The sequence below is a fragment of the Blautia intestinihominis genome (assembly GCF_040096655.1).
In the GTDB taxonomy this organism is placed as follows: Bacteria; Bacillota; Clostridia; order Lachnospirales; family Lachnospiraceae; genus Blautia_A; species Blautia_A intestinihominis.
Genome location: NZ_JBBMEI010000019.1, coordinates 1 through 55,407, shown reverse-complemented (window position 1 = coordinate 55,407; position 55,407 = coordinate 1). Strand labels below are relative to the sequence as shown.

The window sequence follows — 55,407 nt, the reverse complement described above, 5'->3', positions numbered from 1 at the left end:
TTTTGCCCTGTATGTCTCGGGATTTTGCCATATTCATGGCAAAACGCCTCGCGGGATACTACCTGTGAATAGTAACATAATACATCTATTTCAGTATATTCAATCCATTTAGCATAATATCCTCCGTATAGCGTGCGAGTTCCTCCGGGCTCTGGCGGGTGCCATTTCGGATCCAGTTTTCGATGATGCCGATACAGCCGGAGAGGACGTAGGAAGAGTAGATCTCGCTCAGCCTGGGATCTGCATTGGCAAAAATCTCGTCCCAGTCATTCACGCAGCGTTCCCGGATAATCTCCTTGATCCGATTCATAAAATTCTGTTCCTGGTTATTGACCAGAACAAGTTTTACGAAATCGGAGTTTTTTTCTAGAAATTTATACAGGTCACAGATCAGAGGGAAAGGTTTACCCTTCATATCCTGTGGCTGGTGGGCGTTGGTGATTTCGATAAATTCATCCAGTATATCATTTTCCAGGTGCTCCAGAAGATCCTGGATATCCCTGTAATGCAGATAAAAGGTTCCCAATTCTATGTCAGGAACAGCAGTCACAGATGCATTGTCACCGTTCCACACCTCGTCAGATATCCAGAAGATCATGCGGTTTGTCCTTCCGGTGACATTTATCGTACTGCTTCTGACAATGAATTCATGGTTTGAACCAGTACTTTTTATGATTACAATCGGTATCGCAATCATGCTGAACAGAGGAACAAACCTGCTGTTTGGAGAGATTTCTTTCGTTACCAATGCAGCGGGAAGTGTTCTGCAGCTTGCAGTTTCCATGGACTGTTCCATCTTCCTTCTTCACAGATTTGCCGAAAACAGAGCAGAAGGCAAGGATGTCCAGGACGCTATGGTGGCGGCAGTAAAACAGTCCACAGGATCAGTACTTTCCAGTGGCCTTACAACAGTGACCGGTTTTGCGGCACTGATCCTGATGCGGTTCAAAATCGGACCGGATATGGGGTGGGTCATGGCAAAAGCAATCGTATTCAGTCTTCTCTGTGTACTCTGTTTCCTGCCGGCACTGGCGATCAGCACTTATAAACTGATCGATAAGACTCAGCATAAGGCCTTTTTTCCGGATTTTCATAAGTTTGCCGGTGCTGTTATGAAACTCCGCATACCTGCATTTCTTATTGCAGTGGTGATTGCGGTTCCGTGCTTCATTGCACAGGGGGGGACTCTTTCCTCTATGGCGGCAGCCGTATTTACAGCACGGATGCCACTCAGATGGGACGCGACCTCCTGAGCGTTGAAGAGGAATATGGCGCGTCCAACCCTCTCGTCATCATGGTGCCGAAAGGGGATACAAGCAAAGAAAGTGCATTGAGTGAAGAATTAAAAGACAATGAAAATGTGACTTCTGTCATTTCCTATGTAGACAGTGTAGGTTCAACGATCCCGGGCGGCTTTGTTCCGTCGGATTCACTTTCACAGCTTTATTCAGAGAATTACAGCCGTTTTGTAGTGACTATAAGCACTGAGGAATCCGAAGAAGGATGGACAGAAAAACTGAACGAAGTTTATAAGATCTGCGAGAAATATTATGGCGATGAGGCCAGGATCGCAGGCGACCTGGCAAGTACCAGGGATCTGAAAGAAACGATCACAGAGGATAACAGCAGGGTCAATACCCTGGCGATCGCGTTTGTATTTGCAATCCTTCTGTTTAACTTCAAGTCGATCACACTTCCGGTGATCCTGACACTGGTGATCGAGCTGTCCATCTGGATCAACCTCGCGATTCCGTATGTGCAGGGAACGACGCTTCATTGCTTCAGGCGGCGACAAAAGATCTTCCGGAAGTTGCAAAAGGAATGAAACAGCTGAATGCAGGATTTACGAAACTTATAAAGAATGACTCCAGCCTTCTTGAAGGTGCAAATCAGTTATCGGTCGCATCTCTTTCCTTAAGAAACGGTGCCTCCAGCCTGGTATCCGGAGCAAGCCAGCTTACCGGAGAAATCGGAAGTGCAGCCAGTGGAATCCAAAGATAAGACATCTGACATTGACCAGCAGATCGATGATGAGATTGATGAAATGTTTGACAAGATCTCAGGAAGCGATTACACACCGGTATCCTTCGTCTCAGCAGACAATAAGGACATAGGACTGGTACAGTTCGCAATCCGCACAGACGATATCAAAAAATAAAAAGAACAAAAGACATAAAAAGAGGGAAGTCCCCCGTCGCAACTGCAGAAAGTGCAGGCGGCGGGGGATTTCCCTTTTTAAGTTATAAATGCAGGGGCATTATTTAACTGAGATTACATAAGACTTCTCAAATGTTTTGGCAGGATCAAGTATATTGATGCCCGGTTTATCGGACAGTTCTCCGTTATATTCTATATTATCGCAGCGTCCCATCCATGGTTCCAGGCAGACAAACGGAGCACCGACAGCGGACCAGATACCGAAGTTTGGGAATCCCTCGCAGCTGATCTCTACATAAGGAGTTCCATCCGGAAGGGCGATACCGGCTTTAGTGATCTGACCGTTGTCAAAGACCAGAGCATCGTGGTCAAACATGTGCTCATCGATCGTGCAGGAATTATTTTCAAGAGGAAGGGTGTAGGTCTTGTCAGGAATGGCAGTACCGTACTCTGGGTCAAGCAGGCAGTAGGTCAGTTCTTTTTCTCCATTGAAGGTAAGGTGATACTGACTCTGAATGGTATCAGGAAGTACAGGCACATTAAATGCAGGATGAGCACCGATCGTGAAATACATGGTTTCCTGATCTTTGTTTACGACTTTCCATGAAACAGTCAGGTCACGACCATTGAGCGTATGTGTGATAGAAAGCTGGAAAGCATATGGCCAGATCTTCTGAGTTTCTGCGGTGGATTCCAGCAGATGAGTAACGGATGTATCGGTTTTGTCCGTGCAGGTGAATTCCATATCGCGGGCAAATCCGTGCTGACCGGATGTGTAGGAGTTACCGTTTATCAGACAGTGATCTTCATAATAGCGTCCAACATTCGGGAAAAGCACCGGAGCATGGCGTTTCCAGTAGGCCGGATCAGCATTCCAGAGTACCTGACGGTCGTTTGTTTTATCGTAGATTTCTGACAGCTCAGCACCGTGATCGGCGATCTTTACACGGAGCTGGTCATTTTCAAGTGTGTGGATCATACAAAAAACCTCCATAATGTTTGATTTGAGATTAAGTATAACAGAAAATCTGAGGGTTGGAAAGAATGCATAAGAATATTGCAGATTTGGATTGAATAATTGTCAATTGTATAGTAAAGTGAAGGTAAGAAGGGAGGTATCAGAATATGAAAAAATTCAAAAAAAGATTATTTGGCATAATTACATTTATGATGCTGGCACTGGCAGTTCCAGTGGTATTTCCGGGAAGTTATGGCGTGAAGGAAGTACAGGCGGCAGTGAAAGTAACAGCACCGAAACTGCTTTCAGCAAAGCCTTATGGCACAAACAAAATCGTGCTGAAATGGAGCACGGTAAAAGGTGTAAACGGTTATCGTGTTTACAGAAAGACGGACGGAGGAAAATGGCAGGCAGTGCGTAATTTTTCTGGATATCAGACAACAACTTATCAGGATGTACGTGTAACTACGGGCGTTCAGTATACGTACACAGTTCGTGCATACAGGAGAATTAATGGAAGCCTTGTGTGGAGTGGATATGACAGAAACGGTCTGACGACAATTGCAGGACTCAATAGTCTGAAACTTAATAAGACAAGTATGACGTTGTATGTGGGAAAATATGATACTCTCAAGATCAATGGAACGAAACTGGTTCCACAGTGGAAATCCAGTGATACAAAGACTGCCTGGGTATACCGAAATGGCAGGGTTCTTGCGAAAAAAGCAGGTAAAGCAACGATAACGGCAACTCTTGGAGGAAAGAAATTTAACTGTACAGTAACGGTAAAAAATACTCCTGTATCCAATAAATGGACCAAGAATTACACAAAACTCAAAAAATATATCCAGCAGAATGGTGAGATCAATGATGATGGAAATTATGAAGTGGAACAGGATTTTTCGAATTCGGCGGTCCTTGTAGCCTATAACAGAAAAGATGATCTGATAGAAGCTACATATATTGAATTTCTCGACACCACGGGAGAAAATTACCGTGGGATCACGATGAGCTTTAACTGCCAGAGAACAGATATTGCACAGGCTGTATTTGCTTATATTAAAGGTGAAAAAGCATATGTGACATATTCAAATCTGAATCCGTCCAGACATACTGCAAATACAGGATATGTATTCAAATATGCAACAAACGATAAAACAGCAAATGACTTTTTCCAGAAGCAGTCAAATGCTGTTCTGAAAAGAACGATGGGGGCATTTGATGTATTCCTCGCGAATGTGCAGATGACAGCGAAGGATCTTGGCTTTACTTCTTATTCATAAGAGAGTGGATCGTGGATATCCGGAAGAGTGTTTAACATTCTTCCGGATTTTTCTGGAAAAAACAGTGTTTAATTTTAATGTAAAATATGGTATAGTTACTTGCATAGTATCAGTTTGATACTGACGACAGAGGGGGGAGAAACGGTGATACAGACCGGAGTACATAAGAAGAATGAACTGGATTACTTCTTTGTAGAAGAATCCTATGGGGGAAATCAGGATCTTTTTCCAGAGGTATCAATGAGAGACGGAGGATGTGGAGCAGTGGCAGCTTGTGAGAGCTGTATTTATTTTGCCCGAAGAGCGGATAAGAAGAAACTTTATCCGCATAAACTCGAAGAGATCACATGGGAAGAGTACCATGATTTTGCATATATCATGAAGCATTATCTCTGTCCAAGGCCGAACGGGATCGATACCCTGGAATTATATATGGAAGGTTTTGGAGAATATCTGAAGGATGTACATGAGGAGAATCTTATGATGGAGGCTTTTCATGGGACACATGCTTATGAAGAAGCAAGAGAGGCTGTCATGAGGCAGATCGACAGCGACAGCCCGATCCCATATCTGATGCTGAAACACCAGAACAAGAACGGACATCTGGAGGATTACATATGGCACTGGTTTATCCTTGCAGGTTATGAAGAAACAGAGGATGATCTTATGGTGAAGGCAGTTTCCTATGGGGAATACAAATGGTTTTCTCTGAAGGAACTCTGGGACACCGGATATGACAAAAAGGGTGGCATGATTTTGTATCACATAAAGTAACAGACGGGGAGGATGCATTTTTTGGAAGCAAGAGAAATATTGACCCGATTCAAAAAAAACGAGATCACTTTAGAAGAGGCAGAACATTACTTTCGAAAAGAACCATTTGAGAAAATGGGAGGCTATGCGAAGCTGGATTCCCACAGAGAGGTTCGCTCCGGATTCCCGGAAGTGATCTTTTGCAGCGGCAAGGCAGATGAGCATTTTGTCCATATTTTTCAGAAGTTATATGAGGACAACGGAGAAGTTTTTGGAACGAGAGCGTCCAGACATCAGTATGAGCTGGTGAAAGATCTTCTTCCGGGTGTGGAATACGATGATCTGTCACACATCATCAAGATCGAAAAGAAGCACAAAGAGCACATCGGCAAGATCGCAGTCTGTACCGCAGGTACAGCCGATATCCCGGTTGCAGAGGAAGCTGCACAGACTGCAGAATACTTCGGAACTCGCGTAGAGCGTATCTTTGATGTGGGTGTGAGTGGGATCCACAGACTTTTTTCCAGACTGGAAGTGATCCAGGAGGCAAACTGTGTGGTTGCAGTTGCTGGAATGGAGGGAGCGCTTGCGAGTGTTCTCGGAGGTCTGGTGGATAAGCCGGTGATCGCAGTCCCGACTTCTGTGGGATACGGAGCGAGCATGCATGGACTTTCCGCACTTCTGACGATGATCAATTCTTGCGCGAACGGGATTGCGGTGGTAAATATCGACAATGGCTACGGGGCAGGTTACATTGCAACGCAGATCAACCGCCTTGCAGTCAGAGAAAATCAGGAACAGTAACTAATGGGAGATATTATGGGAAAAACTTTATATTTGGAATGTTATTCCGGAATCAGCGGTGACATGACCGTGGCGGCACTTCTGGATCTTGGTGCAGATCAGAAGCATCTGGAAGTGGCATTATCAGGTCTTCCGGTTCAGGGATTCCGTACAGAAGTTTCAAGGGTTGTGAAGTCTGGGCTCGATGCCTGTGATTTCTCCGTGATTCTGGATCAGGATAATCACGATCATGATATGGAATATCTGCATGGACACTCTGATGAGGAACATTCACATGTCCATAAACACGGACATGAACATCGTGGAATGAAGGAGATCAGGGAGATCATCGAAGGTTCTTCGATCAGCACCAGAGCGAAACAGACGGCTCTCAGGATTTTTGAGATTCTGGCAGAAGCGGAATCAAAAGCTCACGGCGTACCGGTGGAGGAAGTGCATTTCCACGAGGTTGGAGCAGTGGATTCCATCGTGGACATTGTATCGATCGCAGTCTGCCTGGATGATCTGGATGTCACAGATGTGGTTGTGCCGGTACTTTATGACGGAACAGGTTTTATCCGCTGTCAGCACGGTCAGATCCCGGTTCCGGTTCCGGCTGTTGTAAATGTGGCACAGGCAAATCATCTCAAACTTAAGATCACAGATATCGAAGGAGAACTGGTCACTCCGACAGGAGCAGCAGTCGTAGCGGCAGTCCGGACTTCTGAGAAACTTCCGGAAGATTTTGAGATCCTTGCGACAGGGCTCGGAGCAGGCAAACGCCAGTATCGCTGCCCGGGAATCCTAAGAGCAATGTTGATCCGGTCGGTTGAGGCAGAAAAACAGGAGTCAGATCATATCTGGCGGCTGGAAACAGACATTGACGACTGCAGCGGCGAAGCAATGGGACATGTGATGCAGATCCTTCTGGAGAATGGTGCGAGAGAAGTTCATTATACACCGGTCTTTATGAAGAAAAACAGACCGGCATATGAGCTGGTGGTCCTCTGCAAAAAAGACAAGATCTCCAGAATGGAGGAGATCCTTTTTACAGAGACAACGACGATCGGCATCAGACGGAGCGAACTGGAACGGACGATCCTGAAACGCCGTGCAGAGAAGATCCGGACTTCCATAGGCGAGGCACAGGTAAAGATCTGTACACTTCCGAATGGAAAAGAGAGATGCTATCCTGAATATGACAGTGCATCAGCACTTGCAGGGAAGGCGGGTATCAGTTTCAGGGAAGCATATGATACAATAGTAAACTGCTGGAAGACAGAAAGGTGAGGCAACAGTGATGAAGACAGGACTGGTTTTGGAAGGTGGAGCAATGCGCGGCATTTATACAGCCGGCGTTTTGGATGTATTTATGGAGCAGGGGCTGCATTTTGACGGAGTGATCGGAGTGTCTGCCGGGGCACTCCATGGCTGTTCTTTCGTTTCGGGACAGAAGGGCAGAAGCATCCGTTATTTTAAGAAATACAGGAATGATAAGCATTTTATGAGTATGTGGAACCTGGTCCATACAGGGGAAGTGGTTGGAAAACAGTTATGCTATCATGATATTCCGGAAAGACTTGATCCGTATGATTATGAGGCATTTCTGAAATCAGATACAGAGTTTTATGCGACCTGCTCCAATGTAGAGACAGGGAAGGCAGAATACATAAAGATCACAGATATGCTGAATCAGATTGATGTCCTGCGCGCATCCGCATCCATGCCATATGTGTCGAAACTTGTAGATTATCAGGGAATGAAGCTTCTGGACGGCGGCTGTACAGACAGTATTCCGTTGGAAGCATTTCGCAGGATGGGTTTTGAGAAAAATGTTGTAATCCTCACACAGCACAAAGGCTATGTAAAGAAGCCACAGAATGCAAAGATGGCAGAGCTGAGATACCATAAATACCCGGAATTTGCCGAGGCACTCAAAGAGCGTCATAGTGTCTACAATCAGTCATTAAAGGAGATCCACCGTCTGGAAGAGGCGGGAGAAGTTTTTGTGATCCAGCCATCTGAAAAGCTTGAGATCAGCCGTATGGAGACAGATCTCGATGTGATCCAGAGTGTCTACGAGAGGGGAATGATGGATGCCAGAGTCCGTATGAAGGCACTGAAAGAATGGATGGAAGAAGCAAAAAGGTAAGAGAGCTTTTTTCGGAGGATTTAAAATTCTGACCATTAAAGATAAAAGCCAGTTGCAAAAAGGACTGGGATTCAGTATAATAAAACACATAAGTGTGACACTGAAACAGTGAAAAGGAAAGTACAAGGGTGTACAGACATAAGAATGTCTGTGCGCCCTTTTGTTTTATCTGAACAGTCAGAAGTTCCTTCACACAAAAAACGACAAGGGAGGACGAGAGATGTATAGTGCAGTTGAAAACATGATCAATCAGATCGACACCTGGGTATGGAGCTGGTGGATGATCCTTCTGCTCCTGGGAACCCACATTTTTATGACGATCCGTACAGGAGTCATCCAGAGAAAGATCGGCACCGCGATCCGCTTATCTGTGACAAAAGATCCTGACGGAGAAGGCGAGGTCAGCCAGTTTGGCGCACTGACGACAGCCCTGGCATCCACGATCGGAACAGGAAACATCATCGGTGTGGGAACCGCGATCGCACTGGGAGGTCCGGGTGCAGTCCTATGGTGCTGGCTTACCGGCGTTTTTGGGATCGCAACGAAGTACAGTGAATCTCTGATCGCTGTAAAATACCGTGTAAAAACGAAGGACGGACGTATGCAGGGCGGTGCGATGTATGCGCTGGAACGTGGACTGAATATGAAGTGGCTTGGAATGATCTTTGCTGTCTTTGGCGGCTTTGCATCTTTTGGGATCGGCTGTGCCACGCAGGTCAATGCGATCGCGACGGTCTGTCAGGAAAACTTGAGTATTCCACCGTTTGTAGTTGGAATTGTCGTTGCAGTACTGACAGCACTTGTTATTTTTGGCGGGATCAAATCTATCGCAAATGTATGTGAGAAACTGGTTCCGTTCATGGCAGCTTTTTATGTACTTGGCTGTTTTGTGATCCTGTGTATCAATTATGATTTTATTATCCCGGCAGTGACAACGATCTGTAAACTGGCATTTACACCGGGAGCTGCAGCAGGCGGCCTGGTTGGCCGTGGTATCATGATGGCAATGCAGTATGGAATCGCACGAGGACTTTTTTCCAATGAATCCGGTATGGGTTCTGCTCCGATCGCAGCAGCAGCGGCACAGACACGAAATCCGGTGCGTCAGGCCCTTGTATCCAGCACAGGTACTTTCTGGGATACCGTTGTCGTATGTCTGATGACAGGACTGGTGCTTGTCACAAGCATCATGAAAAATCCGGCGATTGACATGGGAGAGATCACAAACGGAGGTGTCTTGACAACACTGGCATTCCAGCAGATTCCGGTCCTCGGCCCGGTGATCCTTGTAATTGGAATTATTTCTTTTGCGTATTCTACGGTTCTTGGATGGGCATACTACGGAGAACGCTGCGTAGAATATTTTGCAGGAAAAAAAGGCCTGATCCCGTACAGAGTCCTTTACATCGCAGTGGCAGTGATCGCACCGGTCATTTCTCTGAACCTGGTATGGACGATCGCGGATATCCTGAATGCGCTGATGGCACTTCCAAACCTTGTGGCGGTCCTGCTCCTTTCGAATGTGATCGTGGCAGAGACCAGGAAATACATCAACAATCTGGATGCCAAAGATGATACAGAAATAGAAATCATTGACCGCTGAAATCGGATAAGCTAAAATACATACAGCGGCCCGGCAGTACTTATGGCAGCCGGGCTGCTGTTTATTTTTTACAGAGAAAATACAGAGGAAAAATACATGTCAGAACAAAATAATATGAAGATCATAGCAAGGATCCACAATGATTTCCCGACAAAGTTTGGAATCCCACATCAGAGCAACCGGCTGAGTGCATTAAAGGCAACGATCGTGTTTGAGCCGGAATACCGGGTAACGGAGGCATTCCGTGGTCTGGAAGATTACGATTATATCTGGCTCATCTGGCAGTTTTCGGAGGCAGTACGCGAGAACTGGTCTCCGACAGTACGCCCGCCAAGACTTGGAGGAAATACAAGAATGGGCGTGTTTGCGACCAGATCCCCATTCCGCCCCAACAGTCTGGGACTCTCATCAGTCCGCCTGGAAGAGATTGAATATCATTCGGATCTTGGTACGGTCCTGCACATCTCAGGGGCGGATCTGATGGATGGAACGCCGATCTACGATATCAAACCGTACCTTCCCTATGTGGACAGCCATCCGGAAGCAAAAGGCGGCTTCACAGACCATATCGAAGAACATATCCTTAAAGTGGAATTTCCAGAAGAACTGCTGCAAAAGATCCCGGAATCACAGAGGGAGGCACTGATAGAAGTGCTCGCCAATGACCCGCGTCCGAGATACCAGAAGAACCCGGAGAGAGTCTACGGGATCGCCTATGGAGAGAACGATGTGCACTTCAAAGTCAGAGAAGAAATACTTTACGTTTGTGATGTGATAAAATTAAAATGAAAAATCCTTTGACAAACAAAGGAATCTATGTTACTATGCTCTTAGATAGTTAGCATGAGCTAACCAAAAGAAACTGAAAACATAAAGCGGACGCAATGAGCCGCTTTCTTTTAAAATATGAAGTTAGTTTAGAATAACAAAATAAGAGGTGAGAATATGAGTATTGTGATCGTAGGTGGAAATGAAAGAATGGTATGTCAGTATGAAGATATCTGCAAAGGATTCGGATGTAAAGCGAAAGTTTTTGCCAAAGAAAAAGGTGCCATGAAGAAAAAGATCGGCGCGCCGGATCTTATGATCCTGTTTACCAGTACGGTGTCTCATAAGATGGTAAACTGCGCAGTTGAAGAAGCAAAAAGAAAATCTATCCCGGTATGTAGATGCCACACCAGCAGTGCATCTGCTCTTGAAAGTATTCTCCGTGAGTACTGTGCATAATAATTTTTTCAGGATTTTTCGTCAATATTCGTAAGAAATACTTGCAAAACTTTCTGTTTTTCAATACAATATAAAACAGCTTTTAGCACTTTTTAGTTTTAGAGGAACACAGAAGGGTGAGAATTATTATGAAAAAAGTTGTGAAATTTGGAGGAAGCTCCCTTGCGAACGCAGAACAGTTCAAAAAAGTAGGAGATATCATCAGAAGCGAGGAGAGCAGACGTTATGTGGTTCCGTCTGCACCGGGTAAGAGATACTCGGGAGACACCAAGGTAACAGATCTTTTGTATGCATGCTATGACAAGGCCGCAGCAGGTGCTGACTTTACAGGTATCCTCAACGAGATCAAAGAACGTTTTTATGAGATCATCAAGGGTCTGAAGATTGAGCTTTCCCTCGAGGAAGAGTTCCGTCAGATCGAAGCTGATTTCAAAGCACAGGCAGGCGCAGAGTACGCAGCATCCCGAGGAGAGTTTCTGAATGGTAAAGTGATGGCTGCATATCTCGGATATGAATTCGTAGATGCCGCAACTGTGATCCGTTTTGACAAGAACGGAAACTTTGATGCAGACAAGACAGACAAACTTCTTGCAAAACGTCTTCAGAAATGCGAAAAGGCAGTTATTCCGGGATTCTATGGTGGTATGGAAGACGGAACTGTCAAGACTTTCTCCAGAGGTGGATCTGATGTTACAGGTTCTCTTGTAGCCAAAGCGATCCATGCAGACATCTACGAGAACTGGACAGATGTTTCCGGTTTCCTGGTAACAGATCCGAGGATCGTGGATAATCCGGCAGTGATCGAGACCATCACATACCGTGAGCTGAGAGAGCTTTCCTACATGGGTGCAACTGTTCTTCATGAGGATGCGATCTTCCCTGTCCGTAAAGAGGGAATCCCGATCAACATCCGTAACACCAACCGTCCGGAGGATAAAGGAACCTTTATCGTAGAGAGCACATGCCGTAAACCGAAATATGTGATCACAGGTATCGCAGGTAAGAAGGGATTCTGCTCTATCAATATTGAGAAATCCATGATGAACAGCGAAGTTGGTTTCGGAAGAAAGGTTCTCCAGGTATTTGAAGACCAGGGAATCAACTTTGAGCATGTACCGTCCGGTATTGATACCATGACGATCTATGTTCATCAGGACGAATTTGAAGAAAAAGAACAGCAGGTGATCGCCGGAATCCACAGAGCAGTACAGCCTGATTTCGTGGAGATGGAATCTGACCTTGCGCTGATCGCAGTCGTAGGCCGTGGTATGAAGTCCCAGAGAGGAACTGCAGCGCGTGTATTTGCAGCTCTGGCACATGCACATGTCAATGTAAAGATGATCGACCAGGGATCCAGTGAGCTGAATATCATCATCGGTGTTGAAAACAGAGATTTTGAGACAGCATTGAAGGCAATTTACGACATTTTTGTTCTGACACAGATCTAATAAATAAAAAGATCCGGGAAACCGGGTCTTTTTGCACTTGAGTCAGAACACGAGGAGGAATTATATGATTACAAGACAGATTAAATTAAACGCGACAGAAGATGTACAGGAATTTGTGAACGAGGCGGCAAAATGCAGCTTTGATATTGATATTTCTTATAACCGTATCATCATTGATGCCAAGTCTCTTCTGGGAATCCTGAGCATGGATCTTACACGGGAACTGACAGTCAGATGTTATGGAGAGAGCCAGAAATTCAATAAAGTTATGGACAAATTTGCAGTAGCATAACTGTATCAGAAGTTTGGCAGGAGCGGGCACATATTCAGAGAAAGGATATGTGCCTTTTTGAATGTATGGGAAGCAGGAGAGAAAGCAGGATGGAAAAACCGGTAATCCGTATTTCAGTTCGAAATCTGGTAGAATTTATTTTGAGAAGCGGTGATCTGACAAGCAGGAGCGGAACGGCAGCAGACAAAGAAGCCATGCTCAAGGGCAGCCGCTTTCACCGAAAGATCCAGAAACAGATGGGCAGCACCTATCAGGCAGAAGTTCCGCTCAAAAAAGAAAGTGAATATGAAGATCTGATCCTGTGTGTAGAGGGAAGAGCTGACGGTATTTTTGCAGAGAACGAAACTGTTTGTATCGATGAGATCAAAGGAATTTACAAAAGCCTTGACAGTCTGGAAGAACCGGTGCAGGTCCATCGTGCACAGGCACTCTGTTATGGCTGGATCTATATGGAAGCCCATGATCTGGAAAGGATTGATATCCAGATGACATATGGTCAGCTTGATACGGAGGAAATCCGGAGATTCCGGGAAACGATCGCCAGAGAAAAACTGGAGAAATGGTATCAGGATCTGACAGATGAGTACTATAAATGGGTCTCTTATCAGCTCGCCTGGCGAAAAGAGAGAAATGCATCCATGGAAACTCTGGAATTCCCGTTTCCATACCGCAAAGGGCAGAGAGAAATGGTCGCCGGAGTTTACCATGCGATCTCAGAAGAGGCGCAGATTTTTATCCAGGCTCCGACCGGGATCGGTAAGACGATGTCTGCAATCTTTCCGGCAGTCCGTGCTGTGGGACAGGGAAAAGGCGAGACGGTCTTTTATCTGACGGCCAGGACGATCACGCGGACTGTGGCAGAGGATGCATTTTCAATTCTCCGCGGGAAAGGTCTGCACTTCAAATCTATCACGATCACAGCAAAAGAAAAAATGTGCTTCTGTGATGATATGGACTGTGACCCGCAGAAATGTCCTTATGCGAAGGGGCATTATGACAGGATAAACGATGCCGTCTATGAACTGTGGACGAAAGAAGAAGCTTTTGACCGTGAGACGATTCTTGCACAGGCAGAGAAATACAGTGTCTGTCCATTTGAGATAACACTTGACCTGGCAGTGTGGATGGACGGGATCGTCTGTGATTATAATTATGTGTTTGATCCAAATGTTTATCTGAAACGGTTTTTCGGGGAAAATATAAAAGGAAAATATCTCTTCCTGATCGATGAAGCACACAATCTGGTGGACCGTGGAAGAGAAATGTACAGTGCTTCCCTGTGCAAAGAAGAGATAGAAAGCACCCGCAGATTCGTAAGAGCACACAGTAGCAGACTGTATCGTATGCTTGGCAAAGCTGCAAAACAACTGGAAGTACTGAAGGAAGAAAGCAGTTCCTCCTGGCAGGTGCTGGAAAATGCGGGGACACTTCCTGTGACGCTTCTGAGTATTCAGGGAGAGATGGACAAACTTTTGGAAGAACCGCCGTCACAGGAATTCGTGGATGGAATCCTGAAATTTTATTTTGCGGTACGGGATTTCCTGAACATTGCAGAACTGGTGGATGAAAATTATGTGACGTATGTTTCGACGGATGAAGACGGAAAGTTCCGTATGAAACTGTTTTGTGTAAATCCGGCGGCAAATCTGCAGAGATGCCTGGACCGTGGAGTCAGCACGGTATTTTTTTCGGCAACACTTCTGCCGCTTGCTTACTACAGGAAGATGCTGAGTACCAGAAATGAAAATTTCGGCATGTATGTAAATTCTCCTTTTGAGGAAGAAAAAAGATGCCTTCTCCTGTGCCGCGATGTCAGCAGCAGATACACCAGAAGAGGGTATGAAGAATACCGCAGGATTGCAGAATACATTGCGCGGATGTCCTGGAAGAAAAAAGGAAATTATATGATCTTTTTTCCGTCCTATAAACTGATGGAAGATGTGTTTGAAGTTTATCAGGAGGAATTTTCGGCTGACTGGGTGGACTGCATCTGTCAGCAGGCTTCAATGAATGAACGGGAGCGGGAAGAATTCCTCAGAGAATTTCAGGCGCAGGGTGAAAAAACACTTCTTGGCTTCTGCGTCATGGGAGGGATTTTTTCGGAAGGGATCGATCTGATCGGTGACAGGTTGATCGGCGTGGCGGTTGTCGGAACAGGGATTCCGCAGATCGGTTGCGAAAGAGAGATCCTGAAAGAATATTATGACGAGAAAGGGGAGCCAGGCTTTGATTATGCCTATCGTTATCCTGGCATGAACAAGGTGCTCCAGGCGGCAGGCCGCGTGATCAGGACCCGGGAAGATATCGGCGTGATCCTGCTTATGGATGAACGTTTCATGAACCGGGAATACCGGATGCTTTTTCCTCGTGAGTGGTCGTCTGTAAAAACGTGCACGATCGGGACGGTGGAGGCATCGCTTAAGGATTTCTGGGAGCAGGTTTCAGAAATGGAAAGCTGTGGAAACGAAGGGACCGAGCCGGAGCAGGAGGATGGCGCGGATGCTTGACATATGTGTGATTTCAGGTATACTATGAACAATCAGTTTGCAAAAAAGTAATCGTGGGATAGATACAAAAGGAGAAGAAGATGAAGAGACGAACGGTTCTGGCATTGTGTCTGTGTCTGACATTAGCCGGTACACCTGTGGGTGTGGCTGCGGCTTCTGACAGTCTTTTGTCAGTAACAGAAGAAGCACAGATTCAGCCGATCGGGGATGGGTCCGGCAGATACCTTATGAAAAGCGACGGTTTTTACTGCCTCAAAGAAGACGGAAGCAAGGATACAGCGGTATCTGTTCATTATTTTGACAAAATGGAAATAGACGGCACTGTACTGGATGGTTTTTATTATCATGATGCGGACGGATGCTATCTGGCGGCAAGCCCTCATATGGTAAAGATCAGCAAGCTTACCTGTATGGGGACAGATGAAACGGGAGAGCCGGCAGAGTATACGTTTGACGGATACTATATGGTAAACAATCTTGGAAAACTTTCTGCCGCGCCGCAGGTGAGATATATAGATGGTCTGACAATGGATGGGACGACCTTTGACGGCTATTATTATTTTGATGAGACAGGACGGATGGTGACGGAGCCGGGAACACATGAACTTGAGATGACTTCGAATGGTCAGATGTTTTCCGGAACGTATTATTTCGGTGGGGCAAATGGTGTTCTTGAGCAGAAAGCAGGGACTACGCCGGATGGATTCCCGGTGGATGAAACAGGCAAAGTGCAGGGGCTTGATGCACTTGGAATTGAAAATCTGGAACCGCAGCTTGAGGCGACGGTATCCGGTTATGATGGAAACTGGAGTGTTTACGTCAAGGATCTGGAAACAGAGGAAGAGTTTGTGATCAATGACGAGCCGATGTATTCAGCAAGTCTTATCAAAGCTTTCGTGATGGCAAAGACGTTTGAGGATATGGATCTTGTTCTGGAGAACGAAGCGAAGCAGATGAAGACCGATGCCGCAAATGCAGCAGTACAGACAAAAATCGATAATCTCCTCACAAACATGATCACAGTCAGTGACAATGAATCCTGTAATGAACTTGGCAGACTGCAGTCGGAAAAACATGATTTCCTTGACGGAGCAGAGAAGGTCAATGAATATCTCGAAAAAGAAGGCTATTCCGAGACGAGTTACCAGAGCACGCTTCATCCGTCTTCTTCAGCAAAGATCAGTCTTGGTGGAAGAAATATGACTTCGGTAAAAGACTGCGGACTTCTTTTGGAGCGGATCTACAGGGGAGAATGCGTGAGTGAAGAAGCATCTGCACAGATGCTGGACCTTCTGAAACGGCAGGAAAATACCAGCAAGATCCCTGCAGGGATCAAGGCAGAAGTTCCGACAGCAAACAAGACAGGTGAGACAGATGAGGACCAGCATGATATCGCGATCGTGTACGGAGCAAAGACCACATACATTCTCTGTGTGATGTCAGAGGGCTGGAAAAGCGGCGGTGATGCAGTGCAGAACATCCAGAATATTTCCAGTATGGTCTATAATTACCTCAACCTGTAAATCTTTGGTTTCCTGCATGCCTGCGTTGCTTTTTGACAGGAAATCATGTATAATATCGAACTGTAACAAACTGGTCTGATGACCAGTAAATACTGTCTGCTCCAGGACAGGATATGTTACTGTGGAGTGAACAGTAACTTGGAGATTTCGATAAATAGAGTATAATCAGGAGGAATAAATTACATGCGAGTCGATACGGATGACTTTGCCCGACCTTGTGGGTGCGGGAAGAATCACCATATAGAAGTAAAGGAAATTTTAATTGAAGAAGGAGTAGTGGAGAAGCTGGAAGAAGCAATGTCAGACGGGTTTCTCAAGGAATATATTTCACCGCTTCTGATCTGTGACACAAACACATGCAAGGTGACAGAGGAGATCATGGAAGATATCTATGACCGATGTCAGGTACTTGTGCTGGATGCTGAGGGTCTTCATGCAGACCAGCATGCAATCGAAGTAGTAGAGAATAACATGGAAGAGGATATAGACCTGATCCTGGCAGTGGGAACAGGTACGATCCATGACATCAGCCGTTATGTGGCTTTTCAGTACAAAATTCCCTTTATTTCCGTTCCAACAGCGGCAAGCGTGGACGGATTCGTATCTACAGTTGCAGCAATGACCTGGAATGGGCTCAAAAAAACAGTGCCGGCGGCACCGCCTATTGCAGTTTATGCTGATTCAAATATTTTTGCAGCGGCACCGAGACGGCTGAATGCATCCGGTGTATCTGATCTTTTTGGAAAATATATCTGTCTTGCAGACTGGAAGATTGCTCATATGCTGACAGATGAATACATTTGTGATGAGATTATTGAACTGGAAGAAAAAGCACTCAGGACAGTACGCTCCTGTCTGGATGATATTGCACAAGGTGACAGAGAAAGCTGTGAGAAACTGATGTATGCGCTGATTCTGTCCGGGCTGGCGATGCAGATGGTTGGAAATTCCAGACCGGCTTCCTGTGCAGAACATCACCTTTCTCATCTGTGGGAGATGGAAGTGATCAATGGACCGCTGGATGCGCTTCACGGTGAGAAAGTCTCGATTGGAACCCTGATCGTTCTCAGAGAATATAACCGTATTGCCAGAGCAATCCGTGAGGGCAGATGCAGGGTATTATCAGAACGTGAGGATGATACAGAACTTCTTGAAAAAACATTCGGTAAGAAACATCTGCTGGAGGGAATTATCGAAGAAAACACACCGGATCCACTGGAGGAAGTCAGTCCGGCAAGACTGGAATCCTGTCTTTCTGAAATTGCAGATATAATTGAAGAACTTCCGCGAGAAGAGGAACTTGTTCATGCGATGGATAAGGCTGGATGTAAGCAGAGTGTATACGAGATCGGACTCACAGAGGAAATCATACCACAGAGCCTGAAACTGGCTCCTTATGTCAGACGGCGCCTCAGTTTTCTGAGAGTCAGCAGAATGCTCGAAATAGAAGGAGAATGATTATGAGAGTTGGAATGGGATATGATGTACATAAGCTGACAGAAAACAGTGACCTGATCCTCGGGGGAGTCAAGATCCCGTGGGAAAAGGGTCTTCTCGGACATTCTGATGCGGATGTGCTGATCCATGCAGTGATGGATGCTTTGCTTGGGGCTGCGGCTCTTGGAGATATCGGAAAACATTTCCCGGACACAGATCCCAAATACAAAGGGATTTCCAGTGTGAAGCTTCTGATTCATGTGTCAGAGCTTCTTAAGGAACATGGATATGAAGTAGGGAACATTGATGCGACGATCATCGCCCAGAAACCAAAGATGGCACCGCATATTCCGCAGATGCGTAAAAATATGGCGGATGCTCTTGGAATCCCGGAATCAAAGATCAATGTCAAGGCAACTACAGAAGAAGGACTTGGATTTACCGGAAGCGGGGAAGGGATTTCTTCTCAGGCAATCTGCCTGCTCACAGAGATCCAGGACTGATCTTGTTACAAAATAATATCGGAGGAAAGAGACATGAAACTTTTTAATACAATGTCACGAAGAAAAGAAGAATTTGTACCGCTGGAAGAGGGCAAGGTACGCATGTATGTATGCGGACCGACTGTGTACAACCTGATCCATATCGGAAATGCAAGACCGATGATCATTTTTGATACGGTACGCCGTTATCTGGAGTACAAAGGATACGAAGTAAACTATGTATCCAACTTCACAGACGTAGATGACAAGATCATCAAGAAAGCGATCGAGGAAGGCGTAAGCGCAGAGGAAGTTTCACAGCGTTATATCGCAGAGTGCAAGAAGGACATGGCAGGCATGAACGTAAAACCGGCTACCACACATCCGCTTGCAACACAGGAGATCGACGGAATGATCGATATGATCCAGACACTGATCGACAAGGGTTATGCATATCCGGTTGCCGATGGAACTGTATACTTTCGTGTAAAGAAATTCAAAGAATACGGTAAGCTTTCTCATAAGAACCTTGATGATCTGCAGTCAGGATTCCGTTCCCTGCAGGTATCCGGTGAGGATCAGAAGGAAGATCCGCTGGATTTCGTACTCTGGAAACCGAAGAAAGAAGGAGAGCCATACTGGACCTCTCCATGGTGCGACGGAAGACCGGGCTGGCATATTGAGTGCTCCGTTATGTCCAAGAAATATCTTGGAGAGGAGATCGACATCCATGCCGGTGGCGAAGACCTTGTGTTCCCTCACCATGAGAATGAGATCGCACAGAGTGAATGCTGCAATGGAGTTCCTTTTGCGAAATACTGGATGCACAATGCATTCCTGAACATTGACAACCGCAAGATGTCCAAGTCTCTTGGAAACTTCCGTACTGTCCGTGAGATCAGTGAACAGTATGATCTGCAGGTGCTTCGTTTCTTCATGCTGAACGCACATTACAGAAGCCCGCTCAATTTCAGTGCAGACCTGATGGAATCCTCCAAGAACGCGCTTGAGAGAATCACAGAGGCAGCAGCAAGACTTCGCGACCGCAAGGCAGCAGCGGCTGTGCAGGAAGCAACAGAAGACGAGAAGAAACTGATGCAGGAAGAAACTGCATTTGTGACTAAGTTCGAGGAAGCTATGGATGACGACTTCAACACAGCTGATGCGCTGGCTGCGATCTTTGAACTTGTCAAATTTGCCAACACAAATGTACAGGAAGGAAGCTCCGCAGAATTTGCAGCACACACTCTGGAAGTTATGACAAAACTCTGCGATGTTCTCGGACTGACTCTTGAGAAGAAAGAAGAGATCCTTGACGAAGAGATCGAAAACCTGATCGCAGAACGTCAGGCAGCAAGAAAAGCCAAAGATTTCGCAAGAGCAGATGAGATCCGTGGACTGCTTCTTGAAAAAGGCATCGAACTGAAAGATACTCGTGAGGGCGTAAAATGGAAACGAATCTGATGCAGCTTGATGAATTGTTTCATCTTGAAAACCAGGATCTGCGGAGTTATTCTCCGCTGACTCTGGCGTATATCGGAGATGGGATCTATGAGCTGATCATCCGTACAGTCCTTGTCAGGAAGGGCAACTGTCCGGTCAACCAGCTTCACAAAAAAGCAAGCAGTCTGGTAAAGGCAGCTTCTCAGTCAGCGATCATGGAAGTGATAGAGGAGAAACTGACCGAGGAAGAGCATAACATCTACCGCAGAGGCCGCAACGCACATTCTCCTACAATGGCAAAGCATGCAACCATGGCTGATTACAGAAGGGCAACAGGCTTTGAGGCATTGATGGGATACTTATATTTAAAGGGAGATTACACACGGATGCTTGAACTTGTCCGTATGGGAATCGGAGAGGACAGATTATGAGTGAACAGATAGAAGGCCGCAACGCGGTACTGGAAGCTTTTCGTTCAGGCAAATGCGTGGACAAGCTTTTTATCCTGGATGGATGCCAGGACGGACCAGTCCGCACGATCGCAAGAGAGGCTCGCAAAAAAGACACGATCATCAATTATGTATCCAAAGAAAGACTGGACCAGCTCAGTGAGACACATGCACATCAGGGTGTGATCGCGCAGGTTGCAGCTTATGAATACAGCACCGTAGAAGACATCCTCGCCAAGGCAGAGGAGAAGGGTGAGCCGCCGTTTCTGATCCTTCTGGACAATGTAGAGGATCCGCATAATCTTGGTGCGATCATCCGTACAGCTAACCTGGCAGGTGCACATGGTGTTATCATTCCGAAGCGCAGAGCTGTCGGACTGACTTCCACAGTTGCCAAGACATCTGCCGGTGCGATCAATTACACACCGGTTGCCAAAGTTACCAATCTGGTACGTACCATGGAAGAACTTAAGCAAAAAGGCATCTGGTTCGTCTGTGCAGATATGGGCGGAGAGAGCATGTACCGTATGAATCTGACGGGACCGATCGGTCTTGTGATCGGAAACGAGGGCGAAGGAGTCAGTCGTCTTGTGAGAGAGGCATGTGACTTTACCGCATCTATCCCGATGAAGGGAGATATCGATTCTCTGAATGCATCCGTTGCAGCAGGTGTCCTTGCGTATGAGATCGTAAGACAGCGTCTCGTGGCAGAAAGCAAATAAGAAATGGAGATTCTCTATGTGCCAGTATGAAAAATGCACAGATGAAGAATTACTCACCAGGCTGAGATCTGGTGAGGAAGAGATATCAGATTATCTGATGGAAAAATACAAAGGATTTGTCCGCCAGAAAGCAAGAGCCATGTTCCTGATCGGCGGTGAGACCGATGATCTGATACAGGAAGGAATGATCGGGCTTTTTAAGGCGGTACAGAGTTATCAGCCTGACAAAGATGCTTCTTTTCGGACATTTGCGGGGATGTGCATTGACCGACAGCTTTACAGTGCTATCCAGAATTCAAACCGGCAGAAGCATATGCCTCTGAACTCCTATATTTCACTTAGTGAAGAACCGGAGGAAACGGATGAGCTGGAAGGTTCCTGGTGGGAAAATCCTGAAAATATCATCATTGACCAGGAAAGCACGAGGAGCCTTGAACAGGAGATCCACCGGACATTAAGTCCAATGGAAAACAAGGTGCTGGAGTATTATCTTAAGGGTTATGGTTACATCCAGATCGCAAAGATTATGGGAAAAACACCCAAGTCGATCGATAATGCACTTCAGAGGATAAGAGGCAAGATACGAAACTTTTCCCTTTCTTTTTGGGACAAAAAATAGTATAATTATTCTAATCTTTGTGACAAAGAACAAACTGTTATATGAAAGGAGCAGAGTATTATGGCAAAATTAAACAAATATTGGGGATTTGTTGCAGTCGGAGCCGTAGCAGCCGCAGCGGCAGGAGCTGTAGCAGCACTGGCATTCAAGAAGAAACCTCTCGAGGATTTCGAGGACGATTTTGACGACGATTTCGATGATGACTTTGAAGAAGAGGAAGAGCCGAAGAAAGAAGAAAAGAAAGAAGAAAAGAAAGAAGCTCACGAATCCTTTGAAGCATGGGAAGAAAGCGAAGAAGCTGTAGAGGAATCTGCGGAAGAAGAAGCAGAGGAAACAGAGGCTGAAGAAGCTCTTGAAGAAGAAATAAAAGAAGAAGTTCAGGAAACAGAAGAATAATTTCATTAAATAAAAAGTGTCTCGCCGGATCAACTGCCGGCGGGGCACTTTTTGCGTAAATCTGGATCAGGCTTTTGGAAGCTTGAAGGAACTCTTGAGAGAAACGATGCGGTTGAATACCGGCTCGCCTTCTTTGGAGTCGTGGATATCTGCACAGAAGAATCCGTTTCTTACGAACTGGAAGCTGTCGTATCCTTTGGCTTCCATAAGAACTGGCTCTACATAAGCAGTTACGGTGGTCAGAGAATTCGGGTTCACATTGAGGGAACCGTCTTCTTTGTTGTAAACACCCTTTTCTTCATCTACGATGTTTTCGTAGAGACGAACGGTTGCTTTGCCTGCATTGGAAGCTTCTACCCAGTGGATCGTTCCTTTGACTTTACGTCCGTCAGGAGCGTTGCCGCCCTTGGTAGCAGGATCGTAAGTACAGTGTACAACACGTACAGTACCGTCATCATCTGCTTCATATCCTGTACAGGTAACGAAGTAAGCGTTCATAAGACGAACTTCAGCACCTACAAAAAGTCTCTTGTATTTACGTGGAGGCTCGATCATGAAGTCCTCACGCTCGATATAAAGCTCCTTGCCAAATGGAAGCTTACGTGTTCCGAGAGCTTCGTTTTCCATGTTGTTCGGAGCTTCCAGGTATTCAACCTGACCTTCCGGATAGTTGTCAATCACGAGTTTGATCGGATCAAGGATTGCCATCATACGCGGACGTTTGAACTTGAGATCCTCACGGATACAGTATTCAAGCATAGCGTAGTCAACGGAACTGTTGGCCTTGGATACACCGCAGAGTTCAACGAACATCTTGATGGATTCCGGAGTGAAACCTCTTCTGCGGAGAGCGGCGATGGAAACGAGACGCGGATCATCCCATCCGTCTACGATGCCGTCCTCAACAAGTTTCTTGATGTAACGCTTGCCGGTAACAACGTTTGTCAGGTATAATTTTGCAAATTCGATCTGCTTCGGTGGCTGCGGGTATTCCAGTTCTCTTACTACCCAGTCATAAAGCGGTCTGTGATCCTCAAATTCCAGTGTACAGATAGAATGTGTGATTCCCTCGATCGCATCCTCGATCGGATGAGCAAAGTCGTACATTGGATAGATGCACCAGGTATCGCCGGTTCTGTGGTGAGTCATATGAGCAACACGGTAGATGACCGGGTCACGCATGTTCATGTTCGGGGATGCCATATCGATCTTGGCACGGAGAACTTTCTCTCCATCCTGGTATTTGCCGTCTTTCATTTCTTCAAAAAGCTGAAGGTTTTCTTCGACGCTGCGGTTACGGTATGGGCTTTCTTTGCCTGGCTCTGTAAGAGTACCACGGTATTCGCGGATCTGATCGGCAGTCAGATCGCAGACATAAGCTTTGCCCTTCTTGATGAGCTTGACAGCAGCTTCATACATCTGCGGGAAATAATCAGACGCAAAGAAAAGTCTGTCTTCCCAGTCAGCACCGAGCCATTTGATGTCCGCTTTGATGGACTCTACAAATTCGCTCTTTTCTTTGGTCGGGTTGGTATCATCGAAACGCATGTTGAATTTGCCGTTGTATTTCTGTGCAAGTCCATAGTTTAAAAGAATGGATTTGGCATGTCCGATATGGAGGTACCCGTTCGGTTCCGGTGGGAAACGGGTGTGTACGGTATCATAAACACCTTCGGCCAGATCCTCGTCAATGATGTTCTCAATAAAATTTTTGGAAACAGTTTCGTTTTCCATCTCTGTCCCTCCTGAGTGATTCAATGGTTTCCAGACTTTCGGCTTGATTACTTTTGATTATCCTAACAGTCAAAAAATCAAGAAAATACAAGGTTTTCATCGAAAATCTGGTTTTGATTACTTTGCATTATATCACAGTATAAATGCAAAGTGTATAGAAAGTTAAATAACTTTTATATTGTATAACATAATTCAAAATAAAACAAGGAGGAAATCCCACACATATGACAAATAACAGAATGAAACAGGCGAAGAAACGGTATTATACAATCCGACAATATTTTAGAGAGAAGCATATCAGAGAGAGGCAATTGAGTTTTCAGTTGCCTCTCTTTTTGGTCAGCTTTCGTATAGATCATTGACAGCCGCATATACTGTACGTATAATAAAAGTACAGAATACTGTACAGAAAAGGAGGACTGCATATGTTAGCGGTGAACTATACAAATTTACGAGAGAATATGAAAAATTATATGGATAAGGTCACAGATGATTACGAAACCATGATAGTTACTCGCAAAAACAATAGAAACGTGGTAATGATGTCGGAAGAATCCTACAATAATCTTATGGAAAATCTCTATCTTATGGAAGATCGGGCAAATTATGACTGGATCATGGAATCAAAGAAACAGTTACAGGCAGGAAAAGCAGGTATTCATAAGTTAAAAGAGGTTGAATGATGAATAAAGTGTTCACACAGAACGGATGGGAAGACTACGTTTACTGGGAAACAGAAGACAAAAAGACACTGAAGAAGATTAATGCTCTGATAGAGGATATATGCAGGAATGGTAATCAGGGAATCGGTAAGCCGGAACCATTGACAGGTAATTTGGCAGGATTTTGGTCAAGACGCATTAATGATAAGGACAGGCTTATTTATCAGATAGATGATGAAAATATCTATATGCTGGCTTGCAGGTATCACTGTGCAAGATGAGTGTGAGATGGTGAGGGGATAAGAGGGATGTGCTGAAAAAGTAACCGAAAACACTGTAAAATAGGCAAAAAAATAAAGCTGATGACGGGAATCGAACCCGTGACCTCCGCCTTACCAAGGCGACGCTCTACCGACTGAGCCACATCAGCAATTACTTTGTGAAGCGTTTATCTGCCGCTCACAGTTGATAATATTAACAGAAGTACAAGAAGTTGTCAACACTTTATTTTAACTTTTTTTGATCTTTTTTGAGGAATACTTTTTGCTATTTTGATAGTTGCCAGTTTGAAAGGGACAGGGTATACTGGAACAGAAGAAAAGTAAAGGAAGACTTGAATTATGAGAAAAATCATACTTGCTTCGGCATCTCCGAGAAGGAGAGAACTTCTGGCGAATGCCGGAGTGATCTTTCAGGTATGTCCTGGGAACAGCGAGGAAAAGATCACGAAGGAGATTCCGGAAGACATCGTAAAGGAACTGTCCCTGCAGAAAGCAATGGCGACGGCGTTGAAATTTGACATGGAAGAAGGAACGGTCATTCTGGGAGCAGATACGATCGTATCTTTTGATAATAAGATCCTTGGCAAACCAAAGAATGAAGAGGATGCGGTAAATACATTATCCATGCTCCAGGGGAATACGCATCAGGTCTATACCGGAGTGACAGTTATGGAACGTAAGGATTCCAAATGGGAAACGATCACTTTTGCAGAATGTACAGATGTTTCTTTCTATCCGGTTTCCGAGGAAGAGATCAGGGCATATGTAGCAACAGGCGAACCGATGGACAAGGCAGGAAGCTACGGTATCCAGGGCGGATTTGGTGCTTATGTAAAGGGAATCCGCGGGGACTATACAAATGTAGTAGGCCTTCCTGTGGGCAGACTGTTTTACGAAACGAAGAAACATGGAATAGAATTACGAGGATAAGATCATGATAAAAGCATGTATTTTTGATCTGGACGGCACCCTGGCAAATACACTGGATTCTATGGCATACGTTGCCAATGAGATCCTCAGGGGAATGGGACTTAAGGAACAGCCGACAGAGAATTTTAAATATTACAGCGGTGAGGGAGCAGATATGCTGGTACGCCGCTGCCTCAAAGATGCCGGAGACCCGGAACTTACCCATTTTGAGGAGTGCAGGGCTCTTTACAGAAAGAAATTTGACGAGGATCCTTTATATAAGGTAGTTCCGTATGAAGGAATCAGGGACACACTTCAGACACTGAAGAATGCAGGAGTGAAGCTTGCTGTCTGCTCCAACAAGCCGCATATAGCCGCAGTCAAGGTGATCGACAAGATGTTCCCGGGATATTTTGACCTGGTGATCGGACAGAGCGATGCGATCCGCAGGAAACCGGCACCGGACGGTCCGCTTAAAGCAGCAGCAGAATTCGGTGCTTCTTCAGAAGAGTGTATGTATATCGGAGACACCAGGACAGATATGGAAACCGGTACAGCGGCAGGCATGCATACGATCGGTGCTTTATGGGGATTCCGTGACAGAGAAGAACTTGAAAGCAGCGGTGCAGAAATCGTTGCGGAGAAACCAGAAGATTTACTTAAGATATATGAGGAACTGAATCATGATCAAACTGGTTGCAAGTGATCTGGATGGGACTTTGCTGCTCAACGGAGCGCAGAGTCTGCCGGAAGAACTTTTTCCATTAATAAAAGAACTAAAAGAACTTGGCATTTTGTTTGTGGCAGCAAGCGGCAGACAGTATGCAAATATGAAGCGCATGTTTGCACCGGTGGTGGATGACATGGCGTTTATTGCTGAAAACGGCGGTCTGGCGATCCAGAATGAGAAAGTACTCTATCAGGACAGCTTTCCGAAGGAACTTGTCAGAGAAATCGTAGAAGCGATCTATGATAAGAAGGATGCCGACTTTACCTGTTCGACTAAGGATTTTTATTACATCCGTCCAAAGACAGAGCATTACAGAGACCTGATGCTGAATGTGGTCAAAAATAACTGCAAAGAGATCGATAGCTTTGATGAGATAACAGAGCCATGCATGAAAGTAGCTGTATACGAAAGGGAAGGAATCCAGGAGGATTCTATCCGGTACTGGAAGGAACGGTTCGGAGACAGATGTACGGTAGTGACATCCGGTTTTGCCTGGGTTGATTTTATCCCGTTTGAGACCAATAAGGCAAAAGGTCTCAGGGAATATCAGAAACTGCTTGGTATCAGACCGGAAGAATGTATTGTGTTTGGTGATGAGTATAATGACATTGCGATGCTGGAATCCGTACCATACAGTTTTGCCATGGCTCACGCGAAGCCGGGGGTCAAAAAAGCAGCGTCTTATCAGACAGAGCGCGTAGAATATATTCTTAAGAAACTGATCCGCGCAGGTGGAAACATAGAGGAGGTAATTAAATAATGTATACAGAAGAAAGCGTAGAAACATTTCTCAAAAACCAGGGACAGCTTTTTGACGAAGCAGTTGCATCTTCCTATGAGGAAGCAGAAGAATTCCTTGAAGACTGTATGGCGGTAGAGCTGAAAACGCTCAAAGAAGTACGTGCATACTTTGATGAAGCAGGTGCAGACATCAGTGGAATGACAGATGAGGAACTGGAAGATGCAAGTGAAGTATTTGTTCTTCCGTCAGGCGGATATCTTCTGGTAGAAGGGTGAGCCGATATTTGAAGTAGAAATTTTTTATGACAGGGAAAGGTTATGTAAAATAGAAATTACATAGCCTTTCCCTGTCATGCTATAATGACGATACGGGAAGTGGGGAATATAGTATCAATAAAAGGGTCATATCCGTGAATATTTGTGATAGAAACCCAAAAAGGAGGAAAATTATGAACAGAAGGAGATTTCTGGCGATCATTATGTCTGTGTTTATGATATTGTCGCTGCTGCCGGTGACAGTATTTGCAGAGACAACCGCCGCTGTGCTGGATGGACAGCTCAAGATCCAGGGCACGGCAGTAGCAGGAACGACATTGAAAGCAGATATGCAGGGGATAAAGAACGAAGGGATAACAGAGGACAGTGTCAGTTATCAGTGGTTTCGCAAAACTTCCGATGATGAAAAGAAAGAACAGCAGGGAGAGAAACCTGAACTGAAATCCCTCAGTAAAGAAAAAACTTATACGATCACCAAAGATGATATAGATTCAAAGATCGTTCTGACGATTACCGGTTTGGAGGATAAGGGATTCAGCGGCAGTCTGACAGCTGTGACAGCGACTGTTACAGAGACAGCAGATCCTAAAGCAGCAGAAACAGAACAGAATACAGAAGCTTCAACAGAGGAACAGAATCAGGATACCTCCACAGCAGAGGATGCTTCATCAGAGGAAACACAGGAAATTCCGGAGGCAGCGAATGATAACGAGGCCGGATCAGAATCTGTAGATGGCATTCCGGCAGCAACAAATGATGCAGAATCATCAGAGCAGGAGAATGAAAACTCTGAAGAAGAACTGGAACAGAACGAATATCAGGAAGAATTACAGCCTGCGGATGAAACTGGCAGCACAGAAAAGAACGAACAGGATTCAGAGGAGGCTGGAAGCACTTCTGTAGAAGGAATCCCGGAAGCAAAAGAAGATGGAACATACAATAACACAGAAGATAATACAGAAACAGAAAGTCCGTCAGATACAGATGAGGCATCTTATCAGGCAGAAGCAGAAGTCGGCGACGGAAGCAGTGATGTTTTGGCATTTGGCACGGTTGTTTCAGGACAGGAAGACGAACAGGCACAGTATGTGACCATCAAAAATACCGGTACAGAAACTCTGAATTTCATAGATATAAGCCCGGAGCATTTTGCAGTCCAGGATATCACCGAGCCTCTGGAAGCCGGTCAGAGCGTACAGGTATGGATCGCACCGCGGGTTGGAACAGAGCCTGGCAGTTATGAGGATACGATCACATATAAGACAGAAGAAGGAGCAACAGCTTCTTTCAAAGCACAAATGACTGTCGAAAGTGAAGATACACCGGAACCGACGGAGGTGCCGCAGGATACACCGACACCGGAACCGACAGAGACACCACAAGATACACCGACACCGGAGCCGACGGAGACACCACAGGATACACCAACATCGGAACCGACACAGGTACCGGCAGTGAGTAAGGTAAATGCCGATACAGGCGCGGCAGATTTTGGCAGTGTCGTAGAAGGCTATACAGAGGCACCGCAGGCACAGACGATCACACTGACCAATGAAGGCAATGCAGATGCAGTTCTGTCAGATATATACAGTGATCAGGGAGAAATTAAATATTTTGATGCGGCATTATCTGCACAGGAAATCAGTGCAAATGGAGGTACAGCAACATTTACCGTGCGCCCGAAGAATGGGCTGAGTGCCGGTACCTATACAGAGGCATTTACGATCAATGATACAACTTCCGGACAGGGGATCGTGATCACGGCAACGGTTACTGTAAATACAGCGAGCCACAGTCTTGGAATCTCAACAGATACACTTGATTTTGCAAGTGCAAAGAAAGGATACAGCGGAGTCAGTGCACAGCAGATCACTGTTACAAACAATGGAAATGTGGCAGAGACACTTGTACAGCCTTCTGCAAAATATTTCACGATAACAGCAGCCACCGGACTGACAATCCAGCCAGGAGAATCAGCGGTATTTACAGTAGCACCGAAGGATGGCCTGGACGTAAATAGTTATCAGGAAAATATCACGATTGCTTCAGCGGCGACAGAAACTGTGTGCAAGGCATCCTTCCAGGTACTCAAAGGAACTGTTTCTCTTACAAAGATCCAGAATCCATCAGAGATCAGCGGAATTGCAAATGGCACAGCCAAAGATGCACAGAAGCTGAAACTGCCGTCCACAGTAGTGATCGAGACTACCGGAGGAAAGGCCAAAGCCAAAGTAGCCTGGGATGTCAAGAACTGTTCTTATAATGCCGCTGATACAGCAGCACAGAGTTTTACAGTCAAAGGAGCAGTAACACTTCCGGATGGCGTGGACAATAACAATAATATAGATCTGTTAGCCTATGTTAAAGTAAATGTAGAAGCCTATACACCAAAGACTGTCTCCGCAGATGATAATAAGATAACAGGAATTGAGGTAAATGGCGTTTATACAACTCAGTCCAAAATCTCTTTCACAGCAGTAGGAGCAGGAATGGACAACAATTCTCCTAAGAAAGGTGATATCCGTTATGTTCCGCTGAACTGGACTGTCATCAATACAAATGCATGGGATAAAGCTCCTTATACAGCATGCTTCGGACTTTCCAAGAGCGGTGATTATACATTGAAAGTCGTTTTCCAGCAGCAGCAGTACAATGGCAAAAACTGGAAAAATACTGACAGTCAGGATACCAAACAGGTAGCTTTCAGTATTTCAGAGGCGAAGGTCACAGCACCGGGAACAAATCTTACTCCATCTGCAAATCAGAAAAAATCTGTCAAGACAAATGATCCAACGGATATCATTCCATTTGTGGTCATCTTGATTATTGCAGCAGGAGCTGTATACGGCGTGATCTATTACAAGAAGAAAAAGAAATAATAAAATATATTTTGTTAGCACTCATTTCAAATGAGTGCTAATTTTTCCTTGACTTTTATAAAAAATGGTATTAGTATATATAAAAAATGAAATTACGAAAACAAAGGAGCGTGTTTTTTATGGCAGCAAAACATGGAAATTTGTCAATTAACAGTGAAAATATTTTTCCTATCATAAAGAAATGGCTGTATTCAGACCATGATATCTTTGTAAGAGAGCTTGTATCCAACGGATGTGATGCGATCACCAAACTTAAGAAACTGGAAGTAATGGGAGAGTACACTTTCCCGGATGACTATAAAGCAGCAGTTCAGGTAGTAGTGGATCCGGATGCCAAAACCCTGAAATTCATTGATAACGGTATCGGTATGACTGGTGATGAAGTAGAAGAATACATCACACAGATCGCTTTTTCCGGTGCAACAGAATTCCTTGAGAAATACAAAGATAAAACAACAGATGACCAGATGATCGGACATTTCGGACTGGGATTTTATTCTGCATTCATGGTTGCTGATGAGGTGCACATTGATACACTTTCCTATAAGGATGGAGCAACAGCAGTACACTGGACTTGTGATGGCGGTACAGAATATGATATGCAGGACGGCGACAGAACCACACCAGGTACAGAGATCACCTTATTCCTGAACGAAGAGAGCCTGGAGTTCTGTAATGAATACCGCATGCGTGAAGTAATCGAGAAATACTGTTCCTTTATGCCGGTGAACATCTACCTGTCCAAAGCAAACGCAGAGCAGGAATATGAGACGATTGATGAATCTGAACTTCGCGATGACGATGTAGTTGTAGAACACATCCACGAAGACGCCAAGACAGAAGAAAAGGAAAACGAAAACGGCGAGAAAGAAGTCGTAGAAGTTTCACCTGCAAAGGACAAAGTAAAGATCAACAAACGCCCGGTATCCTTAAGTGATCCGAATCCGCTGTGGATGAGACATCCGAATGAATGCAGCGATGAGGATTACAAGGATTTCTACCGCAAAGTATTTATGGATTACAAGGAGCCTCTGTTCTGGATCCATCTGAACATGGATTATCCGTTCAACCTCAAAGGTATCCTGTACTTCCCGAAGATCAACACAGAATATGATTCCATCGAAGGAACCATCAAACTGTACAACAACCAGGTATTCATCGCAGACAATATCAAGGAAGTCATTCCGGAATTCCTGCTCCTTCTCAAAGGCGTGATCGACTGCCCGGATCTTCCGCTGAACGTATCCAGAAGTGCCCTGCAGAATGACGGATTTGTTCAGAAGATTTCTGAATACATTTCCAAGAAAGTTGCAGACAAGCTGACAGGCATGTGCAAGACTGACCGTGAATCCTATGAGAAATACTGGGATGACATCAGCCCGTTCATCAAATATGGCTGCATCAAGGATGCGAAGTTTGCAGAGAAACTGCATGACTACATTCTGTTCAAAGACCTGGATAACAAATATATGACTCTCAAGGACTGCATCGAGCAGAACAAGAAAGAAGAAACAGAAGAAACTTCCGAAACAAAAGAAGCAGAGTCAGAAGAAAAGAAAGATGATGATGAGAACAAAGAGCCGGAGAAGACAACCATCTTCTATGTAACAGATCCGGTACAGCAGAGCCAGTACATCAACATGTTCAAGGAAGCAGGCAAGAATGCAGTGATCCTGTCACACAATATCGACACTGCCTTCATTTCTCATCTTGAGCAGAAGGATCAGACCATCCAGTTCAAGAGAATTGATGCTGATCTTACAGAAGAACTCAAGGGAGAGGGCGCTGCAGATGAAGAGACAACAAAGACTCTGACAGATCTGTTCCGCAAGAGCCTTGGCAAAGAGAAACTCGAAGTCAAAGTAGAGAACCTCAAGAATGACTCCGTAGCTGCAATGATGATGCTTTCTGAGGAAAGCCGCCGTATGCAGGATATGATGAAGATGTACAACATGTATGGAATGGATCCGTCCATGTTTGGTGGACAGGAGACACTGGTACTCAATGCAAACCATCCGCTGGTACAGTTCCTCGGCAAGAATCAGGAGTCTGAACATGCAGCAGTGATCTGCGAGCAACTGTATGATCTGGCTATGATCAGCCATAAACAGCTTTCGCCAGATGAGATGACCAAGTTTGTTCAGAGAAGCAATGACATCCTGATGATGATTGCTAAATAAAATTTCATTAGAAAATGTAAGATTAATTTCCAAATTCCCGGATGTGGACAACAGTCAAAAACCACATCCGGGAATTTCTTTTGCATGATTGACAAATGGTACAAAAATTTTTATGCTATTTTTGTATGTAGATGTTGTTTTTGTCGAAAAATCGAGATATTTTTCCGGAAATGTAATCTTTTATCGAGGAAAGACTATTTTGCTAGGATATGAGAAATGAAGCAAAATATGTCGTATAATATTGAGAAAGAAAAAACCGGAGGGAAAAAGGTATGAGAAAAGTATATCGGTTGATACGGCAATTAGGAGTAACTTCCAAATATAAAGGTTATTGCTATGTGGCAGAAGCGGTAAGAATGTTCATGGAAATTCAGGATCATCCTATAAAAATCACAAAAGATATATATCCATCCCTGGCAAAACAGTTTAAGTCCACACCGGTAAATGTGGAACATGATATCCGAACGGTGATCAATGTCTGTTGGGAATCAAATAAAGAAGCCATGAATGAAATTGCCGGTTATCCATTGCGTTATAAGCCGACAAACAGCGAATTTATAGATATGATGGCATATTATCTGATGCAGATGGAAATTGAGACGACGCATTCTGACAGAAAATTATATCCAGATTATAATATGGTGAAATCAATCTGATGTCCTCTGAAAAAATTCATCACAGCATTATCCCATGTAGTTTCGAAAGTTTTGTCCAGTGTAAAAAGTCTGGAAAAGGTACCCGTTGTACAGAATAATTCATGGTTTTTGTATTGAATATTCAGGAACAGATCCGAAATTCCATCGGCGGGAACAGACGGGGCTTCTGAAAGAGGAAGAAGCATCATCTGTTGGGGCGAAAGACGCATTACAAATTTAAACTGGAGAGGCGGGAGCTTTCCCCGTATGATGGAATAACAATAGGATTTTACATCTTTCCAGGAAGAGTAAATGTCACCGTTTTCAGATAACTGCTGTGCAGTATCAGTGTCAAAAAAATCCATATGCAGTTTTCCGTCTATATGGAACTGGTTAAAGGTTGTAATGGATGCTTCGGCCAGAGAAAATATATGGAAGGTATCTCCGATCAGTAATTTGTGCATAAAAGCTTTGGTAGTATTGATCTTGAGTGCAAGCATTAAAGAACTCCTTTCTGTTTACTGTTGCTTCTATTATAAAGCAGAACTGAAAAAAAGAATATAGTTTTTACAAAAACTCTTTTCAAACAATGGGCTATATGTTAATATAGATGTGGTATTCGAAACTACATATTACGGGAAAGAGGACGATATAATTGAGTTATAAGATTATTATAGATAGTTGCGGTGAATTGTTAGAAGAATGGAAGAATAATGAACATTTTGAATCGGTAGCGCTTACTTTGAATGTAGGCGGCGAGAATATTATAGATGATGAGACTTTTGATCAGGCAGATTTCCTTAAGAAAGTAGCTGCATGCCCGGAGTGCCCGAAATCAGCGTGTCCTTCTCCGGAACGTTATATGAGGGCTTTTGACTGTGAAGCAGATCATATCTATGCAGTGACACTCTCAGCAGAACTCAGCGGTTCTTATAACAGTGCAGTTCTGGGAAGTAATCTTTTGAATGAGGAGAAACCGGGCAGACAGATCCATGTTTTTAATTCCAGATCGGCTTCTGTCGGTCAGACCCTGATCGCGATGAAGATCCAGGAGTGTGAAGAAGCCGGGTATTCCTTTGAGAAAGTAATTGAGACTGTGGATGCATATATTGCAGGACAGCACACCTTCTTTGTACTGGATAATCTGGAAACACTTCGCAAGAATGGAAGACTCAGCAAAGCAAAGGCACTTGTTGCCAGCGCACTGAAGATCAAACCGGTCATGGGATCTACAGATGAAGGAAGTATCTGTCAGCTTGATCAGGCGCGCGGAATGAATAAAGCACTGGTCAAAATGGCAGAACAGATCGTAGCCAAGACACAGAATAGTGAAACCAAGACACTCGCGATCTCACACTGCAACTGCCATGAGAGAGCAGTCCTTCTTCGAAATGCACTTCAGGAGCGCATGAACGTGAAGGATATTGTAATCCTGGATACTGCAGGTGTAAGCAGCATGTATGCAAATGACGGAGGCGTGATCGTTGCCGTATAAGCCTGGAATATCCCGGAAAGGTACTTCACTTTTGGACTTTCCTGTGCTATAATGCAATGAGTACTTATATGCAGCAAAGGAGATTCGCAAATGAGTCAGAAAAAAGTAGACAGCTACAAAGCTGGTAAGAACAACCGCAGCAGAGCAGCCAGAAAAGAGAAACTGATCGACAGATTAGAGATCCTTGCATGGGTAGCAATCTGTGTGTGTATGGTTGCATGGATCGGATTTTCCGCATATGCAAAGATAACTGCCAAGGAAGCTTCCGTAGTGAAGGAAACGGTTGTAGATACTTCAGCGATCGATAATTATGTGTCAGGACTTTCTTCCGATACACAATAAGCCAAATGAAAATGAACAATAAAAAACCCCGGCTGATCCAGCTGGGGTTTTTTGTTGAATGGTTATAAAACCTGAAGTATCGGATGTTAATTATAATTTTGTAACGTTAGCAGCCTGCATTCCGCGAGCGCCTTCTGTTAAATCATAAGTTACTGCCTGTCCTTCGTCTAAGGATTTGAATCCTTCGCCATTGATTGCAGAGAAGTGTACGAATACGTCAGCTCCATCCTCTCCTGTGATGAAACCATAGCCTTTTTCTGCGTTGAACCATTTTACAGTTCCCTTGTTCATGATGTTACCTCCATAAAAAATAAAAAGTTAAAAGACCATCTGACGACAAAAATCACCAGATTTTACAGACTATATTAATAATATATAATCTCTAAAAACTAGTGATTTTACATTAAGAATCTATTGGTCTATGACTGAATTATATATCCGGTGGATAAAATTGTCAAGGTTATTTAAAAAAGACTTTATTAAATCAAATATTTCGTGTATGATGTTGGTGATAACGTAATTGTACATAAATAATTACAAAGATAAATTCCAGGAGGAGCCGTTATGATTAACAAACTTATTGAAAAAATCCGTAAAACAAATGCACCGATCGTAGTAGGACTGGATCCGATGCTGAACTATATTCCGAAGCATATCCAGGAGAATGCGTTTGCGGAATTCGGGGAGACACTGGAAGGTGCTGCAGAGGCAATCTGGCAGTTTAACAAAGGCATCGTTGATGCAACTTATGATCTGATCCCGGCAGTGAAACCGCAGATCGCAATGTACGAACAGTTCGGGATTCCAGGGCTTCAGGCATATAAAAAGACCGTAGATTACTGCAAATCCAAAGACCTTGTAGTGATCGGCGATATCAAGAGAGGTGACATCGGATCTACATCCGCAGCATATGCAGTCGGACATCTCGGACATGTGCAGGTAGGAAGTAAGAAATATGCCGGATTTGATGAGGACTTTGCAACAGTCAATCCATATCTCGGATCTGATGGTGTGAAACCATTCATCGATGTCTGCAAAGAAGAAAACAAGGGACTTTTTATCCTTGTCAAAACATCTAATCCATCAAGCGGTGAATTTCAGGATCGAGTGATCGATGGCAGACCGCTTTATGAATGGGTAGGAGAGAAGGTTGCACAGTGGGGTGAAGACCACATGGGCAAAGAATACAGCTACATCGGAGCTGTTGTCGGAGCAACTTATCCGGAAATGGGCAAAATCCTCCGTAAACTGATGCCGAAGACATTTATTCTTGTACCTGGATACGGTGCACAGGGCGGCAAGGGCGCAGATCTTGTTCACTTCTTTAATGAAGACGGACTCGGCGCGATCGTAAACTCTTCCAGAGGAATCATTGCTGCATACAAGCAGGAAGCATACGCATCTTTCGGAGAACTGAACTATGCAGATGCATCCCGTAAGGCAGTAGAGGTGATGATCGAGGATATCAGCGGAGCACTTAACAACCGCTAAGATGATTTTTGGAGGAAGACAAATGAGCACAAAGACAAAAGAAAGTCTTAAGATCGTAAGTCAGGAGGAGATCGGCACAGGGATCTTCAGTATGTGGCTTCAGGCTGACCGTATGGCAGAAGCTGCCAGACCGGGACAGTTTTTATCCTTATACACAAGAAATGGAAGCAAACTCCTTCCGCGTCCGATCAGTATCTGCGAGATTGACAGAGAGAATGGCAGGATCCGTCTTGTATATCGTGTGACAGGCAAAAATACAGGAACAGAGGAATTTTCCAGACTTCACCCTGGAATCCAGGTGGAGGCAATGGGACCTCTCGGTAACGGATTTCCGCTTGAAGAAGCTGAAGGAAAGAAAGTGTTCCTGATCGGAGGAGGCATCGGAATTCCGCCGATGCTTCAGACTGCCAAAGAACTTAAGGCAGAGAAGACAGCCGTTCTCGGCTACAGAGATGAGCTTTTTCTGAATGATGAGTTTGAGAAATATGCAGATGTCTATGTGGCGACAGAGGATGGAAGTGCAGGAACCAAAGGGAATGTCCTCAACGCAATCAAGGAGAAAGCCCTGGAAGCAGAGGTGATCTTTGCCTGCGGACCGACACCTATGCTTCGTGCCCTCAAGGAATATGCAGCAGAAAAAAATATCACATGCTGGATCTCCATGGAGGAGCGTATGGCATGCGGCGTTGGAGCCTGTCTTGCATGTGTCTGCAGATCAAAAGAAATCGACGCACATTCTCAGGTGCACAACAAACGTGTCTGCAAGGATGGCCCGGTATTCTTAAGCACGGAGGTAGAGTTATGATAAAAACAGGCGTGACTCTTGCGGGAGTAGAATTAAAAAATCCTGTAATGACAGCTTCCGGAACCTTTGGATCCGGAGCCGAATACAGTGAGTTTGTAGATCTGAACCGTCTTGGTGCAGTTGTGACCAAGGGTGTTGCCAATGTGCCGTGGCCGGGAAACCCGACACCGCGAGTAACAGAGACAGCAAGCGGTATGCTGAATGCAATCGGACTTCAGAATCCAGGAATCGACCTTTTCTGTAAGAGAGACATTCCGTTTCTGAAGCAGTATGACACAAAGATCGTTGTGAATGTATGTGGAAAAAGCACCGAGGATTACTGTGAAGTTGTAGAGCGTCTGGGAAATGAACCGCTTGACCTCCTTGAGATCAATGTTTCCTGCCCGAATGTCAAAGAAGGTGGAATTGCTTTTGGACAGGACCCGAAAGCTCTGGAAGCGATCACTAAGGAAGTTAAGAAGTATGCAAAACAGCCGATCATCATGAAACTCAGCCCGAATGTGACTGACATTACAGAGATGGCGAAGGCAGCAGAAGCAGGCGGCGCAGATATTCTTTCCCTCATCAATACTCTGACAGGAATGAAGATCGATATTAACAGAAGGACCTTCGCACTGGCAAACAAGACCGGTGGAATGTCAGGTCCGGCAGTGAAGCCGATCGCAGTCCGCATGGTTTATCAGGTGGCGCAGGCTGTTTCTCTTCCGATCATCGGAATGGGCGGAATCGCAACAGCAGAGGATGCACTGGAATTTATCATGGCAGGTGCGACAGCAGTATCTGTGGGAACTGCAAACTTCTTCAATCCGTATGCGACTGTTGAGATTGCAGAGGGGATTGAGAAATTTATGGAAGCACAGCATGTGGAGGATATCCACGAGCTCATCGGAGCAGTAAAATAAAAAGTATCAAAGCATAGTAATAAGTAAATGTAAGATCACAAAATGGCAGGAAAGAGCACAGTGCTTTTTCCTGCTTTTTGTGGGAGAGGAGTAAAAGTGGAAAAAAATCGAACAAATGACATGACAACAGGGAATCCGATCAAACTGATCATTATGTTTATGATCCCGATGTTCCTGGGAAATATTTTTCAGCAGTTTTATAACATTGTGGATTCGATCGTTGCCGGACAGTTTATCGGTGTAGATGCACTTGCAGCGATCGGAAGTACCGGTTCGCTGATGTTCTTTGTGACCGGATGGCTGAATGGCCTCAGCAGTGGATTCGGAATCATTGTGGCACAGATGTTTGGAGCTAAGAAATATGATGATATGAGACATTTCGTAGCGATGTCCATCTATCTGATGTTTGGATTTGCGGCAGCGATGACGGTTGGATTCCTGGTATTCAATGTACCGATCCTGAAACTGATGAATTCACCGGCAGATCTGATGGGGGATGTCGCAGGATATATGGGGATCATCTACGCAGGACTTCTTGTGACAGCGGCATATAATACACTTGCGGCGTTCCTGCGTGCGCTGGGTGATTCCAAATCCCCGTTGTATTTCCTGATCATTTCCGCAGGAATCAATGTGATCCTTGATGTTGTCCTGATCCGTTTTGTGGGAATGGGCGTAGAAGGCTGCGCGTATGCAACTGTGATCGCGCAGGGAGTCTCGGCAGTCTGCTGTCTGGTTTATATCAAGAAAAAATATCCGATCCTTCATCTGGAGAAGAAAAACTTTGAATTGCGCAAAGGCAGCATGAGTAAGCTTCTGATCCTTGGAATCCCGATGGGACTTCAGTTTTCTATCACAGCGATCGGAACCATTATCGTACAGAGTGCGGTAAATATTTACGGGGCTACCCACATGGCAGGATTTTCTGCGGCAGGAAAGATCCAGAATGTCATCGGCATGGTGGCTGTTTCCATGGGTGCGACGATCGCGACTTATGTCGGACAGAATCGTGGAGCAGACCGTATGGACCGCGTAAAACAGGGTGTGAGATATTCCTGCATCATGCTTCTTGTCTGGAGCGTGATCCAGATGATTCTTGTGTATTTCGGAGGAAAATATTTCACCTACCTGTTTATCAATCCGTCCGAGACAGAGGTGATCCAGGTGTCTGTGACTTATTTCCACACGGTATTCTGGGCGTATCCATTCCTGGACATGATCTTCGTATTCCGAAATGCACTGCAGGGAATGGGATACGGACTTGTTCCGATGCTCGGAGGTGTTTTTGAACTGGTCGCAAGAACCCTGATCGTTGTATTAGTCGCAGGCCATACAACTTTTGCCGGAGTCTGTCTCGCAGACCCGGCAGCATGGATCGCAGCACTGATCCCGCTGATTCCGTATTATTTTTATACTATGAAAAAATACAGCACAAAGGCAGAGTAGACAGCGTAAAATCAAAAATCAGGCAGATTTATTTATAGACAAATACCAGGTTTTATGTGACAATAAACTTATCAGATTATTTTGAAGATAAGGAGGATTTTATGAAAGGGAAAAGAATATTTGTATTTGTGCTTCTGGCACTGTGCATCTGTTTTCTGCCGGCGAGAAATACGGAAGCGGCAGTGAGTTACAGAAATCAATTTGTAAAGGCACAGAATGGAAATATCAGTTATTTTAATTCCAAAGGTGTAAAAGCGAAAGGAATAATAACTGTAAAGGGCAGGAAATATTATATGGATTCAAGAGGAATCCTACGTACTGGATGGCGTAAGGTCGGACAGAAATATTATTTCTTCGGACAGATAAATGGCGGGGCTGGTTACATGAGAACTTCTGCCAGAATTAACGGGATTCAGGTAAGAAAGGATGGCAGCGCATCTTATAACAGGACACAGCTTCAGAAATTGAATCTTATGGTCAGGGCAAACCAGATCGTAGATGGAATTACCAATAACAGAATGACAAAACCACAGAAATTAAGAGCATGTTTCCGCTATATTGTAAATTATAATTATGGAGACGGTGGAGATTTTGCCGGAGGTTCAAACTGGGATATTTACTATGGCAGCAGGGTGCTTAGCAGAAGAAGAGGTGACTGCTTCGGATTTGGATGTGCATTTGCATACCTGGCTGATGCAGTAGGGTATACATCATATGCAGTTTCATCTGGTGGACATGGATGGGCAGAAGTAAACGGGAGAGTTTATGATGCAAACTGGGCAAAAGCAACCGGCAGGATCGACTGGTATTGTGGAATGGACTACAATCTCAGCGGCAGAGGTGGTCGCCCGAATTACAAACCAAACAGAGTATATGTGAAACGTATCTGATCAGGCGGCAGTGAATGGAGTAAACAGTTTGTTATTTGAACAAAAGTATGATAAAATAAAATGACATTCAACAATTGATAAGTATGAACAGTTAATATGGAGGAATGAATCATGGAAGCATACAAGCAGGAATTTATTGAATTTATGGTAGACAGCCATGTACTGAAATTTGGAGAATTCACACTCAAGAGCGGAAGAAAGTCTCCGTTTTTTATGAATGCAGGTGCATATGTGACAGGTTCCCAGCTTAAGAAACTCGGAGAATATTATGCAAAGGCGATCCACGACAAATACGGTGATGACTTTGATGTGCTGTTCGGACCGGCTTACAAGGGAATTCCGCTCAGCGTAGTAACAGCGATCGCTTTCAGCGAATTATACGGTAAAGAGATCCGCTACTGCTCTGACCGTAAGGAAGAGAAGGATCACGGCGCAGATAAGGGAAGTTTCCTTGGAAGCAAACTTCAGGATGGAGACCGTGTCGTAATGATCGAAGACGTAACAACTTCCGGTAAATCCATGGAAGAAACTGTTCCGAAGGTAAGAGGAGCAGCAAACGTAGAGATCATCGGACTCATGGTATCTCTTGACCGTATGGAAGTCGGCAAGGGCGGCGTGAAGTGTGCACTCGAAGAAGTTCATGATCTGTACGGATTTGAGACAAATGCCATCGTAACAATGGAAGAAGTCATCGAACATCTCTATAATAAAGAATACAAAGGAGAGATCATCATTAACGACGACCTCAAGAAAGCAATCGATGCATATTACGCACAGTACGGCGCAAAATAAAAGAGTCTGCTGTCAGAAGGATATTCAGGAGGAATGAAGTTGAACGAAAAAATCTACAAAACAATGGCGAGAACAGGAGGCTGCAGCGTTGCAGTCGGGATCGTCACTCTTGTTACCGGAGTTGCCGCAGGAATCCTCATGATCGTCAGCGGCGCACGCCTTCTCAAAAGAAAAGGCGACATTTTGATCTAAGAACCGGAGGCGGTATAAGGTTAGGATAATATAATATGTCAAAAAACAGTGCAAAGCGCAGGATTAAACATCTGGGGACTATGCTGTTTGTCTTATACATTCTGCTGCTGATCTATTTCCTTTTCTTTTCAGAGGAATATGGACGGGTCGCAGCAGAAGAAAGAGTATACCGGTACAACCTGATCCCGTTCGTGGAGATCAGGCGGTTCTGGACCTACAGAGAGCAGCTCGGGGTGTTTGCGGTTGTTACAAATCTGTTCGGGAATGTGATTGGATTTGTTCCCTACGGATTTATTCTTCCGGTCATAGCAAGGAAGTGCCGCAGCGGATTTTTTATCATTTTGTCAGGATTCGGACTCAGCCTCGTCGTGGAGACGATCCAGCTTATTACGAAGGTCGGATGTTTCGATGTGGATGATCTGATCCTGAACACACTGGGAGCGGCACTGGGGTATCTGGCTTTTGCCGTTTGTAATTACCTGAGGAGAAAACGTTATGGCAAGAAGATATAGATATGCGATCATAAAGAAAAAGGAACCAGGTAAGGGGAAGCTGTCAGTGGGGCTGGCGATTGCTTCCCTCCTTCTGTTTGTAGCGGCAGTGGCCGTGGCTTATATAGCACAGGGGAAATTTGGTTTTATCGTAGGCGGGCTCTGTCTGTTTGCAGTGCTGCTTTCTGCTTACGGCTTTGTGATGGGACTTATGAGCTTTTCTGATGAAGAGTGCATGCATCGGACCAGCGTTGTGGGATCGATCCTGAACGGAGTGATCACAGTAGGATGGCTGGTCTTTTTTTTGATGGGAGTATAAGAGATGGATATGGAACGTTTACAGAAACAGATGGATTTTATCGTTGAGGTGGACAAAGTAAAGCAGATCATCCGGCAGACCTATCTGTCAGATGCAAGTCGTAAGGAAGACGATGCAGAACATTCCTGGCATCTGGCACTGATGGCAGTTCTTCTCAGCGAATATTCCAACGAGGAAGTAGACCTTAAGAAAGTTGTACCGATGGTGCTGATCCACGATCTGGTTGAGATCGATGCGGGCGACACCTACGCATATGATGAAGCAGGCGCGCAGACTAAAGTGGAACGGGAAACAAAGGCGGCAGACCGCATTTTTGGAATGCTTCCGGAAGATCAGGGCAGATGGTTCCGGGACCTCTGGGACGAATTTGAGGCATATGAGAGTGCAGACGCCAAATTTGCACACGTGCTTGATAACTGCCAGCCGCTTCTTCTGAACGATGCTTCCAATGGCAGAAGCTGGGCAGAACACGGTGTCCGCAAAAGCCAGATCTACAAACGAAATGAGCATACTTCAGAAGGTTCCAGGGAAATCTGGAAGTATATGCAGAAATTAATAGACAAACATGTCGAACTCGGACATGTGATCGATGAATAAGAAACAGAAAGGAAGACGAATTTGGACGAATTACTGATGGAACGTTATCATCTGGCAAAAGACCGGATCAGTGAGATCTGTATAGAAAAGACAGCACAGCCAGATTTTGAGGACTTTTTCAAAAAGACAGCCGCTTTTTTGACAAAGACAGCGGCTATTCTCGAGAGAGAAAAGGAAGAACTGACAGAAGAAGAACTCGCACAGGAAAATAGAGAACTCTACGAAGAACTTTTTCCGGAAAACTATGGGATCTGCTATGGAAATCCTTCCTACGCAGCAGTGAAACTGGGCGAATACGGCAAGGCGTTTTGTTTCCTGTATGCAGAACTCCGCGGTACGATCGCATATGCATATGAGAAAAAATGGTGGGATTATACCATCGCTGCAGAGCTTTTTCTGGAAATCTATGCTGCCTTTGAGGACAGCGAACTTCCGGCAGTGAAGACCGTGGAGGATATTCTGCGCTCCTATGTGAATGACTACTGCCAGGATCTGATGGAACAGAGAATCGCGGAGGCCGTTGACCCACAACTCGATTTTGCAGTCCGTATTATCATGGATTCTGATCTTTCAGATCTTAAATATCTCTACGCTTATGGAGAATATGTTTCTGCAAATGAGAGAGGTGTGGCAGAATTTCTGAACAGCCTTTCCCAGGAACAGATCGACAGCATGGCAGAAACCTATACAGAAGGATATCGCATCGGCTTTATCAACGGAAGAAAAGACATTACCAGGAAAAAAACAGTCAACATCCGCTATAATCTCGGATTTGAGAGAATGGTAAGATCTGCGATCCTGAAATTCCGTGCAATGGGACTGGAACCTGTCATCTACCGTCATGCGACACATGTAGTCAACAAGCGGGGAAATGCAAGAATCGGCTTTACCGGCGGCGTTGCAAACCCGCAGTATGAGTATGATCACAGACAGGACCAGGCACTTTTCCTCGACAGTGATTTTGTACAGCGGAAACTGCGCTCCATGCAGAATGCTTACGAGAATTATAAGGAACTGGCAGCAGTACACGGCGGTCCGGCATGCATTGAGACTTTTGGAGAGGAACCGTTTGCACCGGAGACCAAGGCTGAGGCGTGGACACTTTCCGAGACACAGCAGAAGCAGCAGGTGGAACTTGACAATGAATCCGGACAGATCGTCAACCGCTATATCAAGGGAGATGAGAGAAGCTTCACGATCATTGCTTATCCGATTCCTGAGATCGGAGAGAAGTTCCCGGAGATCTTTGCAGAGATCGTCAAGATCAACACTCTGGATTACAAATTATATGAGCGGATCCAGCAGACGATCATTGAGACTCTGGACACCTGCCAGTGGGTAGAAGTCAAGGGACGCGGCGACAATGAGACGGACCTTATCATCCACCTGCATGATCTCGAAGATGTGAAGAAGCAGACGAATTTCGAAAACTGTGTAGCGGATGTGAACATTCCGGTAGGAGAAGTATTTACATCTCCGGTACTTGCAGGAACAGGCGGAATCCTTCATGTCAAGAAAGTATATTTAAATGGTCTGCAGTTCCGTGATCTCAAACTGGTATTTGACTGCGGACAGGTCATCGATTATACCTGCTCAAACTTTGAGACAGAAGAAGAGAACCGCGCGTATATCGAGGACAATATCCTGTTCCATCACGCCAAGATCCCGATGGGCGAATTTGCGATCGGTACCAACACGACAGCCTACGTTGCTGCTGAGAAATACGGCATCGCGGACAAACTTCCGATCCTGATTGCAGAAAAGATGGGACCGCATTTTGCAGTGGGCGACACCTGCTACAGCTGGGCAGAAGATACTCCGGTATTTAACCCGGACGGAAGAGAGATTATTGCCCGCGACAACGAGATCTCCGCACTGCGTAAAGAAGATATCAGCATGGCATATTATGGCTGCCACACCGATATTACCATTCCATATGAGGAACTTGGAAATATCAGCGTGATCGACGAAGAAGGCGAAAGCACTCCGATCATCGAGAACGGATGTTTTGTACTTCCTGGTACAGAAGAACTCAATAAACCTTTTGAAGAGTAAACTTTATATACAAAAAGAGTTTGCGTATCTAAATATTTCTTTTCCGGAATTATGTTGACACAAATTTAGAATCTTAGTAGAATCAACCTGGGATAGAAAAAAAGGAGGCCACCAATGAAAAAAGTTGGAATTGTAATGGGAAGCGACTCAGATATGCCGGTTATGAGCAAAGCGGCAGCAATTCTTGACAAGCTGGGCGTTGAGTACGAAATGAAGATCATCTCTGCACACAGAGAACCGGACGTGTTCTTTGAATATGCAAGAAGTGCAGAAGAAAGAGGATTCAAAGTAATTATTGCAGGTGCAGGAATGGCAGCACATCTTCCGGGAATGTGCGCAGCGATTTTCCCGATGCCTGTGATCGGTATTCCAATGCATACCACTTCTCTGGGAGGACGTGATTCACTGTATTCTATCGTACAGATGCCATCCGGAATCCCGGTTGCAACAGTTGCAATCAACGGAGGGGCAAATGCAGGACTGCTGGCAGCCAAGATACTGGCTACTTCAGATCCGGAACTTCTTGAGAAACTGAAAGCATACAGCCAGGAACTGAAGGAACAGGTAGAAGCAAAGGATGCCCGCCTTCAGGAAGTTGGATATCAGGCTTATTAAATATACGGCCACGAAAACCAAGTGGCATAATATTAAAATCTTAAGAAAGGAAAAGCTATTTTAGATGAAGACCTATAACAATAGGTGTGTACCGATGGCTTGTCGGGAATTTACGACTGTGGAGTGTACAGGAACTTGTAAGTAGTGAATTATTTGATAATCACAAAAGCATACACGGTGAAGCAGTAACTACAAATCGTGAGAGTGTAGCTATTCATCTAAGCATATACTTGTTGGTATATGTTTTAGCAGCAGGAACTATGGATTACAAGAACGCAGGTGTTGATATCGAAGCAGGCTACAAGTCAGTTGAACTGATGAAGAAACATATCGCAAAAACCATGAGACCGGAGGTACTGGGAGGAATCGGCGGATTTTCCGGAGCTTTTTCCATGAGCGCATTTAAGAACATGGAGGAACCTACACTGGTATCCGGTACAGACGGATGCGGAACCAAGGTAAAACTTGCCATGATCATGGACAAACATGATACCATAGGAATCGATGCAGTTGCCATGTGTGTAAATGACATTGCATGTGCAGGCGCAGAGCCGCTGTTTTTCCTGGATTACATTGCATGCGGTAAGAACTATCCGGAGAAGATCGCTGAGATTGTAAGCGGCGTGGCAGAGGGCTGTGTACAGTCTGGTGCGGCACTGATCGGTGGAGAGACAGCAGAGCATCCTGGACTTATGCCGGAAGATGAGTACGATCTTGCCGGATTTGCAGTAGGTGTGATCGACAAGAAGGATCTTCTCACAGGAGAAGAACTGAATCCTGGAGATGTGCTGATCGGTATGGCTTCTACCGGTGTCCACAGCAACGGATTCTCTCTTGTCCGCAAAGTATTCGAGATGACAAGAGAATCTCTTGACACTTACTATGATGAACTGGGAACAACACTTGGTGAAGCACTGATCGCTCCGACCAGGATTTATGTCAAAGCACTCAAGAGCATCCGCGATGCAGGCGTGAGAATCCATGCATGCAGCCATATCACAGGCGGCGGCTTCTACGAAAATATTCCGCGTATGCTCAAAGAAGGCACACATGCAGTTGTAGAGAGGGACAGCTATCCGGTTCTTCCAATTTTTAAACTTCTTGCAAAAAAAGGTAACATCGAAGAGAAAATGATGTATAATACATTTAACATGGGTCTTGGAATGGTCCTCGCAGTAGCTCCTGAGGATGTAGACAAGACGATGGAAGCAATCCGCAAAGAAGGAGATACTCCTTACGTAGTAGGCCGCATTGAGGCTGGCGAAAAGGGAGTGACCTTATGTTAAAACTGGGTGTTCTGGTATCCGGAGGCGGTACAAATCTCCAGGCGATCATGGACGCAATCGATGCAGGTGTGATCACCAATGCAGAGGTTGGTCTCGTGATCAGCAACAACAAGGGTGCGTATGCCCTCAAGAGAGCGGAGAACAAGGGAATCCCTGCCAGATGCATTTCTCCGAAGGACTATGCAGACAGAAAAGAATTTCATAAGGCACTTCTGGCAGAGCTTCAGGAGAACCAGGTAGATCTTGTTGTGCTTGCCGGATTTCTGGTGGCAGTGCCGTCGATGATCGTGGAAGCATATCCAAATCGGATCATCAATATCCATCCGTCACTGATTCCGTCTTTTTGTGGAACAGGATATTATGGACTTCATGTCCATGAAGGTGTCCTTTCCAGAGGCGTCAGGGTGACCGGTGCGACGGTTCATTTTGTAGATACAGGTACAGATACCGGTCCTATCATTCTTCAGAAGGCGGTAGAGGTACACCAGGGAGATACCCCGGAAGTACTTCAGAGACGTGTTATGGAAGAGGCTGAATGGAAGATACTGCCGGCTGCGATCGATCTGATCGCCAATGGCAAAGTATCCGTACAGGACGGTAAAGTTATCATCAATAATTGATTTTCTGCAGAGGAGCGAAAGATATGAAAGTATTAATTGTTGGAAGCGGCGGAAGAGAACATGCAATTGCCTGGAGCGTGGCCAAGAGCCCGAAGGTAGACAAGATCTACTGCGCACCGGGAAATGCAGGAATTTCTGAATATGCGGAGTGTGTAGACATCGGAGCAATGGAATTTGAGAAACTTGCTGATTTTGCGGAGAAGAATTCTGTTGATCTTACAATTATCGGAATGGATGACCCGCTGGTTGGCGGTGTTGTAGATGTGTTCGAGACACGCGGACTCAAGGTGTTCGGACCTCGCAAGAACGCAGCGATCCTGGAGGGATCCAAGGCATTTTCCAAAGACCTCATGAAAAAATATGGAATTCCGACAGCGGGATACGAAAACTTTGACGATCCACAGAAAGCACTGGATTATTTACATACACAGGTCAAGTTCCCGATCGTGCTCAAGGCAGACGGGCTTGCACTCGGCAAGGGTGTTCTGATCTGCAATACTCTGGAAGAAGCAGAAGCCGGAGTTAAGGAGATCATGGAGGACAAGAAGTTCGGCAGTGCAGGAAATACAATGGTCATCGAGGAATTTATGACAGGACGTGAAGTGTCTGTCCTTTCCTTTGTGGATGGCAAGACGATCCGTCCGATGACATCCGCACAGGATCATAAGCGTGCCAAAGACGGAGATCAGGGACTGAACACAGGCGGTATGGGTACTTTTTCACCGAGCCCGTTTTATACAGAGGAAGTGGATAAGTTCTGTAAGGAGCATATCTACCAGGCAACGGTTGATGCGATGGCAGCAGAGGGACGTCCATTTACAGGAATCATTTTCTTTGGACTGATGCTGACAGCCGACGGACCGAAGGTCCTGGAGTACAATGCACGTTTTGGTGACCCGGAAGCACAGGTTGTTCTTCCGAGAATGAAGACAGACATCATCGAAGTGATGGAAGCTTGCGTAAATGGAACTCTGGATCAGGTAGATCTTGAGTTTGAGGATAATGCAGCTGTCTGTGTCGTTCTGGCAAGTGATGGATATCCGGTAAAATACGAAAAAGGAATTCCAATGCATGGATTTGAGAACTTCAAGGACAAAGAAGGCTATTACTGCTTCCATGCAGGAACCAAATTCAAGGATGGCGAGATCGTTACCAACGGCGGCCGTGTCCTTGGAATCACTGCAACTGGAAAGGATCTTAAGGAAGCCCGTAAGAATGCTTACGAGGCAACAGACTGGATCCAGTTTGCAAATAAATATATGCGCCACGACATAGGAAAGGCTATTGACGAGGCCTGAAAGGACAAAATATGGGAACAAGTGTAGAAGAAACAATTAAGGAAATTCAGGGAAGGGAGAATATTTTTGTAGCATACTCTCAGACTACGAAGCTTCCTTATGTAACCTGTGGGGAAGAATCATTCAACGACCAGGCATGGTTTTTCACAGAGGAAGAAGCAATCAAAGAATTTGGCAAAAAGAAAATCGAAGAAAAAGTTCTCCTTATGGGAATGCGTTACGAAAAGAAAGATTTCCCTAAGATGTACGGTCTGTTATTCTCTATCGGTGTAAACACGATCATGTGGAATGATGGCGGTGAGCAGATGGAGATCGATCTTGAAAGAATCGTAAGAAAGCCGGATCTCAGCAAAGTAGAGCCGCAGAAGCGTCCGCTGATCAATCCGACACTGCAGCTTTCCGGAATCTACTTCATGCAGGAACTTCGCCGTCCGGTACCTCAGGAAGAGCACAAGAACTTAAGAGCACTGGAAGAAGAAGTGATCGTAAACTTAAGAAAATCAGATTTTCTTGTTGCAATGCAGCGCAAGGGAGATGAGCCAGACAAGATAAACATTCCTTACCTCAAGAACAAAGAAGGTAAGATCCTTCAGCCGGTATTCTCCGATGTTATGGAATTTGAGAAATTCGCAAAAGGAAAGAAACTTCGTATTGCCAAAGTACCATTTAACAAACTTCCAAATATCCTGATCGAGCAGGCAGAATCACTGGTTATCAACCCTATGGGATTCAATCTTGTTCTCAACAGAGACCAGCTCAAAAAAATAATTGGTTAAAAATATAAGCATAAGAAACAGGCAGTCTTCGGGCTGTCTGTTTTTTATATCTTTTCACGCGGGGATTAGACAGGATAAACTTTATAAAATTATACTTGCAAAATCCAGATTATGTGCTACCATATGTATAACATGATGTTATTATGAAAGATAAGGGGCTGAGGATTATGGTCATTGAAATAGACTTTAACAGTGATGAGGCTATTTATGTGCAGTTGATGAATCAGATCATCATGGGAATTGCCACATCCAGGCTTCAGGAGGGAGATCCGCTTCCTTCTGTGCGACAGCTTGCAGATACCATCGGCATTAATATGCATACTGTGAACAAGGCATATTCCCTGCTTCGGCAGGAAGGCTTTGTAACGATCGACCGCCGCCGTGGCGCGATCATTGCGATTGATGTGGACAAGATGAAGGCACTGGAAGAAATGAAACAGAATCTCATGGTAGCCCTCGCAAGAGGATACTGCAAAAATATTTCCAGAGCAGAAGTTCACGATCTGATCGATGAAATTTTTGACGAATATGGAATAGAATAGCATAAAAAGAGGAGGCAGGAATGCAGGAGAAATTTACCAGACAGGCAAAGGCAGCACTGAAACTTGCGGAAAGTACAGCCCGGTCCTGGAAACATTCATATATTGGGACAGAACATATACTGGTAGGACTTCTTGATGAACAGGAAGGAACTGCAGGTAAGATTCTGGAAGAATTTGGCGTAGACAGGGAAAAACTGGAATCCCTGATCACGAAATTGATCGCACCATCCGGAGTGCCTGTAGCAGAAAAATCCGCCGGCTACAGTCCAAGAGCACAGAAAGTCAGAGAACAGGCAGTCAAAGAAGCTGAGAAGCAGAAGGAAGATCTGGCAGGAACAGAGCATCTGCTTTTGGCAATGCTCAAGGAGACAGACTGTGTAGGAACCAGACTTCTGTATACCATGGGTGTAAATATCCAGAAATTATACAGCGCAGTTCTCGCGGCAGCAGGGATTGATACAAATGCAATTCCGGAAGAATTACAGATGCCAAAGAACCAGAAGGGAAAACAGGGATCCACAACACCGACGCTGGATCAGTACAGCCGTGATCTGACGGCAATGGCAGCAGATGGAAACCTGGATCCGGTAGTAGGCAGGGACAAAGAGATTGCCCGCCTGATCCAGATATTAAGCAGAAGAACAAAAAACAACCCATGTCTGGTAGGTGAGCCAGGCGTCGGAAAGACTGCAATCGTAGAAGGGCTTGCACAGAGGATCATTTCCAGCATGGTTCCGGAGTCTGTCAAAAACAAGAGAGTCGTAGTCCTTGATCTGTCCGGAATGGTGGCAGGAAGCAAATATCGTGGAGAATTCGAGGAAAGAATCCGAAATGTGATCAATGAAGTACGCAGCAATCAGGGAATTCTTCTTTTTATTGATGAGCTGCATACGATCATTGGCGCGGGCGGTGCAGAGGGAGCATTGGATGCTTCCAACATTCTGAAACCATCTCTTTCCAGAGGCGAGATCCAGCTGATCGGAGCAACGACCCTGGAGGAATACAGGAAATACATTGAGAAAGATGCCGCTCTGGAGAGACGTTTCCAGCCAGTGACAGTAGAAGAACCGTCAGAGGAAGAAACCATCGAGATCCTTAAGGGACTGCGCCCGTATTATGAGAAGCATCATGGCGTGGTGATCGAGGACAGTGCACTTGAAGCAGCAGTAAAAATGTCCGAACGTTACATCAATGACCGTTTTCTGCCGGATAAGGCCATCGATATTATCGACGAGGCAGCTTCCAAAGTACGTCTCGGCGGCTACCGCATGGCACCGGAAGTAGATGCCATGGAACTGGAACTCCACGAGATCCAGAAAGATAAGGAAAAAGCTGTCAAGCAGGCAGATCTTTCCCTGGCAAAAGAACTTCAGGCGCGCCAGCGTGAAATAGAAACAGAAATTTCCAAATATAAAGAAAAAGAAGAACGCAGAAACAAAAGAAAGAAAATATCTGTGACAGAGGCATCTGTGGCAGACATCATTTCCGACTGGACCAAGATCCCGGTACAGCGTCTTACAGAGGGTGAAACGAAACGTCTTGCACGTCTTGAGAAAGAACTTCATAAACGTGTGATCGGTCAGGAAGAAGCAGTAAAGGCAGTCGCACAGGCAGTCAAACGAGGCCGTGTCGGTCTCAAAGATCCAAACCGCCCGATCGGTTCCTTCCTTTTCCTTGGACCTACCGGTGTAGGTAAGACCGAACTTTCTAAAGCGCTGGCAGAGACCGTATTTGGAAGTGAGCAGGCAATGATCCGTGTTGATATGTCTGAGTACATGGAGAAACACAGCGTATCCAAACTGATCGGATCACCTCCGGGATATGTAGGATACGATGAGGGCGGGCAGCTCAGCGAAAAAGTACGCAGAAATCCATACAGTGTGCTTCTGTTTGATGAGATTGAAAAGGCACATCCGGATGTGTTTAATATTCTTCTTCAGGTTCTGGATGATGGACATATCACAGATGCACATGGACGAAAAGTGGACTTCAAGCAGACGATCATCATTATGACATCCAATGCTGGTGCGCAGGCAATCATTGAGCCGAAGAAGCTTGGCTTCCTTTCCAACAATGATGAGAAGCAGGATTATGAACGCATGAAATCTGGTGTTATGGAAGAAGTCCGCCGTCTGTTCAAACCGGAGTTTTTGAACCGTATTGACGAGATCATGGTATTCCATCCACTGAACAAGACACACATCAAAAAGATTGTCAACATCATGCTCAAAACACTGGAAAAACGCTGTAAAGAACAGCTTGATATCCAGCTTAAGATCACAGAATCTGTCAGGGATTTCCTTGCAGAAGCAGGTTTTGACAGCAAATATGGGGCCAGACCATTAAGAAGAGCTATCCAGACAAAACTGGAAGATCCGATGGCAAATGTACTTCTCGAAGGAACCATCAAAAGAGGAGATACCGTCCGGATCCAGCTTCATCAGAAAGAGATCCGTTTTACTCCACTTTCAGAAGATGAGAAGAAACCAAAATCTAAAAAAGCTATAAAATCTTAAACAGGATACTGGTCAAAAAAAGTGGTCAATGTTATAATAAAAAGACACTAAGGAGCAATCCACAGGTGTCGAAAACACAACAGAAAAGTCTTAGGGAGGACATTGGTTATGGCAGTAGTAAAGGAACTGATCCGTACAGAAGAGAATCAGAGCATCAGCTTTGGCAATTATGAATTGCCACAGAAATCCAAGGTATCAGATTTCGCACATCAGGGAGATATGTACAAGGTAAAAACATTCAAAGAGATCACCAAACTCGAGAGAAATGGCATGTTTGTATATGAATCCGTACCGGGAACTGCTGTATTTTCTCTGAAACAGGACGGCTCCAGCATGAGTTTTGACGTAGAAGGAACTGAGGATGCACAGATCACCGTAGAGATGGAAGCAGATACAGAATATGATATCTCCATCGATGGCGCAGATGCAGGCAAAATGAAAACAAACCTTGGCGGTAAGCTTTCTTTCAGTGCAGAACTGGGAGGCGACAAAGCCGTACATGTTGAGATCAAAAAATGCTAAAAAATAAAAAGACTGTTTATTTTTGTCAGGAATGCGGATATGAATCCTCCAAATGGATGGGACAGTGTCCGGGCTGTAAGGCATGGAATACTTTCGTAGAGGAGACGGTTTCCACGAAGAAATCTTCTTCATCCGGTAGCAGTTCCTTTCAGAATCCGGGGAAGCGTCCGGAACCAGTTCGTCTGAAGGACATTTCACTGTCAGAGGATGAACGGCGGCTGACAAAGATTGGCGAGCTTGACAGAGTGCTCGGGGGCGGGATCGTCCCCGGCTCTCTTGTTTTAGTGGGTGGAGATCCGGGAATCGGAAAATCCACCCTTCTTTTACAGGTGTGCCGGAATCTTGCACTATCAGGAAGCAATGTACTGTATATTTCAGGAGAGGAATCCCTGCGCCAGATCAAGCTCCGCGCAGAACGAATCGGAGAATTTAATGAGAAGCTGCAGCTTCTGTGTGAGACAAATCTGGAAACGATCCGCGAAGTGATCGAGCGCAAGAAGCCGGATACCGTTGTGATCGATTCCATACAGACTATGTTTCATGAGGATATCAGTTCTGCACCGGGAAGTGTTTCTCAGGTAAGAGAGTCCACCAATATCCTGATGCAGATTGCCAAGGGACAGGGCGTATCGATCTTTATCGTAGGTCATGTGACCAAAGAAGGAAACGTGGCAGGTCCCCGTGTGCTGGAGCATATGGTAGATACCGTGCTTTACTTTGAGGGAGACAGACATGCTTCCTATCGGATCCTGCGTGCAGTCAAGAACCGTTTCGGTTCTACCAATGAGATCGGTGTATTCGAAATGCGAAGCACAGGACTTGAGGAAGTTAAGAATCCGTCAGAATTTATGCTGAATGGAAAGCCCAGCGACACTTCCGGGTCGATCGTGGCATGTTCTATGGAAGGAACACGGCCGATCCTGGTGGAGATACAGGCATTGGTATGCCAGAGCAATTTCGGAATTCCGAGAAGAACAGCAGTGGGAACAGACTTTAACAGAGTAAACCTTCTGATGGCAGTTCTGGAGAAAAAAGTCGGCATCCATCTGGCAGCCTGCGATGCCTATGTCAATATTGCAGGTGGAATGAAGATGACAGAGCCGGCGATCGATCTCGGGATTTCACTGGCAGTCGTTTCAAGCTGTAAGGATATCGTCATACCGGATTCTGTGATCGCATTTGGCGAAATTGGTCTGAGTGGAGAAGTGCGTGCTGTGAGCATGGCAGGACAGCGTGTCGCAGAAGCGAAGAAACTCGGTTTTGAAACAGTGATCCTGCCGGAAGTATGCAGGTCAGCTACAGAGAAGATCAAAGGGATCAAACTGGTATACGTTTCCTGGATTCAGGATGCGATACGTTTTATCATGCAGAAATAAAGTTGCTGTGAACAGTAACGAAATAAATACCAAGGGGGAAAAGATGAAGGCAGTTGTATTTGATATGGATGGAGTTATTTTTGACTCAGAGACGCTTGTGTTCCGTATGTGGAAGGTTGTGGCAGAGAAATATGGAGTCGCAGATATAGAGGAAACCTGCAGGGCATGCCTGGGGATCAATGCTACAGTGACCAGAGAAATTTTTTTCGAGCGTTATGGACAGGATTTTCCATATGACAAATACAAAAAAGAAATGTCAGATCTTTTCCACGCAAATGCAGCAGGAGGGAAGCTTCCGAAGAAACCGGGGATCCGGGAACTCCTGGAATATCTCCGCAGAGAAAATATAAAGACAGCGGTAGCTTCCTCCACAAGAAGAGATCTTGTGACGAGAGAACTCGAGGAAGGAGGCTTGCTTTCCTATTTCGATGAGATCGTATGCGGGGATATGGTCAGTCGGAGCAAACCGGAGCCAGACATCTATCTGGAAGCCTGCAGACGCCTTCAGGAGCGGCCTGAGGACTGCTATGCGATCGAGGACTCCTACAATGGAATAAGATCCGCCAAAAGAGCCGGAATGCACCCGATTATGGTGCCAGATCAGGCAGCTCCAACAGAAGAAATGGAGGAGCTGGCAGACAGCATCTTACCTTCTTTACATGAAGTTCAGCAGTACATCGACAAAAATTGCAAAAAAATCTAAAAAAGGTGTTGACAGATTGGTTTTATAGTGGTATTCTAACTGAGCTGTCACGAAGAATTGTTTCTTCTGAATAAA

60 protein-coding genes and 1 tRNA gene are annotated in these 55,407 nt (G+C 45.1%); 55 read left to right on the top strand and 6 right to left on the bottom strand.

Annotation, left to right across the window (positions count from 1 at the left end):
• Positions 1-85: 85 nt before the first annotated feature.
• The gene (locus WMO75_RS07730) at positions 86-574 is read right to left on the bottom strand and encodes a TetR-like C-terminal domain-containing protein (protein WP_199704989.1); all 489 of its coding nucleotides are present in this window, start codon (positions 572-574) and stop codon (positions 86-88) included.
• Between WMO75_RS07730 and WMO75_RS07725 the strand changes: the two genes are divergently transcribed.
• Genes WMO75_RS07725 through WMO75_RS07710 form a run of 4 tightly spaced genes read left to right on the top strand, consistent with a single transcriptional unit; the run spans position 531 to position 2,158 of the window.
• Complete coding sequence (locus tag WMO75_RS07725; RefSeq protein ID WP_349077895.1) at positions 531-1,253, top strand: MMPL family transporter; 723 nt, start codon at positions 531-533, stop codon at positions 1,251-1,253. The genes WMO75_RS07730 and WMO75_RS07725 overlap by 44 nt on opposite strands.
• Entirely contained in the window at positions 1,235-1,825 is a 591-nt protein-coding gene (locus tag WMO75_RS07720) for an MMPL family transporter (RefSeq protein WP_349077894.1), read from the top strand. Before WMO75_RS07725 ends, WMO75_RS07720 begins: the two co-directional genes overlap by 19 nt.
• Positions 1,822-2,001 carry a hypothetical protein gene (locus WMO75_RS07715; RefSeq protein ID WP_349077893.1) on the top strand — a complete coding sequence of 60 codons (180 nt, stop codon included), beginning with the start codon at positions 1,822-1,824 and terminating at the stop codon, positions 1,999-2,001. Before WMO75_RS07720 ends, WMO75_RS07715 begins: the two co-directional genes overlap by 4 nt.
• Positions 1,985-2,158: a hypothetical protein gene (locus tag WMO75_RS07710; protein ID WP_349077892.1), complete on the top strand. Its 174-nt coding sequence runs from the start codon at positions 1,985-1,987 to the stop codon at positions 2,156-2,158. Before WMO75_RS07715 ends, WMO75_RS07710 begins: the two co-directional genes overlap by 17 nt.
• A gap of 99 nt (positions 2,159-2,257) precedes the next feature.
• Here WMO75_RS07710 and WMO75_RS07705 read toward each other — a convergent pair whose 3' ends face one another.
• Positions 2,258-3,136: an aldose 1-epimerase family protein gene (locus tag WMO75_RS07705; protein WP_199704991.1), complete on the bottom strand. Its 879-nt coding sequence runs from the start codon at positions 3,134-3,136 to the stop codon at positions 2,258-2,260.
• A gap of 146 nt (positions 3,137-3,282) precedes the next feature.
• On the opposite strand from WMO75_RS07705, the gene WMO75_RS07700 reads away from it, so the two are divergent.
• The 19 genes from WMO75_RS07700 (at position 3,283) to WMO75_RS07610 (ending at position 22,234) form a co-directional block, all read left to right on the top strand.
• Entirely contained in the window at positions 3,283-4,398 is a 1,116-nt protein-coding gene (locus tag WMO75_RS07700; protein WP_296054706.1) for an Ig-like domain-containing protein, read from the top strand.
• A 144-nt stretch (positions 4,399-4,542) separates the two neighbouring features.
• Positions 4,543-5,172, top strand: coding sequence for a hypothetical protein (locus WMO75_RS07695; RefSeq protein WP_291580455.1), 630 nt, complete (start codon positions 4,543-4,545; stop codon positions 5,170-5,172).
• A gap of 21 nt (positions 5,173-5,193) precedes the next feature.
• Complete coding sequence (larB, locus tag WMO75_RS07690; protein WP_349077891.1) at positions 5,194-5,955, top strand: nickel pincer cofactor biosynthesis protein LarB; 762 nt, start codon at positions 5,194-5,196, stop codon at positions 5,953-5,955.
• A gap of 15 nt (positions 5,956-5,970) precedes the next feature.
• The gene (larC, locus tag WMO75_RS07685; protein ID WP_349077890.1) at positions 5,971-7,224 is read left to right on the top strand and encodes a nickel pincer cofactor biosynthesis protein LarC; all 1,254 of its coding nucleotides are present in this window, start codon (positions 5,971-5,973) and stop codon (positions 7,222-7,224) included.
• 10 nt (positions 7,225-7,234) lie between these two features.
• Positions 7,235-8,086, top strand: a complete 852-nt coding sequence (locus WMO75_RS07680) for a patatin-like phospholipase family protein (protein WP_022214688.1) — start codon at positions 7,235-7,237, stop codon at positions 8,084-8,086.
• A 220-nt stretch (positions 8,087-8,306) separates the two neighbouring features.
• On the top strand, positions 8,307-9,689 hold the full coding sequence (locus WMO75_RS07675; protein ID WP_349077889.1) for an alanine/glycine:cation symporter family protein: 1,383 nt from the start codon (positions 8,307-8,309) through the stop codon (positions 9,687-9,689).
• 96 nt (positions 9,690-9,785) lie between these two features.
• Complete coding sequence (tsaA, locus tag WMO75_RS07670) at positions 9,786-10,478, top strand: tRNA (N6-threonylcarbamoyladenosine(37)-N6)-methyltransferase TrmO (RefSeq protein ID WP_022214690.1); 693 nt, start codon at positions 9,786-9,788, stop codon at positions 10,476-10,478.
• A gap of 156 nt (positions 10,479-10,634) precedes the next feature.
• Positions 10,635-10,916 carry a DUF2325 domain-containing protein gene (locus WMO75_RS07665; RefSeq protein WP_022214691.1) on the top strand — a complete coding sequence of 94 codons (282 nt, stop codon included), beginning with the start codon at positions 10,635-10,637 and terminating at the stop codon, positions 10,914-10,916.
• 128 nt (positions 10,917-11,044) lie between these two features.
• A complete protein-coding gene (locus WMO75_RS07660; protein WP_173905101.1) occupies positions 11,045-12,364 on the top strand; it encodes an aspartate kinase in 1,320 nt (439 codons plus the stop codon).
• Positions 12,365-12,428: 64 nt separating this feature from the next.
• Entirely contained in the window at positions 12,429-12,656 is a 228-nt protein-coding gene (locus tag WMO75_RS07655) for an HPr family phosphocarrier protein (protein ID WP_022214693.1), read from the top strand.
• Between the two features lie 89 nt (positions 12,657-12,745).
• Positions 12,746-15,163: an ATP-dependent DNA helicase gene (locus WMO75_RS07650; protein ID WP_349077888.1), complete on the top strand. Its 2,418-nt coding sequence runs from the start codon at positions 12,746-12,748 to the stop codon at positions 15,161-15,163.
• A gap of 80 nt (positions 15,164-15,243) precedes the next feature.
• Entirely contained in the window at positions 15,244-16,686 is a 1,443-nt protein-coding gene (locus WMO75_RS07645) for a serine hydrolase (RefSeq protein ID WP_022214695.1), read from the top strand.
• Positions 16,687-16,869: 183 nt separating this feature from the next.
• Positions 16,870-18,144, top strand: coding sequence for a sn-glycerol-1-phosphate dehydrogenase (locus WMO75_RS07640; protein WP_118253025.1), 1,275 nt, complete (start codon positions 16,870-16,872; stop codon positions 18,142-18,144).
• 2 nt (positions 18,145-18,146) lie between these two features.
• Entirely contained in the window at positions 18,147-18,626 is a 480-nt protein-coding gene (ispF, locus tag WMO75_RS07635) for a 2-C-methyl-D-erythritol 2,4-cyclodiphosphate synthase (RefSeq protein WP_022214697.1), read from the top strand.
• A gap of 33 nt (positions 18,627-18,659) precedes the next feature.
• Positions 18,660-20,069, top strand: coding sequence for a cysteine--tRNA ligase (cysS, locus tag WMO75_RS07630; RefSeq protein ID WP_118698682.1), 1,410 nt, complete (start codon positions 18,660-18,662; stop codon positions 20,067-20,069).
• Positions 20,054-20,479, top strand: coding sequence for a Mini-ribonuclease 3 (locus tag WMO75_RS07625; protein ID WP_118253028.1), 426 nt, complete (start codon positions 20,054-20,056; stop codon positions 20,477-20,479). Before cysS ends, WMO75_RS07625 begins: the two co-directional genes overlap by 16 nt.
• Positions 20,476-21,219, top strand: coding sequence for a 23S rRNA (guanosine(2251)-2'-O)-methyltransferase RlmB (gene rlmB / locus WMO75_RS07620; RefSeq protein ID WP_022214700.1), 744 nt, complete (start codon positions 20,476-20,478; stop codon positions 21,217-21,219). Before WMO75_RS07625 ends, rlmB begins: the two co-directional genes overlap by 4 nt.
• 16 nt (positions 21,220-21,235) lie before the next feature.
• On the top strand, positions 21,236-21,838 hold the full coding sequence (locus WMO75_RS07615; protein ID WP_118253030.1) for a sigma-70 family RNA polymerase sigma factor: 603 nt from the start codon (positions 21,236-21,238) through the stop codon (positions 21,836-21,838).
• A 60-nt stretch (positions 21,839-21,898) separates the two neighbouring features.
• Positions 21,899-22,234: a hypothetical protein gene (locus tag WMO75_RS07610; protein WP_349077886.1), complete on the top strand. Its 336-nt coding sequence runs from the start codon at positions 21,899-21,901 to the stop codon at positions 22,232-22,234.
• A 66-nt stretch (positions 22,235-22,300) separates the two neighbouring features.
• Here the strand turns inward: WMO75_RS07610 and WMO75_RS07605 are convergent, their stop codons facing one another.
• Complete coding sequence (locus WMO75_RS07605) at positions 22,301-23,968, bottom strand: glutamine--tRNA ligase/YqeY domain fusion protein (RefSeq protein ID WP_118253035.1); 1,668 nt, start codon at positions 23,966-23,968, stop codon at positions 22,301-22,303.
• A 425-nt stretch (positions 23,969-24,393) separates the two neighbouring features.
• On the opposite strand from WMO75_RS07605, the gene WMO75_RS07600 reads away from it, so the two are divergent.
• Together WMO75_RS07600 and WMO75_RS07595 are read left to right on the top strand one after the other, a co-directional pair.
• Positions 24,394-24,651 (top strand): type II toxin-antitoxin system Phd/YefM family antitoxin, encoded by a 258-nt coding sequence (locus WMO75_RS07600; protein ID WP_022214702.1) that lies wholly within the window; start codon positions 24,394-24,396, stop codon positions 24,649-24,651.
• Complete coding sequence (locus WMO75_RS07595; protein ID WP_118253037.1) at positions 24,651-24,911, top strand: Txe/YoeB family addiction module toxin; 261 nt, start codon at positions 24,651-24,653, stop codon at positions 24,909-24,911. Before WMO75_RS07600 ends, WMO75_RS07595 begins: the two co-directional genes overlap by 1 nt.
• A 76-nt stretch (positions 24,912-24,987) precedes the next feature.
• Here WMO75_RS07595 and WMO75_RS07590 read toward each other — a convergent pair.
• Positions 24,988-25,060, bottom strand: a tRNA-Thr gene (locus WMO75_RS07590).
• Positions 25,061-25,250: 190 nt separating this feature from the next.
• Between WMO75_RS07590 and WMO75_RS07585 the strand changes: the two genes are divergently transcribed.
• The 7 genes from WMO75_RS07585 (at position 25,251) to WMO75_RS07555 (ending at position 33,282) form a co-directional block, all read left to right on the top strand.
• Entirely contained in the window at positions 25,251-25,841 is a 591-nt protein-coding gene (locus WMO75_RS07585) for a Maf family protein (RefSeq protein WP_118253039.1), read from the top strand.
• Between the two features lie 4 nt (positions 25,842-25,845).
• Complete coding sequence (locus tag WMO75_RS07580) at positions 25,846-26,526, top strand: HAD family hydrolase (protein ID WP_291580428.1); 681 nt, start codon at positions 25,846-25,848, stop codon at positions 26,524-26,526.
• On the top strand, positions 26,504-27,310 hold the full coding sequence (locus WMO75_RS07575; RefSeq protein ID WP_022214706.1) for a Cof-type HAD-IIB family hydrolase: 807 nt from the start codon (positions 26,504-26,506) through the stop codon (positions 27,308-27,310). The genes WMO75_RS07580 and WMO75_RS07575 overlap by 23 nt, the downstream gene beginning before the upstream one ends.
• On the top strand, positions 27,310-27,567 hold the full coding sequence (locus tag WMO75_RS07570; RefSeq protein ID WP_022214707.1) for a hypothetical protein: 258 nt from the start codon (positions 27,310-27,312) through the stop codon (positions 27,565-27,567). Before WMO75_RS07575 ends, WMO75_RS07570 begins: the two co-directional genes overlap by 1 nt.
• A 173-nt stretch (positions 27,568-27,740) precedes the next feature.
• Positions 27,741-30,446 (top strand): hypothetical protein, encoded by a 2,706-nt coding sequence (locus tag WMO75_RS07565; protein WP_022214708.1) that lies wholly within the window; start codon positions 27,741-27,743, stop codon positions 30,444-30,446.
• Between the two features lie 119 nt (positions 30,447-30,565).
• Positions 30,566-32,626: a molecular chaperone HtpG gene (htpG, locus tag WMO75_RS07560; protein WP_298090297.1), complete on the top strand. Its 2,061-nt coding sequence runs from the start codon at positions 30,566-30,568 to the stop codon at positions 32,624-32,626.
• A gap of 272 nt (positions 32,627-32,898) precedes the next feature.
• Positions 32,899-33,282, top strand: coding sequence for a sporulation initiation factor Spo0A C-terminal domain-containing protein (locus tag WMO75_RS07555; RefSeq protein WP_349077885.1), 384 nt, complete (start codon positions 32,899-32,901; stop codon positions 33,280-33,282).
• Here the strand turns inward: WMO75_RS07555 and WMO75_RS07550 are convergent.
• Positions 33,258-33,761 (bottom strand): DUF5721 family protein, encoded by a 504-nt coding sequence (locus WMO75_RS07550; protein ID WP_349077884.1) that lies wholly within the window; start codon positions 33,759-33,761, stop codon positions 33,258-33,260. The two genes, WMO75_RS07555 and WMO75_RS07550, sit on opposite strands and share 25 nt — an antisense overlap.
• Before the next feature lie 155 nt (positions 33,762-33,916).
• Here WMO75_RS07550 and WMO75_RS07545 point away from each other — a divergent pair, with 155 nt between their 5' ends.
• The gene (locus WMO75_RS07545) at positions 33,917-34,756 is read left to right on the top strand and encodes a DegV family protein (RefSeq protein WP_022214712.1); all 840 of its coding nucleotides are present in this window, start codon (positions 33,917-33,919) and stop codon (positions 34,754-34,756) included.
• Between the two features lie 90 nt (positions 34,757-34,846).
• Positions 34,847-35,098, top strand: coding sequence for a hypothetical protein (locus tag WMO75_RS07540; RefSeq protein WP_022214713.1), 252 nt, complete (start codon positions 34,847-34,849; stop codon positions 35,096-35,098).
• A 90-nt stretch (positions 35,099-35,188) separates the two neighbouring features.
• Here the strand turns inward: WMO75_RS07540 and WMO75_RS07535 are convergent, their stop codons facing one another.
• The gene (locus WMO75_RS07535; protein ID WP_005425201.1) at positions 35,189-35,389 is read right to left on the bottom strand and encodes a cold-shock protein; all 201 of its coding nucleotides are present in this window, start codon (positions 35,387-35,389) and stop codon (positions 35,189-35,191) included.
• Positions 35,390-35,662: 273 nt separating this feature from the next.
• Here WMO75_RS07535 and pyrF point away from each other — a divergent pair, with 273 nt between their 5' ends.
• The 21 genes from pyrF to WMO75_RS07430 all read left to right on the top strand — a co-directional run bounded on the left by pyrF (position 35,663) and on the right by WMO75_RS07430 (position 55,332).
• On the top strand, positions 35,663-36,589 hold the full coding sequence (gene pyrF / locus WMO75_RS07530) for an orotidine-5'-phosphate decarboxylase (protein WP_022214714.1): 927 nt from the start codon (positions 35,663-35,665) through the stop codon (positions 36,587-36,589).
• A 22-nt stretch (positions 36,590-36,611) separates the two neighbouring features.
• Positions 36,612-37,394 (top strand): dihydroorotate dehydrogenase electron transfer subunit, encoded by a 783-nt coding sequence (locus WMO75_RS07525; protein ID WP_118253043.1) that lies wholly within the window; start codon positions 36,612-36,614, stop codon positions 37,392-37,394.
• On the top strand, positions 37,391-38,296 hold the full coding sequence (locus tag WMO75_RS07520) for a dihydroorotate dehydrogenase (RefSeq protein WP_349077883.1): 906 nt from the start codon (positions 37,391-37,393) through the stop codon (positions 38,294-38,296). The genes WMO75_RS07525 and WMO75_RS07520 overlap by 4 nt, the downstream gene beginning before the upstream one ends.
• A gap of 120 nt (positions 38,297-38,416) precedes the next feature.
• Positions 38,417-39,742, top strand: a complete 1,326-nt coding sequence (locus WMO75_RS07515) for an MATE family efflux transporter (protein WP_173905120.1) — start codon at positions 38,417-38,419, stop codon at positions 39,740-39,742.
• A gap of 101 nt (positions 39,743-39,843) precedes the next feature.
• Positions 39,844-40,632, top strand: a complete 789-nt coding sequence (locus WMO75_RS07510) for a transglutaminase-like domain-containing protein (protein WP_118253047.1) — start codon at positions 39,844-39,846, stop codon at positions 40,630-40,632.
• A 111-nt stretch (positions 40,633-40,743) separates the two neighbouring features.
• Positions 40,744-41,424 carry an orotate phosphoribosyltransferase gene (gene pyrE / locus WMO75_RS07505; protein WP_022214719.1) on the top strand — a complete coding sequence of 227 codons (681 nt, stop codon included), beginning with the start codon at positions 40,744-40,746 and terminating at the stop codon, positions 41,422-41,424.
• Positions 41,425-41,463: 39 nt separating this feature from the next.
• Positions 41,464-41,616 (top strand): hypothetical protein, encoded by a 153-nt coding sequence (locus tag WMO75_RS07500; RefSeq protein WP_173905107.1) that lies wholly within the window; start codon positions 41,464-41,466, stop codon positions 41,614-41,616.
• A 35-nt stretch (positions 41,617-41,651) separates the two neighbouring features.
• Entirely contained in the window at positions 41,652-42,128 is a 477-nt protein-coding gene (locus WMO75_RS07495; RefSeq protein WP_022214721.1) for a VanZ family protein, read from the top strand.
• Positions 42,112-42,426: a DUF6142 family protein gene (locus WMO75_RS07490; RefSeq protein WP_022214722.1), complete on the top strand. Its 315-nt coding sequence runs from the start codon at positions 42,112-42,114 to the stop codon at positions 42,424-42,426. Before WMO75_RS07495 ends, WMO75_RS07490 begins: the two co-directional genes overlap by 17 nt.
• A 9-nt stretch (positions 42,427-42,435) precedes the next feature.
• Positions 42,436-43,023: an HD domain-containing protein gene (locus WMO75_RS07485; protein ID WP_118253071.1), complete on the top strand. Its 588-nt coding sequence runs from the start codon at positions 42,436-42,438 to the stop codon at positions 43,021-43,023.
• Positions 43,024-43,059: 36 nt separating this feature from the next.
• On the top strand, positions 43,060-45,078 hold the full coding sequence (locus WMO75_RS07480; RefSeq protein ID WP_227222521.1) for an aminopeptidase: 2,019 nt from the start codon (positions 43,060-43,062) through the stop codon (positions 45,076-45,078).
• Positions 45,079-45,192: 114 nt separating this feature from the next.
• Complete coding sequence (gene purE / locus WMO75_RS07475; protein ID WP_022214725.1) at positions 45,193-45,693, top strand: 5-(carboxyamino)imidazole ribonucleotide mutase; 501 nt, start codon at positions 45,193-45,195, stop codon at positions 45,691-45,693.
• A gap of 260 nt (positions 45,694-45,953) precedes the next feature.
• Positions 45,954-46,979 carry a phosphoribosylformylglycinamidine cyclo-ligase gene (gene purM / locus WMO75_RS07470; protein ID WP_022214726.1) on the top strand — a complete coding sequence of 342 codons (1,026 nt, stop codon included), beginning with the start codon at positions 45,954-45,956 and terminating at the stop codon, positions 46,977-46,979.
• Complete coding sequence (gene purN, locus WMO75_RS07465; protein ID WP_022214727.1) at positions 46,973-47,599, top strand: phosphoribosylglycinamide formyltransferase; 627 nt, start codon at positions 46,973-46,975, stop codon at positions 47,597-47,599. Before purM ends, purN begins: the two co-directional genes overlap by 7 nt.
• Positions 47,600-47,622: 23 nt before the next feature.
• Complete coding sequence (purD, locus tag WMO75_RS07460) at positions 47,623-48,897, top strand: phosphoribosylamine--glycine ligase (RefSeq protein ID WP_118253051.1); 1,275 nt, start codon at positions 47,623-47,625, stop codon at positions 48,895-48,897.
• Positions 48,898-48,908: 11 nt separating this feature from the next.
• Positions 48,909-49,673: an SseB family protein gene (locus WMO75_RS07455; protein WP_022214729.1), complete on the top strand. Its 765-nt coding sequence runs from the start codon at positions 48,909-48,911 to the stop codon at positions 49,671-49,673.
• Positions 49,674-49,840: 167 nt separating this feature from the next.
• Positions 49,841-50,215, top strand: coding sequence for a GntR family transcriptional regulator (locus WMO75_RS07450; protein ID WP_022214730.1), 375 nt, complete (start codon positions 49,841-49,843; stop codon positions 50,213-50,215).
• A 20-nt stretch (positions 50,216-50,235) separates the two neighbouring features.
• On the top strand, positions 50,236-52,731 hold the full coding sequence (locus WMO75_RS07445) for an ATP-dependent Clp protease ATP-binding subunit (protein ID WP_349077882.1): 2,496 nt from the start codon (positions 50,236-50,238) through the stop codon (positions 52,729-52,731).
• A gap of 108 nt (positions 52,732-52,839) precedes the next feature.
• Positions 52,840-53,253 carry a hypothetical protein gene (locus tag WMO75_RS07440; protein WP_022214732.1) on the top strand — a complete coding sequence of 138 codons (414 nt, stop codon included), beginning with the start codon at positions 52,840-52,842 and terminating at the stop codon, positions 53,251-53,253.
• On the top strand, positions 53,247-54,629 hold the full coding sequence (radA, locus tag WMO75_RS07435) for a DNA repair protein RadA (protein ID WP_118253055.1): 1,383 nt from the start codon (positions 53,247-53,249) through the stop codon (positions 54,627-54,629). Before WMO75_RS07440 ends, radA begins: the two co-directional genes overlap by 7 nt.
• A 43-nt stretch (positions 54,630-54,672) precedes the next feature.
• Positions 54,673-55,332, top strand: coding sequence for an HAD family hydrolase (locus WMO75_RS07430; RefSeq protein ID WP_022214734.1), 660 nt, complete (start codon positions 54,673-54,675; stop codon positions 55,330-55,332).
• Positions 55,333-55,407: the final 75 nt, after the last annotated feature.

Excerpts from the sequence above, each read along its gene's own strand:
- WMO75_RS07725 (WP_349077895.1), top strand. The coding sequence starts at position 531 with ATGTCAGGAACAGCAGTCACAGATGCATTGTCACCGTTCCACACCTCG.
- WMO75_RS07720 (WP_349077894.1), top strand. The coding sequence starts at position 1,235 with ATGGGACGCGACCTCCTGAGCGTTGAAGAGGAATATGGCGCGTCCAAC.
- WMO75_RS07715 (WP_349077893.1), top strand. The coding sequence starts at position 1,822 with ATGAAACAGCTGAATGCAGGATTTACGAAACTTATAAAGAATGACTCC.
- WMO75_RS07705 (WP_199704991.1), bottom strand. The coding sequence starts at position 3,136 with ATGATCCACACACTTGAAAATGACCAGCTCCGTGTAAAGATCGCCGAT.
- WMO75_RS07700 (WP_296054706.1), top strand. The coding sequence starts at position 3,283 with ATGAAAAAATTCAAAAAAAGATTATTTGGCATAATTACATTTATGATG.
- larC (WP_349077890.1), top strand. The coding sequence starts at position 5,971 with ATGGGAAAAACTTTATATTTGGAATGTTATTCCGGAATCAGCGGTGAC.
- WMO75_RS07680 (WP_022214688.1), top strand. The coding sequence starts at position 7,235 with ATGAAGACAGGACTGGTTTTGGAAGGTGGAGCAATGCGCGGCATTTAT.
- WMO75_RS07675 (WP_349077889.1), top strand. The coding sequence starts at position 8,307 with ATGTATAGTGCAGTTGAAAACATGATCAATCAGATCGACACCTGGGTA.
- tsaA (WP_022214690.1), top strand. The coding sequence starts at position 9,786 with ATGTCAGAACAAAATAATATGAAGATCATAGCAAGGATCCACAATGAT.
- WMO75_RS07665 (WP_022214691.1), top strand. The coding sequence starts at position 10,635 with ATGAGTATTGTGATCGTAGGTGGAAATGAAAGAATGGTATGTCAGTAT.
- WMO75_RS07660 (WP_173905101.1), top strand. The coding sequence starts at position 11,045 with ATGAAAAAAGTTGTGAAATTTGGAGGAAGCTCCCTTGCGAACGCAGAA.
- WMO75_RS07655 (WP_022214693.1), top strand. The coding sequence starts at position 12,429 with ATGATTACAAGACAGATTAAATTAAACGCGACAGAAGATGTACAGGAA.
- WMO75_RS07650 (WP_349077888.1), top strand. The coding sequence starts at position 12,746 with ATGGAAAAACCGGTAATCCGTATTTCAGTTCGAAATCTGGTAGAATTT.
- WMO75_RS07645 (WP_022214695.1), top strand. The coding sequence starts at position 15,244 with ATGAAGAGACGAACGGTTCTGGCATTGTGTCTGTGTCTGACATTAGCC.
- WMO75_RS07640 (WP_118253025.1), top strand. The coding sequence starts at position 16,870 with ATGCGAGTCGATACGGATGACTTTGCCCGACCTTGTGGGTGCGGGAAG.
- ispF (WP_022214697.1), top strand. The coding sequence starts at position 18,147 with ATGAGAGTTGGAATGGGATATGATGTACATAAGCTGACAGAAAACAGT.
- cysS (WP_118698682.1), top strand. The coding sequence starts at position 18,660 with ATGAAACTTTTTAATACAATGTCACGAAGAAAAGAAGAATTTGTACCG.
- WMO75_RS07625 (WP_118253028.1), top strand. The coding sequence starts at position 20,054 with ATGGAAACGAATCTGATGCAGCTTGATGAATTGTTTCATCTTGAAAAC.
- rlmB (WP_022214700.1), top strand. The coding sequence starts at position 20,476 with ATGAGTGAACAGATAGAAGGCCGCAACGCGGTACTGGAAGCTTTTCGT.
- WMO75_RS07615 (WP_118253030.1), top strand. The coding sequence starts at position 21,236 with ATGTGCCAGTATGAAAAATGCACAGATGAAGAATTACTCACCAGGCTG.
- WMO75_RS07610 (WP_349077886.1), top strand. The coding sequence starts at position 21,899 with ATGGCAAAATTAAACAAATATTGGGGATTTGTTGCAGTCGGAGCCGTA.
- WMO75_RS07605 (WP_118253035.1), bottom strand. The coding sequence starts at position 23,968 with ATGGAAAACGAAACTGTTTCCAAAAATTTTATTGAGAACATCATTGAC.
- WMO75_RS07600 (WP_022214702.1), top strand. The coding sequence starts at position 24,394 with ATGTTAGCGGTGAACTATACAAATTTACGAGAGAATATGAAAAATTAT.
- WMO75_RS07595 (WP_118253037.1), top strand. The coding sequence starts at position 24,651 with ATGAATAAAGTGTTCACACAGAACGGATGGGAAGACTACGTTTACTGG.
- WMO75_RS07585 (WP_118253039.1), top strand. The coding sequence starts at position 25,251 with ATGAGAAAAATCATACTTGCTTCGGCATCTCCGAGAAGGAGAGAACTT.
- WMO75_RS07580 (WP_291580428.1), top strand. The coding sequence starts at position 25,846 with ATGATAAAAGCATGTATTTTTGATCTGGACGGCACCCTGGCAAATACA.
- WMO75_RS07575 (WP_022214706.1), top strand. The coding sequence starts at position 26,504 with ATGATCAAACTGGTTGCAAGTGATCTGGATGGGACTTTGCTGCTCAAC.
- WMO75_RS07570 (WP_022214707.1), top strand. The coding sequence starts at position 27,310 with ATGTATACAGAAGAAAGCGTAGAAACATTTCTCAAAAACCAGGGACAG.
- WMO75_RS07565 (WP_022214708.1), top strand. The coding sequence starts at position 27,741 with ATGAACAGAAGGAGATTTCTGGCGATCATTATGTCTGTGTTTATGATA.
- htpG (WP_298090297.1), top strand. The coding sequence starts at position 30,566 with ATGGCAGCAAAACATGGAAATTTGTCAATTAACAGTGAAAATATTTTT.
- WMO75_RS07555 (WP_349077885.1), top strand. The coding sequence starts at position 32,899 with ATGAGAAAAGTATATCGGTTGATACGGCAATTAGGAGTAACTTCCAAA.
- WMO75_RS07550 (WP_349077884.1), bottom strand. The coding sequence starts at position 33,761 with ATGCTTGCACTCAAGATCAATACTACCAAAGCTTTTATGCACAAATTA.
- WMO75_RS07540 (WP_022214713.1), top strand. The coding sequence starts at position 34,847 with ATGAGTCAGAAAAAAGTAGACAGCTACAAAGCTGGTAAGAACAACCGC.
- WMO75_RS07535 (WP_005425201.1), bottom strand. The coding sequence starts at position 35,389 with ATGAACAAGGGAACTGTAAAATGGTTCAACGCAGAAAAAGGCTATGGT.
- pyrF (WP_022214714.1), top strand. The coding sequence starts at position 35,663 with ATGATTAACAAACTTATTGAAAAAATCCGTAAAACAAATGCACCGATC.
- WMO75_RS07525 (WP_118253043.1), top strand. The coding sequence starts at position 36,612 with ATGAGCACAAAGACAAAAGAAAGTCTTAAGATCGTAAGTCAGGAGGAG.
- WMO75_RS07520 (WP_349077883.1), top strand. The coding sequence starts at position 37,391 with ATGATAAAAACAGGCGTGACTCTTGCGGGAGTAGAATTAAAAAATCCT.
- WMO75_RS07515 (WP_173905120.1), top strand. The coding sequence starts at position 38,417 with ATGACAACAGGGAATCCGATCAAACTGATCATTATGTTTATGATCCCG.
- WMO75_RS07510 (WP_118253047.1), top strand. The coding sequence starts at position 39,844 with ATGAAAGGGAAAAGAATATTTGTATTTGTGCTTCTGGCACTGTGCATC.
- pyrE (WP_022214719.1), top strand. The coding sequence starts at position 40,744 with ATGGAAGCATACAAGCAGGAATTTATTGAATTTATGGTAGACAGCCAT.
- WMO75_RS07495 (WP_022214721.1), top strand. The coding sequence starts at position 41,652 with ATGTCAAAAAACAGTGCAAAGCGCAGGATTAAACATCTGGGGACTATG.
- WMO75_RS07490 (WP_022214722.1), top strand. The coding sequence starts at position 42,112 with ATGGCAAGAAGATATAGATATGCGATCATAAAGAAAAAGGAACCAGGT.
- WMO75_RS07485 (WP_118253071.1), top strand. The coding sequence starts at position 42,436 with ATGGAACGTTTACAGAAACAGATGGATTTTATCGTTGAGGTGGACAAA.
- WMO75_RS07480 (WP_227222521.1), top strand. The coding sequence starts at position 43,060 with ATGGAACGTTATCATCTGGCAAAAGACCGGATCAGTGAGATCTGTATA.
- purE (WP_022214725.1), top strand. The coding sequence starts at position 45,193 with ATGAAAAAAGTTGGAATTGTAATGGGAAGCGACTCAGATATGCCGGTT.
- purM (WP_022214726.1), top strand. The coding sequence starts at position 45,954 with ATGGATTACAAGAACGCAGGTGTTGATATCGAAGCAGGCTACAAGTCA.
- purN (WP_022214727.1), top strand. The coding sequence starts at position 46,973 with ATGTTAAAACTGGGTGTTCTGGTATCCGGAGGCGGTACAAATCTCCAG.
- purD (WP_118253051.1), top strand. The coding sequence starts at position 47,623 with ATGAAAGTATTAATTGTTGGAAGCGGCGGAAGAGAACATGCAATTGCC.
- WMO75_RS07455 (WP_022214729.1), top strand. The coding sequence starts at position 48,909 with ATGGGAACAAGTGTAGAAGAAACAATTAAGGAAATTCAGGGAAGGGAG.
- WMO75_RS07450 (WP_022214730.1), top strand. The coding sequence starts at position 49,841 with ATGGTCATTGAAATAGACTTTAACAGTGATGAGGCTATTTATGTGCAG.
- WMO75_RS07445 (WP_349077882.1), top strand. The coding sequence starts at position 50,236 with ATGCAGGAGAAATTTACCAGACAGGCAAAGGCAGCACTGAAACTTGCG.
- WMO75_RS07440 (WP_022214732.1), top strand. The coding sequence starts at position 52,840 with ATGGCAGTAGTAAAGGAACTGATCCGTACAGAAGAGAATCAGAGCATC.
- radA (WP_118253055.1), top strand. The coding sequence starts at position 53,247 with ATGCTAAAAAATAAAAAGACTGTTTATTTTTGTCAGGAATGCGGATAT.
- WMO75_RS07430 (WP_022214734.1), top strand. The coding sequence starts at position 54,673 with ATGAAGGCAGTTGTATTTGATATGGATGGAGTTATTTTTGACTCAGAG.